44 protein-coding genes and 1 pseudogene (2 of these 45 only partly in view) are annotated in these 57671 nt (G+C 69.2%); 17 read left to right on the top strand and 28 right to left on the bottom strand.

Annotated features, from left to right (window positions below):
* The 7 genes and pseudogenes from ribH to WME79_RS39740 all read right to left on the bottom strand — a co-directional run.
* Positions 1 to 397, bottom strand: the 5' portion of a protein-coding gene (gene ribH, locus WME79_RS39770; protein ID WP_272102824.1) for a 6,7-dimethyl-8-ribityllumazine synthase. 113 nt of this gene lie to the left of the window's left edge; the window shows 397 of its 510 coding nt (coding positions 1–397); its start codon is at positions 395 to 397; its stop codon lies beyond the left edge, outside the window.
* A 96-nt stretch (positions 398 to 493) separates the two neighbouring features.
* Positions 494 to 1681: a 3,4-dihydroxy-2-butanone-4-phosphate synthase gene (gene ribB / locus WME79_RS39765; RefSeq protein WP_437525772.1), complete on the bottom strand. Its 1188-nt coding sequence runs from the start codon at positions 1679 to 1681 to the stop codon at positions 494 to 496.
* A gap of 37 nt (positions 1682 to 1718) precedes the next feature.
* Positions 1719 to 2462 carry a riboflavin synthase gene (locus WME79_RS39760; protein ID WP_437525770.1) on the bottom strand — a complete coding sequence of 248 codons (744 nt, stop codon included), beginning with the start codon at positions 2460 to 2462 and terminating at the stop codon, positions 1719 to 1721.
* A 17-nt stretch (positions 2463 to 2479) separates the two neighbouring features.
* On the bottom strand, positions 2480 to 2842 hold the full coding sequence (locus WME79_RS39755; RefSeq protein ID WP_012239873.1) for a PilZ domain-containing protein: 363 nt from the start codon (positions 2840 to 2842) through the stop codon (positions 2480 to 2482).
* Between the two features lie 6 nt (positions 2843 to 2848).
* On the bottom strand, positions 2849 to 5542 hold the full coding sequence (locus tag WME79_RS39750; protein ID WP_437525767.1) for an Rne/Rng family ribonuclease: 2694 nt from the start codon (positions 5540 to 5542) through the stop codon (positions 2849 to 2851).
* A 548-nt stretch (positions 5543 to 6090) separates the two neighbouring features.
* Positions 6091 to 6630, bottom strand: a complete 540-nt coding sequence (locus tag WME79_RS39745; protein WP_437525765.1) for a hypothetical protein — start codon at positions 6628 to 6630, stop codon at positions 6091 to 6093.
* Between the two features lie 319 nt (positions 6631 to 6949).
* Positions 6950 to 7431 (bottom strand): annotated as a pseudogene (locus tag WME79_RS39740) (carboxyl transferase domain-containing protein); the annotation flags it as partial.
* 776 nt (positions 7432 to 8207) lie between these two features.
* Here WME79_RS39740 and WME79_RS39735 point away from each other — a divergent pair.
* Positions 8208 to 10868, top strand: a complete 2661-nt coding sequence (locus WME79_RS39735; protein ID WP_437525763.1) for a protein kinase domain-containing protein — start codon at positions 8208 to 8210, stop codon at positions 10866 to 10868.
* 9 nt (positions 10869 to 10877) lie between these two features.
* On the opposite strand, the gene WME79_RS39730 is transcribed toward WME79_RS39735, so the two are convergent.
* From WME79_RS39730 to pyrH, 3 genes are all read right to left on the bottom strand, one after another.
* Positions 10878 to 12113 carry a KamA family radical SAM protein gene (locus tag WME79_RS39730; RefSeq protein ID WP_437525761.1) on the bottom strand — a complete coding sequence of 412 codons (1236 nt, stop codon included), beginning with the start codon at positions 12111 to 12113 and terminating at the stop codon, positions 10878 to 10880.
* Positions 12100 to 13161 carry a peptidylprolyl isomerase gene (locus WME79_RS39725; protein ID WP_437525759.1) on the bottom strand — a complete coding sequence of 354 codons (1062 nt, stop codon included), beginning with the start codon at positions 13159 to 13161 and terminating at the stop codon, positions 12100 to 12102. Before WME79_RS39725 ends, WME79_RS39730 begins: the two co-directional genes overlap by 14 nt.
* Positions 13162 to 13293: 132 nt before the next feature.
* On the bottom strand, positions 13294 to 14055 hold the full coding sequence (pyrH, locus tag WME79_RS39720; RefSeq protein ID WP_080599110.1) for a UMP kinase: 762 nt from the start codon (positions 14053 to 14055) through the stop codon (positions 13294 to 13296).
* A 233-nt stretch (positions 14056 to 14288) separates the two neighbouring features.
* Between pyrH and rpoZ the strand changes: the two genes are divergently transcribed.
* Both rpoZ and WME79_RS39710 read left to right on the top strand, forming a co-directional pair.
* A complete protein-coding gene (gene rpoZ / locus WME79_RS39715) occupies positions 14289 to 14531 on the top strand; it encodes a DNA-directed RNA polymerase subunit omega (protein WP_044986749.1) in 243 nt (80 codons plus the stop codon).
* A gap of 115 nt (positions 14532 to 14646) precedes the next feature.
* Complete coding sequence (locus WME79_RS39710; protein WP_437525757.1) at positions 14647 to 15525, top strand: class I SAM-dependent methyltransferase; 879 nt, start codon at positions 14647 to 14649, stop codon at positions 15523 to 15525.
* Between the two features lie 171 nt (positions 15526 to 15696).
* Here WME79_RS39710 and WME79_RS39705 read toward each other — a convergent pair whose 3' ends face one another.
* Positions 15697 to 16434 carry a metallophosphoesterase family protein gene (locus tag WME79_RS39705; protein ID WP_012239864.1) on the bottom strand — a complete coding sequence of 246 codons (738 nt, stop codon included), beginning with the start codon at positions 16432 to 16434 and terminating at the stop codon, positions 15697 to 15699.
* 391 nt (positions 16435 to 16825) lie between these two features.
* Between WME79_RS39705 and WME79_RS39700 the strand changes: the two genes are divergently transcribed.
* Positions 16826 to 17518 carry a hypothetical protein gene (locus WME79_RS39700; protein ID WP_437525754.1) on the top strand — a complete coding sequence of 231 codons (693 nt, stop codon included), beginning with the start codon at positions 16826 to 16828 and terminating at the stop codon, positions 17516 to 17518.
* Positions 17519 to 17611: 93 nt separating this feature from the next.
* The gene (gene tssM, locus WME79_RS39695; protein ID WP_437525752.1) at positions 17612 to 20524 is read left to right on the top strand and encodes a type VI secretion system membrane subunit TssM; all 2913 of its coding nucleotides are present in this window, start codon (positions 17612 to 17614) and stop codon (positions 20522 to 20524) included.
* 15 nt (positions 20525 to 20539) lie between these two features.
* Here tssM and rimI read toward each other — a convergent pair whose 3' ends face one another.
* From rimI to WME79_RS39665, 6 genes are all read right to left on the bottom strand, one after another.
* Positions 20540 to 21064 carry a ribosomal protein S18-alanine N-acetyltransferase gene (rimI, locus tag WME79_RS39690; protein WP_437525750.1) on the bottom strand — a complete coding sequence of 175 codons (525 nt, stop codon included), beginning with the start codon at positions 21062 to 21064 and terminating at the stop codon, positions 20540 to 20542.
* The gene (locus tag WME79_RS39685; protein WP_437525748.1) at positions 21061 to 22269 is read right to left on the bottom strand and encodes a vWA domain-containing protein; all 1209 of its coding nucleotides are present in this window, start codon (positions 22267 to 22269) and stop codon (positions 21061 to 21063) included. The genes rimI and WME79_RS39685 overlap by 4 nt, the downstream gene beginning before the upstream one ends.
* Before the next feature lie 62 nt (positions 22270 to 22331).
* Positions 22332 to 23612 (bottom strand): alanine racemase, encoded by a 1281-nt coding sequence (gene alr, locus WME79_RS39680; protein ID WP_437525746.1) that lies wholly within the window; start codon positions 23610 to 23612, stop codon positions 22332 to 22334.
* Positions 23613 to 23721: 109 nt separating this feature from the next.
* The gene (locus WME79_RS39675; protein WP_437525744.1) at positions 23722 to 24306 is read right to left on the bottom strand and encodes a hypothetical protein; all 585 of its coding nucleotides are present in this window, start codon (positions 24304 to 24306) and stop codon (positions 23722 to 23724) included.
* Between the two features lie 383 nt (positions 24307 to 24689).
* A complete protein-coding gene (locus WME79_RS39670) occupies positions 24690 to 25280 on the bottom strand; it encodes a GTP-binding protein (protein WP_012239857.1) in 591 nt (196 codons plus the stop codon).
* Between the two features lie 11 nt (positions 25281 to 25291).
* Positions 25292 to 25774 (bottom strand): roadblock/LC7 domain-containing protein, encoded by a 483-nt coding sequence (locus WME79_RS39665; RefSeq protein ID WP_012239856.1) that lies wholly within the window; start codon positions 25772 to 25774, stop codon positions 25292 to 25294.
* 759 nt (positions 25775 to 26533) lie between these two features.
* Here WME79_RS39665 and WME79_RS39660 point away from each other — a divergent pair.
* The 4 genes from WME79_RS39660 (at position 26534) to WME79_RS39645 (ending at position 34030) form a co-directional block, all read left to right on the top strand.
* Positions 26534 to 30343 carry a DUF3857 domain-containing protein gene (locus tag WME79_RS39660; protein WP_437525742.1) on the top strand — a complete coding sequence of 1270 codons (3810 nt, stop codon included), beginning with the start codon at positions 26534 to 26536 and terminating at the stop codon, positions 30341 to 30343.
* A 192-nt stretch (positions 30344 to 30535) separates the two neighbouring features.
* Positions 30536 to 30733, top strand: coding sequence for a 50S ribosomal protein L35 (gene rpmI / locus WME79_RS39655; protein ID WP_012239854.1), 198 nt, complete (start codon positions 30536 to 30538; stop codon positions 30731 to 30733).
* A 26-nt stretch (positions 30734 to 30759) separates the two neighbouring features.
* Positions 30760 to 31119 carry a 50S ribosomal protein L20 gene (gene rplT, locus WME79_RS39650; protein ID WP_012239853.1) on the top strand — a complete coding sequence of 120 codons (360 nt, stop codon included), beginning with the start codon at positions 30760 to 30762 and terminating at the stop codon, positions 31117 to 31119.
* A 1159-nt stretch (positions 31120 to 32278) separates the two neighbouring features.
* Positions 32279 to 34030 carry a sigma-70 family RNA polymerase sigma factor gene (locus WME79_RS39645; RefSeq protein WP_437525740.1) on the top strand — a complete coding sequence of 584 codons (1752 nt, stop codon included), beginning with the start codon at positions 32279 to 32281 and terminating at the stop codon, positions 34028 to 34030.
* 163 nt (positions 34031 to 34193) lie between these two features.
* On the opposite strand, the gene dacB is transcribed toward WME79_RS39645, so the two are convergent.
* The gene (gene dacB, locus WME79_RS39640) at positions 34194 to 35768 is read right to left on the bottom strand and encodes a D-alanyl-D-alanine carboxypeptidase/D-alanyl-D-alanine endopeptidase (RefSeq protein ID WP_437525738.1); all 1575 of its coding nucleotides are present in this window, start codon (positions 35766 to 35768) and stop codon (positions 34194 to 34196) included.
* A gap of 177 nt (positions 35769 to 35945) precedes the next feature.
* On the opposite strand from dacB, the gene WME79_RS39635 reads away from it, so the two are divergent.
* Entirely contained in the window at positions 35946 to 36479 is a 534-nt protein-coding gene (locus tag WME79_RS39635; RefSeq protein WP_437525736.1) for a hypothetical protein, read from the top strand.
* Positions 36476 to 36958, top strand: a complete 483-nt coding sequence (locus tag WME79_RS39630; RefSeq protein WP_437525734.1) for a hypothetical protein — start codon at positions 36476 to 36478, stop codon at positions 36956 to 36958. Before WME79_RS39635 ends, WME79_RS39630 begins: the two co-directional genes overlap by 4 nt.
* A gap of 46 nt (positions 36959 to 37004) precedes the next feature.
* On the opposite strand, the gene WME79_RS39625 is transcribed toward WME79_RS39630, so the two are convergent.
* Positions 37005 to 37904: a fumarylacetoacetate hydrolase family protein gene (locus WME79_RS39625; protein WP_437525732.1), complete on the bottom strand. Its 900-nt coding sequence runs from the start codon at positions 37902 to 37904 to the stop codon at positions 37005 to 37007.
* A gap of 460 nt (positions 37905 to 38364) precedes the next feature.
* On the opposite strand from WME79_RS39625, the gene WME79_RS39620 reads away from it, so the two are divergent.
* Positions 38365 to 40050: a CTP synthase gene (locus WME79_RS39620; RefSeq protein WP_437525730.1), complete on the top strand. Its 1686-nt coding sequence runs from the start codon at positions 38365 to 38367 to the stop codon at positions 40048 to 40050.
* A 290-nt stretch (positions 40051 to 40340) separates the two neighbouring features.
* Here the strand turns inward: WME79_RS39620 and WME79_RS39615 are convergent, their stop codons facing one another.
* Together WME79_RS39615 and WME79_RS39610 are read right to left on the bottom strand one after the other, a co-directional pair.
* Complete coding sequence (locus WME79_RS39615; RefSeq protein WP_437525728.1) at positions 40341 to 41303, bottom strand: acyl-CoA desaturase; 963 nt, start codon at positions 41301 to 41303, stop codon at positions 40341 to 40343.
* A 130-nt stretch (positions 41304 to 41433) separates the two neighbouring features.
* Positions 41434 to 42423, bottom strand: a complete 990-nt coding sequence (locus tag WME79_RS39610) for a diacylglycerol/lipid kinase family protein (protein ID WP_437525726.1) — start codon at positions 42421 to 42423, stop codon at positions 41434 to 41436.
* Between the two features lie 95 nt (positions 42424 to 42518).
* On the opposite strand from WME79_RS39610, the gene WME79_RS39605 reads away from it, so the two are divergent.
* Positions 42519 to 43841, top strand: coding sequence for a hypothetical protein (locus WME79_RS39605; protein ID WP_437525724.1), 1323 nt, complete (start codon positions 42519 to 42521; stop codon positions 43839 to 43841).
* A gap of 36 nt (positions 43842 to 43877) precedes the next feature.
* On the opposite strand, the gene WME79_RS39600 is transcribed toward WME79_RS39605, so the two are convergent.
* The 3 genes from WME79_RS39600 to WME79_RS39590 all read right to left on the bottom strand — a co-directional run bounded on the left by WME79_RS39600 (position 43878) and on the right by WME79_RS39590 (position 47180).
* Positions 43878 to 45893 carry a DUF6029 family protein gene (locus tag WME79_RS39600; RefSeq protein WP_437525723.1) on the bottom strand — a complete coding sequence of 672 codons (2016 nt, stop codon included), beginning with the start codon at positions 45891 to 45893 and terminating at the stop codon, positions 43878 to 43880.
* Positions 45894 to 45980: 87 nt separating this feature from the next.
* Positions 45981 to 46505: a peroxiredoxin family protein gene (locus WME79_RS39595; RefSeq protein ID WP_437525721.1), complete on the bottom strand. Its 525-nt coding sequence runs from the start codon at positions 46503 to 46505 to the stop codon at positions 45981 to 45983.
* Between the two features lie 147 nt (positions 46506 to 46652).
* Complete coding sequence (locus WME79_RS39590; protein WP_437525719.1) at positions 46653 to 47180, bottom strand: TlpA disulfide reductase family protein; 528 nt, start codon at positions 47178 to 47180, stop codon at positions 46653 to 46655.
* 407 nt (positions 47181 to 47587) lie between these two features.
* Here WME79_RS39590 and WME79_RS39585 point away from each other — a divergent pair, with 407 nt between their 5' ends.
* The 3 genes from WME79_RS39585 to WME79_RS39575 all read left to right on the top strand — a co-directional run bounded on the left by WME79_RS39585 (position 47588) and on the right by WME79_RS39575 (position 52218).
* Positions 47588 to 48823, top strand: a complete 1236-nt coding sequence (locus WME79_RS39585; protein WP_437525717.1) for a hypothetical protein — start codon at positions 47588 to 47590, stop codon at positions 48821 to 48823.
* A 125-nt stretch (positions 48824 to 48948) separates the two neighbouring features.
* A complete protein-coding gene (locus WME79_RS39580; protein WP_437525716.1) occupies positions 48949 to 50049 on the top strand; it encodes a P-loop NTPase in 1101 nt (366 codons plus the stop codon).
* A gap of 126 nt (positions 50050 to 50175) precedes the next feature.
* A complete protein-coding gene (locus tag WME79_RS39575; protein WP_437525715.1) occupies positions 50176 to 52218 on the top strand; it encodes a S1 RNA-binding domain-containing protein in 2043 nt (680 codons plus the stop codon).
* Between the two features lie 78 nt (positions 52219 to 52296).
* On the opposite strand, the gene WME79_RS39570 is transcribed toward WME79_RS39575, so the two are convergent.
* The 4 genes from WME79_RS39570 to WME79_RS39555 are packed head-to-tail and all read right to left on the bottom strand — an operon-like array spanning position 52297 to position 56767.
* Complete coding sequence (locus tag WME79_RS39570) at positions 52297 to 53529, bottom strand: ABC transporter permease (RefSeq protein WP_437525713.1); 1233 nt, start codon at positions 53527 to 53529, stop codon at positions 52297 to 52299.
* Complete coding sequence (locus WME79_RS39565) at positions 53526 to 54746, bottom strand: ABC transporter permease (RefSeq protein ID WP_437525711.1); 1221 nt, start codon at positions 54744 to 54746, stop codon at positions 53526 to 53528. The genes WME79_RS39570 and WME79_RS39565 overlap by 4 nt, the downstream gene beginning before the upstream one ends.
* Positions 54743 to 55540: an ABC transporter ATP-binding protein gene (locus WME79_RS39560; protein ID WP_437525710.1), complete on the bottom strand. Its 798-nt coding sequence runs from the start codon at positions 55538 to 55540 to the stop codon at positions 54743 to 54745. Before WME79_RS39560 ends, WME79_RS39565 begins: the two co-directional genes overlap by 4 nt.
* Positions 55541 to 55546: 6 nt before the next feature.
* Entirely contained in the window at positions 55547 to 56767 is a 1221-nt protein-coding gene (locus WME79_RS39555; RefSeq protein ID WP_437525708.1) for an efflux RND transporter periplasmic adaptor subunit, read from the bottom strand.
* A gap of 250 nt (positions 56768 to 57017) precedes the next feature.
* Between WME79_RS39555 and WME79_RS39550 the strand changes: the two genes are divergently transcribed.
* Positions 57018 to 57671, top strand: the 5' portion of a protein-coding gene (locus tag WME79_RS39550; protein WP_437525706.1) for an FKBP-type peptidyl-prolyl cis-trans isomerase. Its footprint extends 18 nt past the window's final position; the window shows 654 of its 672 coding nt (coding positions 1–654); the start codon lies at positions 57018 to 57020; its stop codon lies beyond the right edge, outside the window.

Below are 57671 nucleotides of genomic sequence, written 5' to 3'. Positions count from 1 at the left end.
CGATCGAGTCGGTCGTGAGCACCCCGAACGTGACCGGCACCCCGGTCTGGAGCGACACGGTCGCGATCCCCTTCGTGACCTCGGCCGCCACGTAGTCGAAATGCGGCGTCGAGCCCCGGATCACGGCGCCCAGGGTGATGATCGCGTCGACGCTCTTCTTGTGCGCGAGCCTCCCCACGATGGTGGGCATCTCCCACGCGCCCGGGACGCGCACGATCGACGTCCGACCGAGCGCGCCGCCGTGCCGCGCGATGGCGTCGAGCGCGCCCTCGACCAGGCGGTCGACGATGAAGTGGTTGAAGCGGCTCGCCACGAGCGCGAAGCGCGCCCCCGGCGGGACCACCAGGTTCCCTTCGATCACCCTCGCCTGTGCCTGCCCGACCGCTTGCTCTGCCATCCGCCGTTCCTCTCTCCTGCCGCGCGGGGTGCGCGATCGCTGTGATCGCGATCCCGTCCGAGCGCCCTTTTACCAGCGAACGAGCGCGCCCGTCTGTCAGGCTTCGCCCTTCATCGAGACGAGCGGCACCCGCTCGATCACGGTGAGCCCGTACCCGGTGATCCCTGCGATCTTCGGCTGGCTGTTCGTGAGGAGCCGGATCTGGTGCACCCCGAGATCCGCGAGGACCTGCGCGCCGAGGCCGAACTCCCGCAGCGTCCACGGCTGCTGCGTCTTCACGACGGGGAGCGTCTCATCGGAGCCCGGGCCCTTCAGCAGCTCCAGCTCGCGGCCCAGGTCCCCTCGCGACGGGATGTAGACGACCACCCCGACGCCGGCGCTCTCGATCGAGAGGAGCGCCTCGCGCAGGTTCGAGCCGCCGTCGAAGGGCGTCGAGCTGAACAGGTCCGCGATGGTCGACCCGGAGTGCACGCGGCACAGGATGGGCTCCGTCGTCGCGACCGCGCCCTTGGTCAGCGCGAGGAACTGCCGCTGCTCGTTGATCACCTCGTAGACGTACACGGTCCACTCCGTGCCCGTCAGATCGAGCCGCAGCGTCCGCTCGCCCACGCAGCGGACCAGCCGCTCGGTCTGGAGCCGGTACTGGATGAGGTCCGCCACCGTCACGATCAGCAGGCCGTGCTTCGCGGCGAACACCTCGAGATCCCGCATGCGGGCCATGCTGCCGTCGTCGTTCATGATCTCGCAGATCACGCCCGCCGGCCGGAGCCCGGCGAGGCGCGCGAGATCGACGGACCCCTCGGTCTGCCCCGTCCGCACGAGCACGCCCCCGCGGCGCGCCTTCAGCGGAAAGACGTGCCCCGGCGTGACGAGATCCTCGGGGGCGGCGTCGCGCGCGATCGCGACCCGGATCGTGTGCGCCCGATCGGCGGCGCTGATCCCCGTCGTCACCCCGGTGCGCGCCTCGATGCTGACGGTGAAGGCGGTGCCGAGCGGCGGTCCGCTCCGCCCTGGCGCGGACATCATCGGCAGCTCGAGGCGCGCGACCTGCTCCTCGTCGAGGGCGAGGCAGATGAGCCCGCGCCCGTGCATCGCCATGAAGTTGATCGCCTCGGGGGTGACCGCCTCCGCAGCCATGCAGAGATCGCCCTCGTTCTCGCGATCCTCGTCGTCGACGAGGATCACCATCTTGCCCGCGCGGATGTGATCGAGCGCGGTGTTCACCCGGTCGAGGACCGCTTTGTCGATGGTCAGCCGATGAGGCATCGGGCCCCCGGAGGTCATGTCCTGGTCGAGCCTGCCGCTCGAGGTCGACAGAGCCTCACCAGAATCCCCCCGCGCGCAGCTTTGCGAGGAGTCGTTCGTCGTGATCCGCATGCTCTCCCGTATTTCCACGCTCTTCGCCGCGCTCGGCGGAGGCCTCCCCGCCGCGCGCGTCTTGGCTCGAGAGGCCCTTCACGCTGGCGAGCGATGCGACCTCGAGCGCCCGCGCCACGTAGCGCGCGAGCACGTCAACTTCAAGGTTGACGGCCGCGCCGGGGCGGAGCTCTCCGAGGAGAGTCCGGCCGATGGTGTGCGGCACCAGCATCACATCGAACCAGATCTCGGCGGCGCCCGGCGTGGACACGGCGTTGAGCGTGAGGCTCGCGCCGTCGACGGCGATCGAGCCCTTGGGAGCGAGGTACGGCGCGAGCTCGGGCGGGGCGCTCACCCGGAGGCGGATCGCGTCGCCGGCCCGCGCGTGCTCGGCGACGCGGCCGAGCCCGTCGACGTGGCCCAGCACCACGTGCCCTCCCATCCGCGCGCCGAGCGGCGTCGCGCGCTCGAGGTGGACGCGCGCGCCGACCGGCAGCGCGCCGAGCGTCGTGCGGCCGAGGGTCTCGGCGGACATGTCGCACTCGAACCCGCCGGGCGCGATGCGATCGACGGTGAGGCAGGCGCCGTTCACGCTCACGGACTCGCCGAGCGTCAGCGGCCCGAGGCTCGCCTCGACGAGCGCGCGGGCCACGGCGCCGCCGCTCCGGCGGCGGAGGACCCCGATCGTCTCGACAAGCCCGGTGAACATCGCCGACGCCCCTCTGCCTAGCCCTTCGAGGTGCGGTGCCCTTGGCTGGTCAGGAGCTTGTCGATGAGCCCCTGCGAGTAGCCCGACAGCTCGGTGAAGACGACGCCCATCCCCTGCGGATCGTCGTGCACGCGCACGACCTCGCCGACGCCCTCGATCGTCTCGATGTCGTCCATGATCACGGTGAACCGCAGGTTCACCTTCGTCCCGACGGCGAGCGGCGTCTTCGAGCGCACGAACACGCCGGTCCGCGAGATGTTCGTCACGTACTCGTTGATGAACGCGTCGTAGGACTCGAACTCCTTGTTGATGGTGACGCGCTCTTCCTTGCGTCCCGTCTTCGCGTCGCTGCTCTCCGGAGAACCCTGATCGTCCACCATGACGCCTTACCTGCCTTGCAGATCGAACTGCTCGAGGTGGTACTCCTTTCGGGGCACGAGATCGATCCGGCGCTGGAACAGCCGCTCCGCCTCTTGCACGGCGATGCGCTCGTCGTTCTTCAGCAGATCGATCACGGCCGGGTGCGCGTTGACCACGACCGAGTAGCCGGGCAGGTTCATCCGCTCGCGCCGTATTTGCCGCAGGATCTCGTAGGCGACCGTCTGCTTGGATTGCAGCTGGCCCGTCCCGTCGCAGTAGAAGCACGGCTCGAGGATCGTCCGCCCGAGGCTCTCGCGCGTCCGCTTCCGGGTCATCTCGATGAGGCCCAGATCGGAGATCCGGTTCAGCGTGGTCTTCGCCTTGTCCCTGGAGAGCAGCTCCTCGAGGCGGCGCCGCACCTTCTCCCGGTTCTGGGCGCGCTCCATGTCGATGAGGTCGAGGATGATGAGCCCGCCGATGTTGCGGAACCGGAGCTGATAGGCGATCTCCTCGACCGCCTCCAGGTTCGTGGTCAGGATCGTCTCCTCGAGATCCTTCGACCCCTTGCCGACGAACCGCCCTGTGTTCACGTCGATCGCGGTGAGCGCCTCGGCCTGGTCGATGATCAGGTGCCCGCCCGAGGGGAGCGGGACCTTCCGCGACAGCGCGCGCTGGATCTCGTCCTCGATCCCGTACGCGTCGAAGATCGGCTCCGTCCCCTCGTAGAGCTCCACCGCGTCGGCGCGCTCGGGCATGAACATCTCGACGAAGCGCCGCAGCCGGATGTACTCCTCGCGGTCGTCGATCACGATCTTCTCGATGTCGTCGGTGAAGAGGTCGCGGGCGGTCTTCAGCACGAGGTCGAGCTCGGTGTAGAGCACCGCCGGCGCCCTCACGCCGCTCTCCCGCTTCTTCGCCACCTCGCCCCAGAGGCGCACGAGGTAGCCGACGTCGGCCTTGAGCTGCTTCTTCGTGAGGCCCTCGGCGAGCGTGCGCACGATGAGCCCGCCCTGCGGAGGCTTCATCGCCTCGATGGCGTCCCGCAGCCGGGATCGCTCTTTCTCCGAGCCGATACGCTTGGAGATCCCGATGTGATCGACCGTCGGCAGGTACACGACATAGCGGCCGGGCAGCGAGATGTGGCTCGTGACCCGGGCGCCCTTCGTCCCGATCGGCTCCTTCGAGACCTGGACGATGACCTCCTGCCCTTCGCGGACGACCTCGCGGATCGGCGTCGACTTCGAGATCCGCGGCGGCTCGTTCTGCCAGCTGCGTGAGCTCTGCTGGCCCCGCGCGGCGCTCTTGCCCTTGCCGTCCCGCGACTGCTCGCGCCCGCGCTCCCGCGTCCGCTGTTCGCGCCCGCGTTGCTCGCGATCGCGCCCCTCGCGTCCGCCCTGCTGTCCTTTGCCGCCCCGGTCGCGCCCTTCGCGCCCTTCCCGGCCCTCGCGCGGCGCCTCGCGCCCTTCTCGGCCCTCACGGCCTTCGCGCGGGGCTTGGCGTCCCTCGCGCGGCGCCTCGCGGCCTTCGCGTCCCTCGCGCGGCGCCTCGCGGCCTTCGCGCCCCTCGCGTGCTTCCGCGGGGGCCGCCTCCGCGAGCGCGGCGCCGCCGCCCTCGAGGTTGGCGCGCCGGTCGCGCGTCCGTCCCGACCGGCGCACGCGCGCCTCCCGCCGTCCGCGCGCGCGCCCGCTGCGCGCCCGCGCTGCCGGCGGGACGTCATCGCCCGAGGCCGCTGCTGCGGCCGCGGCCTCCGGGACCGGCGGCGCGTTCGCCTCCTGTCCGGCCGGCCACTCGCCGGCGGCGCCGTGCACGGCGGGCTCGTCCGACGTGCTCGCCTCCTGCGCTTCCGTCTCGCCGCTGTCCGCCGTGTTGCTCAGCGCCTCCGGATGCTCCTCGGCCGCGCTCCACGCGTCCGCGGCATCCTCCGGTGGCGGAGAGGCAGGCTCGACCTCGTAGGCGGGCGTGTCGAGCTCGTCGTCGTCCTCGATGCCCGCCTCGTCCGGGCCGGACTCCTCTGCGCTCGCCTCATCGCTGGCCTCGTCGGCGTCGCTGCCTCCGCCGGGCGCGACCAGCTCCTCGTCGTCGTCGTCGTCGTCCGCGCCGTCGTGCTGGTGCCTGTCGTCGATCTCCGGCTCCGAGTCGTCGGCCTCGTCGAGCGCCACCATCGGCCCCACGCCGGCGAACGCCTGGCCGGAGGGGCTTCCGAGCACGTCGAGCGCCGTGGGCAGCTCGATCGGCACGTCGCTCCCTTCGTCGACCGGGCCGCCGGCCTCGAATCCTTCTTCCTCCCCGAAGTCCGCTCCTTCCCGGAGCTCGTGGCGTCCGGGTGTCAGATCGGGGCTCTCGGGCGCGGCTTCTGCGCCCGCTAGCTCATGCACCTCGCTTTCGTTAGGTCCAGGCGCCTCGCTGCCGCGCGCCGCGCGGCCTCGCGAGGAGGCGCGCTCTTGCTCGGCAGTCCGGCGGTGTCCAGCCAGGTACGCCTCGAAATCGTCGGGCCGGATGAGGTCCTCGACGTGCAGGAAGGCTGCTCGCTCGAGCCCCACGTCGATGAACGCGGCCTGCATCCCGGGCAAAACGCGGCTGACCTTGCCGAGGTAGATGTTTCCGAGCGTCCCCTTGGAGCTCTCCCGCTCGAGATGCAGCTCAGCGATGATCCCGTTTTCGATCAGCGCGACGCGTGTCTCGCGGATGTCCACATTGATGACGAGAAGGTTCTTTCCCATGTCGGATGCCGCACATCGGCGGCGCCGCCAAGCGTTACCACGGGTTGCCCGGCCCATGAAGGCGCAACCCGGAGTATGCTGCGCGATTGGGGGCCCGGGACCGGAGATCGCCGAGGCAGGCCGGTCGCCAGCGCGTGAGCTACCTCGCGTCTCCGCCGCTCTGCCTCGACGGCGCCCGGCCGCGCCTGCCGCCTGGCCCGCGGACCGGCCGCGCCTGCCGCTGGGCCAGGCCCTGGCCGGGAGCGCCGGGTCGAGGCCTCCGCCGGCGGCTACGGCGCGCCAACTGGGCGAGGTTCCTCAGGAGGCGTTCCCGGCCCCCCTCGGGACCCGGACCGCCCCGTTCCCCCGGCCCCTCGCCCCCGCTGGCACGCCACCCCTCCCGTCCTGCTCCCGAGCCGCCGGTGTCGTGCTCCGCGCCGCCCTGCGCCGGCTACCGAGCCGCGACGGCTGGCGCGGGCGAGCCGCCCGTCGCGGCTCGGCCCGCATAAAGGCCGAAGGGGGCGGCCATCTGGCGCCCCCTTCGGAGATGCGCTGCTGTTGTCAGAAGCTCACAAGCCACACACCGGCTCTCCGGCGGCATCGCAGCTTTCGGCGCACTCCTCGCAAACAGTGCACGTGAGGAGGGCGTCGTAGGCTGCGACCCCGGCCGCGTTGTCCGTGCGGCACGTCTCGATGCACGCGGCCGGGTCTTCCTCCTCGGCGCAGCCATCGATACACACCACCAGGTCAATACAATCGCTGCTGTCGACGCAGGCCTTTCGGACCTCTTTGCACGGCCCATCGATGGCGCACTTGTAGCAGCCCGTATTCGTGTCGCGGCCGCACGTGTCCTCCGTGTCATCACAGGTCGGGGTACCCGTCGAGGAGGTGCTCGTGGCGCTCGCGCCTCCTTCTCCGCCGGCGCCGCCGCTGCCGCCGGAGCCGCCATTGCCGCCGTTGCCGCCGTTGCCGCCGCTGCCGCCGCCAGAGCTGCTGCTCCCGCTGCTGCTGCTGCTGGTGCTGGAGCCCGACGACGTGTTGCCGTCGTCACCGCAAGCCACGAGGGCGCAGCCGGAAATCAAAACCGCAGCGAATACCCAAGATTTCATGCTCAATACCTCCACAGAACCCAACCGACCCTTCATTCGTGTACTCGGCGCCCCCCCAACGCTCGGCATGCCTGCCAAACCACCCGTTTTCCTGCGACCGGCCCCCGGGTGCACCTGTGCAGATCGTCGGTCAGAGAGAAGCATCGCGCGTGGAGTTCAAAGAAAAACAGCCACGCAAGTCGTTTCTACACGCTCGGGATCGGCTGCGCAACGGCGTCGCTCGCCCCAGCACCCACCTGCCGTGGCGCTCTAAGCGGTTTGCTCGCTGATCTCTCCCAGAGCACGGCTCTCGCGGGCTCCCAGCTGTCGCAAAATTCTGCTAAAGCGGGATGTTTCCGTGCTTCTTCGGTGGGTTCTTGTCGCGCAGGAGGTCGAGGGCCAGAGCCAGTCGAGTGCGGAGCATGCGCGGGTAGATCACTCGTCTATGAAGCCGAGCTCGGCCGCCCTGTACGGGTCGGCGAATTTCGCCTTGTAGTCGTCGACGAAGCGTGCGCGGGCGACGGCCGGGTCGGCCGCTTGCTGGATCTCGCTGCGGGACACGATGCTCACCGCGCCTTCCGCGCCCATGACCGCGATCTCGGCCGTCGGGAAGGCGAGATTGTAATCGGCCCGGATGTGCTTGGAGGCCATGACGTCGTAAGCGCCGCCGTATGCCTTGCGGGTGATCACCGTCACCTTGGGCAAGGTGGCTTCGGCGAACGCATAGAGGAGCTTCGCTCCGTGAGCGATGAGCCCGCCATATTCCCGGTCGAACCCCGGGAGGAATCCGGGCACGTCGACGAACATGACGAGCGGGACATTGGAGCCCTCGGGACCGTCGGATCAGCCATGCTGCCGCCCGCGCCCTGCCACGCGCGCCCCGGAGGGATCGAAATCCCGCCGCGCGCGGCGGCGCGACGCCATGGCAGGGCGACGACCGCTGAGGCCGGTACGACAAGGGGGCGAGGCCGGCGGAAACGTGCGAACCACGCGAACCGTGCGAAACATGCGAAACATACGAGACATACGAGACACGCGAAACGCGTGAAACGCGCGCGACGCGGAGGCGTCCGAGGCGCGAGCGACCTGCGACGAAAAATGACCGCGGTCCTCGAGCGGTTCCGCCCTACTCTCTTGCGCGGGCGAGGGGACACCACGTACGCTGAGCGGCGCTCAGCTGCCGATGGTAAATGCAGGAATTCCCGATACGTAGACCATCTGAAGACCGGGACGCGGGGGCCACCATCGCCGCTGCAGACCCGCCGCGCCGCGACTTCGAACGGGGCAGCTCGGGCCTGCGTGGCAGCAGAGCGGTCGCCTGCCTCGCCTGCCACGGCAACTGACGTGCGGCGCCTCGTGAGATGCGCATGGAACGGCGTCACCGGCAGCCCTCGATCGTTTGCGGGAGCGCCACGCGCTCCTGGCTCGCGGCGCCTTGCGCTCGACGGCCTCAGCGTGGCCTTCCGCCTCGCGTCGCGGGGTGAGATCGTTTCGGACGAGAGGTCGCTCGAGTGAAGCTCGCTCAGACTCGTGAGGCTCGTGCCCTGGCCGTCGCCGCCGTGGCGCGAGGGCTCATCGAGCCCAACGCCCTTTGGGATATGGCTTGCCGATGGACCCTCGGCGGCGCGTCGACGCCCCAGGAGCTCTTCGAGGGGATCCTCACGCCGGAGCAGCTGGCGGCGCTGCCGGAGCTGCTTGCGCAGGAGGGCCGCAGCCCGCCCGTCGCGCGCGCCCTCTCGCCGCAGAGCGAGGACCAGGACGCGCTGCGCTTCGACACGCAGCGGGAGATCGACCTGCCTGGAGAGGACGTCGGGGCCGATTTCCCGACGCTCGCGACGTCCGCCACGCGCGCCGTGAACTCCGGCGGCACCCGGTACGAGGTGGGCGAAGCGCTCGGGGCCGGGGGCGCCGGGAAGGTGGTGAAGGCGCGCGACCGGGAGATCGGGCGCGTGGTCGCGCTGAAGACCTTGAAGCCAGGGGCCGAGGAGGACTCCGCGGTAGGCAACCGCTTCCGGACCGAGGCGCGGATCACGGCCCAGCTCGAGCACCCGAACATCATCCCGGTCTATGACCTCGGCACGCTGCCGAACGGTCAGCCCTACTACTCCATGCGGGTCGTCAAGCGGCAGAGCCTGCAGAACGTGCTGACGAACCCCGAGCTCCGCAGGCAATGGCCGCTCGTCCGGCTCATCGGCGCGTTCGTGCAGATCTCCCGGGCGCTGGCCTACGCGCACCGGCGGGGCGTCGCCCACCGCGACATCAAGCCGGAGAACGTGCTGCTCGGCGACTACGGCGAGGTCTACCTGGGCGACTGGGGCAACGCGAAGCTGCTCTCGAGGGCGGAGGTGAGCGAGCCGATCTCCGTCGACCCGGGCGGGCAGGACTTCGGTCGGAAGCGGCACGAGGCGCTCGCGAGCGCGCTCTCGGGCACGCCCGGCTACATCGCGCCCGAGCAGATCCGTGGGGACCACGCGCGGATCGATCACCGCGCGGACATCTTCGCGCTCGGCGTGGTGCTCTACGAGATCCTCACCGGCGAGCACCCGTTCGACGCGCAGACCGTCCTCGCCGTGATCCTCGCGACGCAGACGCGTGACCCCAGGCCGCCGCGCTCGATCTCGCCGAGCTGCCCGCTGCTGCTCGAGGACCTCTGCGTGGCGATGCTCGCGAAGGATCCTGATCAGCGGCCGCCGACCGCCGACCGCGTCGCGGCGGAGGCGGAGGCGTTCCTCGAGGGCGCCAAGGAGCGGATGCGCCGCCGCGAGGAGGCCATCAAACTCTGCGAGCTCGCCAAGGCCCCGCTCGAGCGTGATCGGCGGCTCGACGGCGAGCGCGAGCGGCTCGTCGAGGAGGCGCGGCGGCTGCTCAAGGACGTGAAGGAGTACGAGGCGATCGAGCGCAAGCGGGCCGGGTGGCAGCTCGAGGACAGGGCCGCCGGGGTCGAGCGCGAGCAGGCGCGCGCCGCGGCGGAGGCGATCGATCTCTATACGAAGGCGCTGGCGTACGATCCGGACCTGGTCGAGGCGCGCGCCGGGCTCGCGGACCTGTACTGGTCGCGCGCGGTGCGAGCGGACCAGGAGCACCAGCACGCGGCGCGCATCTACCACGAGGCGCTCGTGGCGGAGTTCGACGTGGGCCGCTACGCCGCGCTGCTCACCGCCGATTCGGTCCTCTCGTTCGACTCGTCGCCGCCCGGCGCGAGCGTCGTCGCGTACCGTTACGTCGAGAAGGATCGCATCCTCGTGGCGAGCGACGAGCGCTCGCTCGGCCGCACCCCGCTCCGCGAGGTGCACCTCAAGCCAGGCAGCTACCTCTTCATCCTGAAGCGCGCCGGCTGTCGGGACGTGCGCTACCCGCTGCTGCTCAAGCGGGGCACCCACCACCGCGTCGAGGTGAACCTCTACACCGACGCAGAGATCGGCGAGGGGTTCGTGTACATCCCGGGGGGGACCTTCATCGCCGGCGGCGACGCGCACGCGTACGATCCGCTCCGCCGCGCCGAGCTCCACGTCCCTGACGTCGCGATCGCGAAGTTCCCCGTCACCTTCCGCGAGTATTGCGAGTTCCTGAACGAGCTCGAGACGCGCGATCTCGATCTCGCCCTCAAGCGCGCGCCGCACGGGACGCGCGGCTCCGAGGGCTACGTCGCGCGGCCCGCCAGCAGCGGCGGCTGGGAGCCGTTGCCCAGCGTGGTCGAGGGCGACGCGCAGAAGCGGTTCCCGGCGGAGGAAGGGCACCTCTGGAACCTGCCGGTCATCCTCATCGACTGGTTCGACGCCGTGGCCTACTGCCGTTTCCGGAGCGAGCGCGACGGGATCGAGGTCCGACTGCCCACCGAGCTGGAGTGGGAGAAGGCGGCGCGCGGGACCGACGGCCGGTTCTATCCGTGGGGAGATCACTTCGACCCGACGTTCTGTCTGATGCGCTCGTCGCGGCCGTTCCTCGCGCAGCCAGAGCCGGTCGGGACTTTTCCGATCGACACCTCGCCCTACGGCGTGCGCGACATGGCGGGCGGCGTGCGCGAGTGGGTCGCCGACGTGAACGGCGAGAGATCGTGGGCGGAGACGTCGGGTGAGCTCGAATCGGCCGCCGACGCTGGCGGGGACGCGCCGCCGTGGCGCATCGCCCGCTCCGGGAGCTGGGCCGCGGACTCGCAGCAGTGCAGGAGCGCGTCGCGCACCCGCTTCTTCGGGATCGCGCGGGCGCTGAACCTGTCGTTCCGGGTCGCGAAGCCGCTCTCGCGGGGCCCGGGTCGCTGAGCCGGCGGCTCAGCCGCCAGGCGGCGTCGGGGGGTCGACGTACTCGACCTCGACGCCGCGGTGCGTGCGGAGGACGGTGCGCCCCGGCCGACGGTCGACGACGTATTCGGGCCCGATGGGCACCTTGCCCATCCCGCCGGGCGTATCGACGATCAGCTTCGGCAACGCGATGCCGGTGAGCCGGCCCTGGAGCTGCTCCATGAGGGAGACGCCGGTCGCGAGCGGCGTGCGCAGGTGCGCCGTGCCGCGCACGGGGTCCATCTGGAGCAGGTAATAGGGGCGCACCCGCCAGCGCACGAGGCCCCGGAAGAGCGTGGCCAGCGTCGTCGCGTCGTCGTTGATGCCGCGCAGCAGCACGGTCTGGTTCATGACGGGGAAGCCGTGATCCGCGAGGCGCTTGCAGGCGCGCTCGGCGGCGGGCGTGAGCTCCTTCGGATGGTTGAAGTGCGTCATCACCCAGAGCGGGTGATACGGCTTGAGCGCGCGCACGAGCTCTGCGGTGATCCGCTGCGGCAGCGTGACCGGCACGCGCGTGGCGATCCGGATCGTCTCCACGCTCTCGATCTGCCGCAGCCGAGCGATGAGCCGCACGACGCGGTCCGTCGAGACGGCGAGGGGATCGCCGCCGCTCACGATGACATCGCGCACTTCCGGGTGCGCCTCGAGGTACGCCATCGCCGGCGCGAGGCGCTCGAGCGCCACCGCGCCGCCGCCGTCGCCGACCATGCGTGAGCGGGTGCAGAAGCGGCAGTAGACGGCGCAGCGGTCGGTCGCGAGGAGCAGCGCGCGATCCGGGTACCGCTGCACGAGGTGGGGGGCGACCTCGTGCGCGACTTCGCCGAGGGGGTCGACCAGATCGCCGGGCACCTCGGCGGCCTCGTCGGCGAGCGGCACGCACTGCCGGCGGATCGGGCACGCCGGATCGCCCTCATCGCAGAGGCTCAGGTAATAGGGGGTGACGCGGATGGGCAGCCCCGCGCTTTCGGCGCGCCTGGCGCCAGCGAGCTCCTCCGGCGTGAGCGACAGCGCCCGGTGGAGCTCGTCGGCGCTCGAGAGCGCGTGACGCAGCTGCCATGTCCAGTCGTTCTTCCGCGCCTTCACGCGCGCTGGTCGCGCTCCCTGCTGCGCGCTCGCGGCGAGCGGACCCGGTCGCTCCGGCAGCGCGACGGCGCGGGCGTTCGCGCCTTCCTCGCCGGGTCGCCGGGCGAGCCGCGTGGCGGCGACGAGCTCGCTACTTGCCCGCATCGCTCGACGGCGCCGCGGCAGCGCCGGCCTTCTCTGGCTGTGGCGTGCGGGGCTTCGCGGGATCAGGCTGCGCCGCGCTCCCGGTCTGCATGAGCTGCTCCGGCAGCTTGACCGAGGAGAGCGCCGCCTCGTTGATCTCGACGGGGAACTTCTTCCGCAGCTCGTCCTCGAGAGCGCGCTCCTGGTCCTGCATCTTCTGCTGGAGGAGCGCGACCCGGATCGAGCGTTCGGCCTCCGCGAACTCGCGCCGGTGCCCGCTGGTGAGCCCGTTCAGGCGGACGATGAAGAACCTTCCGTCGGCCTCGACGAGCTCCTCGCCGACCGCACCCACGGTGCCGATGCGAAAGGCGGCCGCGCGGACCGGCTCTGGGACGCGGGGGTGGGCGCCGCGCGGATCGCCGGGCGGGCTGACGATGCCGAGCTCTCCGGCGAGATCGAGCGGCGGGGCCGCGCTCTTGTCCTTCGGCGCCGTGAGCGAGTGCTTGAGGAAGAGCTCTCCCCATGCGCTGTTGCTCCCGGCCTTCTGCGCCTCCTTGAGGACCTTCTCCCCGAGCGCTCGGTCGCCGACGACGATGGCGGCGACGCGCCTGCGCTCGGGCTCGCTGAACTTGTCGGCGTTCGCCTCGTAGTACGCGCGCACCTCGGACGCGGGGATGTCAGCCGGCGCGGGCAGGCCCTTTCGCGCCCGGGCGATCATCGCCTCGCGGAGGATCTGCCGGATCGTGTCCTCGACCGCGGGGTCCTTGTCGAGACCCCGGCGCCGGGCTTCCAGCGCGAGCAGCTCCGCGTCGATGATCTCGCTGAGCAGCTCGCGGCGCCGCTCCTTCGTCTGGTACCGGAGCCGATCGAACTGATCCATGCGCTCCAGCGTTCTGCCGAAGTCGCCCAGGGTGATCACCCTGTCCCCGACCTTCGCGAGCACGCGCGCCGACTGCTCGGCGGTGAGGCCGAAGACCGGATCCCCCGCGTCCGAGGGGACCTGGAGGGCGGGCTCATCGCAGCTCGCGACGAGCGCGACGAGCGAGATGGCGAGCAGGGGTCGGCGCACCGGAGCTCGGGTCATTGCTGGCTCGGGGTCTAGCACGGTTTCAGCGTCGCTCGAGGCCGCAGCGCCTCGTTCAGGCTGGCGCGTCGGCGGACGTCTAGGCTCGTCGCGCGCGCTGAGCGCTCGAACGCGCGCTCAGTCGACGATCGTGCCGATCTCTTCGCCCCTGCAGACGCGGAGGATGTTGCCGCGGGTCATGAGCTTGAACACCCGGATGGGCATCTTGTTCTCGCGGCAGAGCGTGACTGCAGTCGAGTCCATGACCCCGATCCTGTCCGCGAGGAAGCGGTCGTAGCTCAGGTGCGCGAACATCTGCGCGCCCTCGTGGCGCACGGGATCGCGGTCGTAGATGCCTTCGACCTTGGTCGCCTTGAACAGCGCCTGCGCCTGGATCTCCATGGCCCGCAGCGCTGCCGCCGTGTCGGTCGAGAAGAACGGGTTGCCCGTGCCTGCGGCGAAGATGACGATGCTGCCCTTCTCCAGGTGCCGCATCGCCCTGCGGCGGATGTACGGCTCGGCGACCTGCCGGATCTCGATCGCGGTCATCACGCGCGTCGGCACGCCCGTCTTCTCGAGCGCGTCCTGGAGGGCGAGCGCGTTGATGACGGTGGCGAGCATGCCCATGTAGTCGCTCTGGGAGCGGTCCATCCCCGCGCTCGCGCCCTTCAGCCCGCGGAAGATGTTGCCGCCGCCCACGACGACCCCGATCTGCACCCCCATCCGCTGGAGCTCGGCGACCTCGCCGGCCACGTGGTGGAGCGTCTCGGGACGAATGCCGAACCCCCCTTCCTCGCCGCAGAGCGCTTCGCCGCTCAGCTTGAGCACGATGCGTCGGTACTTCAGCCCGGGGGCCGGACGAGGGGGAGGGGGAAGGAGAGAGTCCTGGTCAGCGGCCACGGTGGGACCTCGTAGCCGGGACCTGCGTGGAGGGCAACGAACAACGTGAACCAGCCCTCGGGTGAAGCGGCCGCGCGCGGCGAAGGAGGAAGAGCGGAGGCAGAACCCGAGGAAGCAGAGCAAGCAGAGGAAGCAGAGCAAGCAGAGGAAGCAGAGGCAACAGAGCAGGCAGGAGCGCCGGGGCGGCATGTACCTTGCGCTTGCCGGGGCGGGGAGCTACTCTCGGCCCCCCTATGGCGCGTGTGACTGTGGAAGACTGCCTCGAGCGCGAGGAAAACCGTTTTGCTCTCGTCGTGCTTGCGGCCAACCGGACGCGGCAGCTCATGAAGGGCGTGGACGCTCTCGTGAAGACGAAGAACAAGCCTGCCGTGACCAGCCTCCGAGAGATCGCGGCGGGCAAGGTGCACTTCCACCGGAGCTCCCACGAGGTCGTGTCCGAGTGGCTCCAGCAGATGAACGCTGGCGGCCAGCGCTGATGCCGAATCGGAAGGGCGCGCGTCCGGTGATGCGCGTCTCCGTCGGGGCTCCGTTCCGCAGCTCGCTCCTGTCACCGTGCCAGCGCTGCGCTTGATCTTGCCTCGCATGAGCGGGATGGCCACGAGGCGGCCGGCACGCGCTTCGGGCTCCGGCCAGCGTCGCGATCCGGAGCTCGAAGCAGGGACGTCGGCCCACTACGAGGATCCGGCGTACTACTCGAAGACGTACGCGCGCCGGAAGGATGACGTCCGCTACTACGTCGACCTCGCCGTCGCGTCTGCGGGGCCGGTGCTCGAGTACGGCTGCGGTAACGGGCGGATCACGCTGCCTGTCGCGAGGGAGGGGGTCCAGATCACCGGGGTGGACCTGTCGGCGCCGATGCTCGGCGATCTGCGCGCGCAGCTTGGACGTGAGCCGCGCGATGTCTCCTCTCGCGTGAGCCTCCGGCGGGGCGACATGCGGGCGCTGCGGCTAGGGCGCCGCTTTCCGCTCGTGATCTGCCCGTTCAACGCCTTCTTGCACCTGTACACGCGCGTGGATGTGGAGCGGTTCCTCGCGCGAGCGCGCGAGCATCTGACGCCGAAGGGCGAGCTCGTCTTCGACGTTTCCATGCCCGAGCCGGCAGAGCTCGCGCGAGATCCGGATCGCGCCTATGCCACGCCGCGGTTCCGGTACCCCACGAAGGATGGTCCTGGCGAGTTCGTCCGGTACACGGAGCGGTTCGACTACGACAAGGTCCGGCAGATCCTCTTCGTCTCCATGGAGTTCTCGCCCGTCGACGGCGGCGAGCGCTGGATGACGCCGCTCGCCCATCGTCAGTTCTACCCGCAGGAACTCGAAGCCTTGCTCCACTACAACGGCTTCGAGCTCACGGAGCTCCGCAGCGATTTCTCCGCGGAGCCGCCCGACAACCAGACGAGCATGCTGCTCTATCATTGCCGGCCACGTCGCTCTGCCAGCGCTCGCCGCCCTGGACATGAAGGGGGCCGCTGAAGGGGCGCAGCACCGGCGCGGGAATGCCCGGAGCCTGCTGCGCCCCGTGCCGCCCTGTAGCGGCGCCCGGTCGACATCGGGCCATGCGCGACGTGCCCGCTCACGAGCGCGCGTGTGCCCCTTGGTCCTGCCGCACCGAGCGTGCGCCAGGTGTGGCCGTTGCCTGGAGTCTCAGACCCCGATGTAGAGGCGGTGGGCGAAATTGCGCTCGAGCTTGGCGCGCAGCACCTTCTCCGCCGCCGTCTCGATATCGTACTCGACGCGCTTGAACTCGAAGCGCTTCGTGTCGCTGTCGTAGACCGTGTAGCTCGCGCGGTTGTCGTAGTCCCGCGGCTGTCCCACCGAGCCGACGCTCACGATGTACTTGCGACCCTGCTCGAGCTGGAAGTCCACCGCAGGGAGCTCCTCGACGCTGTTCGGTGTGAGCGCGAACACCTTGCAGAGGTGGGAGTGGCCGATCAGCGTGATGTGACCGAGCTCGTTCCACATCGGGAGGCATTCGCGCGCCTGCTCGGGGGCGAAGATGTACTCGAACTCTTCGAGCCGGACGGGCGAGCCATGGCAGAGGTCGACGTTGATGTCCGTCAACTTCTCCTGGTACGTCAGGCTCCGGAGCCAGGCCGCGTTCTCGGAGGACAGCATCGCAGCGTGGGTGTCGAGCGCTTGCCGGGCGGCCTCGTAGTAATACGAGTAATCCATCCGACCTGCGACGGCCGCGTCGTGGTTGCCGAGGATCGTCTTCTTGGCCACCTTGCGGACGAGATCGGCGCACTCGTTCGGCGAGCCGCCGTAGCCGACCGTATCCCCGAGGCAGTAGTAAACGTCGATACGTTCGTGGCGGTAGGACTCGAGCACAGCGCTGAGCGCCTCGTAGTTGGCGTGCGTATCGCTGAAAATCCCGAGTCTCATTTCGACGCGAGGGCGGAGCTTAGCACGAAGGCCTCGACTTCCGTTAGGAATTCAAACCCGGATCCACGGACGGGCCGGTCGGACCGGCGCTGAGCTTTGTCGGCTCGTCGGCGTTGTGTCGGCTGGCTCGTCGGTTCCGTCGGTTCCACTGGTTCCGGCGGTTCCGTTGGCTCCGGCGGATCCATCGGGTCCGTCAGTTCCGTCGGTTCCGTCAGTTCCATCGGTCTCGTCAGCTTTGTCGGCTCCGACCGAGCGTGCTTCCGCCGCGCCCGGGGATCTGCATAGAACGGTCGAGGGCCGGACACAGTCCTTGCGGAGCTTGCCGAGGCGCTCCAAGCACGACCACGTTGACGAGCGGCCACCCGCACCGGAGAAGAATAGCGTGGAGCCCATGAATACCAAACAGAACGGTGCAGGGACGTCTCCGATTTCTGCGGAGCGGCCGGCCGAGTCTGCGCTGTCCGCTGCAGCTGTCGAACCTGTCACGCCGCCGCCGTCCACCGTGGAGGATCTCGCCGAGGGGTGCGTGCGGTTTGTGGAGCGTGCCCTCGGCGTACGGCTTGACTATCGGCCGGAGACCTTGCCCGTGCTCGACCACTACCTCGAGCAGGCGCGTGGTGCGACGTCGGAGCGGGTCGAGGCGTTGCCGGTGATCGCGCACATGGCAGGAGCTTACTTCGGCGAGGTGATCCGGCGCCGGCACGCGTCGTGGTGGCGCCTGGATGGCGAAGATCCGACCTACTGGCAGGTGCAGTTCGGCTCGGTCTACCTCGCGTTCAGCCCCGTCCTCTTCGTGCGCGAGACGCTCACGCGCGGACATCGGGTCGACGCCGCGCTGGACCTTGCAGAGGACTCCCTGAGCGGCGATCCGGCGGCGCTGGAGCTGGAGGAAGACGATCGCGAGGCGGTCGCGGCCAGGCTCGCGGAGCTGCCGTCGGTCTCGGAAAACGAGTACTACGCCCCCTCGACGCGGCTCGAGGTGATCGACATCGCCGTGGACGCGATCCGCTCGCGTCGGCTCGCGGCCGGCGAGGACACCGACGCCGCGCTCGATCCGGGCGACTACGAGCGCGGCGGCGACTGACGCCGGCATCGCCGCGCGCGGGCCGCTCACGCTCGATCGGCGGCGCCGCGTGGACATGCTCCGGAAGCGGCGACCGGTGGTATCGTCGCTGGCGTGTTGTGGGTCCTCTTCGGGCTGTTGTTCCTCATCTCGTGGGCGGCGTACTTCACGTTCGACCTGCCCACCGCGATCCCGATCGCGACGAGCGTCGTCATCGCGCTCTCCGCGATCGCGCTCTTCGTGTACCGCCGGATCAACGCGCGCCGCGCCGCGTCTGCGCTTGAGCGGGCCATCGTCCAGCAGGGCGCTCAGCAGGCGCTCAACGCGCGGCCCGAGCGCCGCGCAGAAATCCAGGAGCTCCAGCGGCAGGTCCAGGGCGGCATCAGCGCCCTGAAGAGCTCGAAGCTCGGCAAGGGGAAGGAGCACGGCAACGCCGCGCTCTACTCGCTGCCCTGGTACGTCATCATCGGCCCGCCCGGGGCGGGGAAGACGACGGCGTTGAAGCACTCTGGCCTCGTCTTCCCGTACGCGCACCCGAGCAACGGCGGCGGCGTGCGCGGCGTCGGCGGCACGCGCAACTGCGACTGGTGGTTCACCAACGAGGCGATCCTCCTCGACACCGCGGGGCGCTACACGACGGAGCAGGACGACCACGAGGAGTGGATCGCGTTCCTGCAGATGCTCCTCAAGCACCGCGCTCGCCGCCCGCTCAACGGCATCCTGGTCGCCGTGAGCGTGGCGGATCTCATCGACGCGAGCGAGCAGCAAGTCGAGCTGATGGGGAAGAAGCTCCGGGCGCGCATCGACGAGGTGATGACGCAGCTCCACATGGTGCTGCCCGTCTACCTCCTGTTCACGAAGTGCGACCTCATCGCGGGCTTCTCGGAGTTCTTCGGCGACATGCGCAAGAGCGACCGCGCGCAGGCGTGGGGAGCGACGCTCAAGCTGAGCGCGGACAAGGCCGACCCAGGGAGGCTCTTCGACGCCGAGTTCGACGCCCTGGCGAAGCAGATCCACGGCCGCTCGCTGAAGCGGCTCGTGATGGAGCGCAGCCGCGAGGGGCGAGAGCGCGTCTACCAGTTCCCGCTCGAGTTCTCGGGTATCCGGCGGAACCTCTCCGATCTGGTCTCGACCGTCTTCATGGTCAACGCGTTCCAGGGAACGCCCATCTTTCGCGGCTTCTACTTCACGAGCGGCACGCAGGAGGGCAGGCCGCTCGACCGGGTCCTCCAGCGCATGGGCCAGGCGATGGGGATCCGCACGCACGAGGCCGCGGCGCAGCAGAACGTGGAGTCGAAGAGCTACTTCCTCCACGACGTCTTCATGAACGTCGTCTTCCCGGACGGGGACATCGCCGCGAGGAGCGCGAGCGAGATCCGGCGTCAGCGGCTCGTTCGCGGCGCGATCAGCGCGGCGGCCGCGGCGCTCGGTGTCATCCTCGCGATCCCCAGCGTGGTGTCGTTCGCCAACAACCGCGCGTTCCTGCGCGACGTGGAGGCGGACGCGCGCACCGTCAGCGCGCTCCGATGGGAGGACACGCGACCCCTCTCGGAGAAGCTCGCCGCGCTGCGGCCCGCGCTGGATCGGCTGAAGGAGATCGACAAGGCGCGCGAGGAGGGGCCGCCGGACGGGAAGGGGTGGACGATGTTCCAGGGCGAGACGGTGTACCCGCCGCTCGTGCACGTCTACGTCGCGAGCCTCCAGAACGGCTTCGTGATCCCGTGCAAGCAGCGGCTCGAGGATCGCCTCAAGCTCGCGAAGGGCGACCACTACCTCCGCGAGCGGAACGACCTCAAGCTGTACCTGATGCTGAGCGACGTCGAGCACCTCGACGTCGCGTGGGCGAAGGACAGGTTCACCTCGCTCTGGGCCGAGGTGCTGCGGGCGACCTCGAACCTCACCGAGACCGAGCTGAAGAAGCAGCTCGATCGGCACGTCGAGTACTACCTGACGCTCATCAAGGAGAAGCGGGTCACGCCGATCGCGCGCAAGGACGATCTCGTCGCGAGCGTGCGCGCGACGCTCCAGGCCGTCCCACCGCGGAAGCGTTACTACGACTTCTTCGTCAACGCGATCATCGAGGAGAAGTACGACGAGACGGGTGACAACAGCCGCGCCAACCGCAAGTACCCTCCGCACACGCTCGGCGACATGTTCGCCGACCGTCCCGCCGTGCTGAAGATCATCGGCAGCAAGCTGTACGCGAAGGAGAAGCGCTGGAAGGAGGTGGACGGTCCGTACACCGAGAGGGGGCACTACGCGGTGCTCGAGAGGCTCGAGAGCGGCGCCGACAGCTTGATGGCTGAGCGATGGGTCGTGGACCTCGCGCCCGGCGAGGAAGCCTCGATCAACAAGAACCTGGACGGCCTCGCGGCCGACTACGACGTCAGCTACATCGCGCAGTGGACCGACTGGATGGCGGACCTCACCGTGCGGGTCCCGGCCAACCTGAAGGAGGCGAAGGAGACGTACCAGGCGCTCACCCAGGCGGATTACCCCTACCTCCGCATCATCCGCGGTCTCGAGGACAACACGCAGTGGAAGCGGGAGCGCAGCGCGATCGAGGACTCGACCCTGGCCAAGCGGGGGAAGGAGTACCTCGAGCGGAAGATCGAACAGAAGACGAGGCTGAAGGTCCCCGTCAACCCGAAGCTCATAAGAAACCGGCCGAGCTCGGTGCCGGATGAGTTCAAGCGGACCGTCGAGTTCGGCGTGCCTGCCGCGCCGAGCGGATCGGCGCCGATCACGGACACGCCCCTGGCGAGGTACATCTCGTTACTCAGCGCGCTTCGCGACGAGATCCAGCGCCTCGAGGATCTGAACCCCAACGTCGATGCGCGCCTCATGGCCGATCGGCTGGTCGAGGCGACGCGACAGGCCGACGCGCTCCTCCAGCCCTTCGACGAGCGGGCCAAGACGCTGCTCCGGCCGCTGTTGCTCACCCCGATGCAGGTGGTGGCGGCGCGGCTGCCGCCGCTCGCCGCGGTGTCTCGCTTTCCCGCGGCGCCTGCTGCGGGCCCGCGCTGAGCCACGCGGCGCGGTTCAGATCTCGATGCGGATCTCGTCGCGGCCTGGTTGCACAGCGCCGGTCGCTGGATCGAGCGTGAGCACCATCTCGATCGCATCCTCGCCGTTGTCGCTGTAGTACCGAGGACGTACCCCCATCGCAGTGAAGCCGAGCTTCCGGTAGAGCCGGATCGCTGCCCGGTTCGAGCGGCGCACCTCGAGCAGGATCAGCCGCACTTGCTGCTGCTGTGCATACTCGAGCGACCGGTTCATCAACGCCGTCGCGAGCCCGCGCCGCTGCGCGGCCGGGCAGGTGGCCACGTTGAGCACGTGGAGCTCGTCGGCGACGTGCCACGCGATGAGGAAGGCGAGCGCGCGCCGCTCTTCGCGCGCGACCCAGCAGCGCGTCCAGGGGCGGCGCAGCTCTTCTCGCGCGGAGAACTGCGGCACGTCGAAGGCCGCAGACGCGACCGCGTCGATCTCATCGAGCGCAGCGTCGTCCGCAGCCTCGGCCGTCAGCTGGATCAGCGAGGCCGAGTGCTTCGTCGCGTCGCGTTTCACCTCGCCACCTCGGTAGGACAGCCGGAGACGATCTGGACCTGCCCCACCCGCCCGCTCTTGAGCCTCGTGCATGCTTCCCCGAGGAGCTCGACGACCGCGGGCGACTTCCAGCGCCAGCCGTTCTCCGGGTCGTAGGCGACCAGCTCGTCGTCCAGGTAGACGTTCGTCTGTCCCGCTTCCGGAGGCGGGTCGACCAGGTCGAACTCGCAGGAAATGACGATGCTGGCGATCTTCGAGAGGACGTTCCCCAGCGTGTCGAGGTTGTCCACCTTGAAGTAGAACGGGCTCACGAACTGCGCCGCGCCGCCGGCGAGCGCCATCTGGTCGAGGACATCGCCGTAGAACTCGCTCCCCGGGATGCCGACGACATAGACCTCGATCCCGCTCGCCGCGAGCCGCTCGATGGCGGCGACCGTATCGTCGCGATCGATGCACCCTTCAGGGCCGGAGGGACCCAAGGGCGAGCAGCAGTTCTCCTCGGGGTCGGGGCACTGCTGTTCGATGTTGGCGATGCACCCGTCGGCCGTGCATCTCGCCGAGCTGTTGCAGTTCGGACCGCCGTCGGTCGCGAGCACGACGATGGTCTTGCCGGGGAGCTCGACGAGCTTCGGCGTCAGCGCCTCGAGGGTCGCCGCGGTAGGCGTGCCGCCGAGGGGCGCGGCCCGCGTCGCCGCGCGGAACCGCGATGTCGTCGTGGAGCCCTCCTGTCCCTCTGCGAAGGGAGCCCCCGGCGTGACAGCGAACACCTCGCCGCCCGGCCTGCATGGCGCCTCGTCGGTCGCGTCCAGGGGGAACACGGCGGCGCCGACGTTGATCAGCGGGCCCAGGTTGCGCACGAGGTTGACCGCGGCCTCGTGGACCCGGTCGTATCGGGTCGCGTTGGAGCTCGACGAGGCGGGGCTGAGCATGCTGCCCGACGCATCGAGGACGAAGTAGATGTTCGGCGCTTCGGCGATCTCGACCTGGTGGATCCGGTTGCCGCAGAGCCCACCTGCGTCCGCGGCCGGTGGTCCGCTCGGGTCGTCGGTGTCCGGATCGAACCCGCCGTCCGGCTCTTGCGCCCCCTGACCGGTGCCGTTGCGCGGACGCTGCTTCGTGACATCGTCCTCGCACGCGGTCATCGCCGCGCCGCCGAGCGCGAGCGCGGTCCCGACGCAGAAGAGCATTCCGCAGGCGCCGGCCCGATGCTTCACGGCCGTCTTCATGGTGAGCAGCGTATCACGCCCGTTCGCGCCGGCAGCGCCAGCGCGAGCGCCGCCGCGCGCCCTCAGGGCTCTCGGTAGAACCTCGGCACGCGGCGCGAGATGCTGGTCAGCACCTCCCAGGCGATCGTCCCCGTGAGCCCCGCGATCTCTTCAGCGCTGATCGTGCCGCGCCCGAGCGGCCCGTCCTGCGTGCCGAGGAACACCACCTCATCCCCCAGGCGCGCTCCCGGCACATCCGTCACGTCGAGCATCGTGAGATCCATCGACACGGCGCCCGCGATCGGCGCGCGTTGACCGCGCACGAGGGCGGCCCCGCGGTTCGACAGCTGGCGGCTCAGGCCGTCGGCGTACCCCATCGGCACGGTGGCCACGACGCTCTCCCGGGAAGCTTGCCAGGTGTGGCCGTAGCCGATCCTGTCGCCCTTCGCGATCGTGCGCAGCGCGACGATCTCGCTGCGCACCCGGATGACCGGCTTGAGGTCGGGCGCGAGCCCCGCGCACGGCGATATTCCGAAGAGCGCGACCCCCGGGCGGACGATGTCGAGCCACGCCGCAGGGAGGCGCAGCATCGCCGCGCTGTTCGAGGCGTGCCGCACCCCCGGGGTGAGGCCGAAGCTCTTCGCTCGCTGCTCGATCTCCCCGAAGAGGCGCATCTGCTCGATCGTCACGCCGAGATCGTCGGCGTCCGCGCAGGCCAGGTGGGTCATGAGCCCGTCGAGCTTCACCTCCGGGTGCTTGGCGAGCGTCGCGAACACCGCCTCGATCTCCGAGCTCGCTGCCCCGAGCCGTCCCATGCCGGTGTCGACCTTGAGATGGACGCCGACGCGATCGCGCTGCTCGAGCCGCACCACGCTCGCGAGGCGCTCGATCTGGCCGGCGTCGTAGACGACGGGCACGAGATCGCGCGCGATGATCTCCTCGAACCCGTCGCGGCGCGGGCCGTAGTAGCCGCCCATGACGAGGATGGGCAGCCGGATGCCGGCGTCTCGCAGCTCGATGGCCTCCTCGAGCAGCGCGACGCACAGGCCGGGGATCCCGGCGCGCTCGAGCGTCCGTGCGACGGCAGGCGCGCCGTGGCCGTACGCATCGGCCTTGAGCACGCCCCAGATCTGCGGCTTCGTCGCGCCGGTCAGCCCTCGCTCGAGGACGCGGAGGTTGTGCCGCAGGTGCGCGAGGTTCACCTCGGCGCGGGTCGGCCGCACGGCGTCTGCGGGCGCCGCTCGCCGTGGCCGCAGCACGCGCATGGGGCCTGCGCTCGCACCGAGCCCATCGAGGGGCGACGCCGTGCCGTTGCGATCAGGAGTCGTGCTGCTGAGCTCTGTGGGCGCGTGCGAAGCGGACATCGTGTACGCCGATAGCTCTACGCTCGATCGCGGGTCAAGATTCCAGGCCATCTTGGTGTGACAAGGTGAGGCATCTGCGCGGAGTGCAGACGACTGCAGACGACGTCGATCAGAAGCAGCGGCGCATGCACCGCGTGTACTTGCCGGAGCACCCTTTTTCGCAGGCGGCGGATTTGCAGTCGTCCTGGCATTCCTTCCAGTCTGTCTGGCACGACGCGCTGCACTTCGCTCCCGGCGGTGCAACCTCCTCCGCGGTGTTCGACGCCGAGGCCGCAGCGCCGCCGTCGTTCGCGTCTGGGTCTGCATGGGCCTCTTCCGTTGCCGGCGCGGCTACGTCGGCGGTCAAGAGCCTGGGCGGCGGAGCGAGCGCGCTGGTCGGCTCAGGCACGGCAGGGGCTCGGCTGCTCGGCGGCGTCCACTCGCCTTCGTCGAAATCGCTGGCGTGGCTGAGCTGCCTGGCCCGCAGCGTGGCGTACTCCACACGGTCGCGTGTCTGGCCGAAGGTACAGAACTGGAGCCACTCGTCCCAGCACGCGCGCCGCAGGGTTGGCTTGACGTCGGCCAGCGAGTCAAGCGCCATGCAGTGCTCGAAGCGTACGTCCCCCTCGTAGACCGCGTTGATGCTCGCGCCGCATGCGGTCACCGAGGCGGCGGCTAGGCAGAGGAGGGTCCTGAACCGCACGTCGTAGAACACCGATAGCAGAAAAGCTCGGCCCTGGTGCCAAGGCCCGTCCCATGCGCCGCGGGACCTGCCGGTCGCCCGGTCGAGGTGCTCTCCGGTTGAACTTTGTCCTGTGATGCCGTACGTTGCCGCCCCTTCGCACCGGCGGCGGCGGCACGACGCCTCCGCGCCGGGCGCCTCAACGGAGCCTGTTCATGTTCCTCATGCTGTCGAAAGGTCCTCGGAAGACCACGCGCTCCAAGTCGAAGCGCTACCGGTCCAAGCTGAAGGCGAAGAACCGCAACCGGCGCAACCGCATCTACCAGCGCGCCTGATCGTTGCACCGAGCGCGAGCGGGTCTACGGCCTCGCTCGCCGCGCTGTTCTTCGTCCAATCTTTGGGGCCGGCCCTTGGAACTAAGGGCCGCCCTTCTTCAGCTCGGTCAGCACCAGCTTGGCGACCGCCTTGAGCGTGTCGAACACCCCGACGCCTGTCCGCGCGACCCCCTCGAAATCAGGGACGTTCGTCGGGTTGAGCAGCGAGCGGAGCTCCTCGACGGTGCCGATCTCCGGCAGGTCCCGCTTGTTGTACTGGATAACGTACGGGATCTTGTCCAGCGAGTAGCCCTGCTCGGCCAGGTTCGTGCGGAGGTTCTCCACCGACTCCTGGTTCGCCTCGATGCGGCCGAGCTGCGAGTCTGCCACGAAGACCACGCCGTCGACGCCTTTCAGGATGAGCTTGCGGCTCGCGTCGTAGAAGACCTGCCCCGGCACCGTGTACAGGTGGAACCGCGTCTTGAAGCCGCGGATCTCGCCCAGCGCGAGCGGGAGGAAGTCGAAGAAGAGTGTCCGGTCGGTCTCCGTGGCGAGGGAGATCATCTTCCCCTTCGCGTCCGGGTTGGTGCGCTCATAGATGTACTGCAGGTTCGTCGTCTTGCCGCAGAGACCCGGGCCGTAATAGACGATCTTGCAGTTGATCTCGCGCGCCATGTAATTGATGAAGCTCATCGACCGCGCTCCTAGTCGTTGAAGAGGTTGTCGATGTCCTCGTCGGTGATCTCGGCGAACGGCGAGTCGGCGCCCGGCTCCTGCACCTTCTTGAGCAGCGCTTCGAAGATGTGGTTGAGCTCCTCGCTCGCCTTTCGCACCCGGAGCCTCACCAACCCGAGGCTCGACTTTGAGTCGAAGATCACCACGAGGATGACGCGGTTCCCGACCAGCTGGATGTGGATGTTCGCCTTTTCACCCTCGTGGAACTGAGTGGCGAACTCGTTCTCCTTGAGGAGCTTCGCCATCCCGCCCGTGGCGGCGATGTTCCCCGCCGTCAGCGAGGCGAGCGACGTCGTGTCGAGGTTGTCGACGTCTCCGCTCGCGGCGATCAGTTGCCCGTTCTTGTCAACGATGAAGACGACCTTCGCATTGGCGTCCTTGACGAGGCGATCCACCACGCTCTGGATCTGATTGAATTCCTCCTCGTACATCACCATCTGAGGGTTGACCATCGTTCCTCCGCCAGCGCTCTCGCGATGGGGCCCTGGGCATTGCGGGCTCTGTCGCCCTTGTCATCACCGGGCGCCGCACGTGCGGTCCCCGACCATCGTCATCCAACTGGCTTCCCGCTGCGCGGGCTTGCCTTACCACCGGTACCACGTTCGCGGCGTGTGACGCTCGCTGCCTTGGGGACTTGCATGGCCGGTTCGCAGCGCGCAGTGCGGCTGCTCCTCGACCGTGCACCCGTACATCTTGGGACGTTTCTATCCGAAGCAGGTGCGGCGGAGCAAGGCGGCCCTTTCTGGAAGTTGGAGGATCGCACGGCCGAACCTCGCCGAGCCTTGCCGGACCCCGACGGAGCTCGCTCCCCCTGCCCCCAGGGGAGGCTTGGTTCCGGACCTTTTCCAGGCGCCTGCCCGCCCCGGCCGCCCGGAATGTTTGTGCGATAAGTATCTAAAATTATTATTATTTTCCTTTGTTGAATGCGGTCGGACGGCGCTGCGCCCTCCTCCGGGGGTGCTGCTGTGGGGCGCGCTGCGTGTCGTCGCTCTGTACCCGGCAGAAGATCGACAAAATTCGCGGGATCGGCGCTCGCGGCGCGGCGAGCTCATGAAGGCGCGGCCCGATGAACGCGGCCCGGGGGGACGACCTCCTGGCGGCGTGCGTTCCGCCGGATCGTGGCAGCACCCCCTTGACCTCGGCCGGTGTGACGTTTCTGCGGCCATGGCTTGTGCTTGACCGATGGCTTCGGCCACGGGATAGCGCCTCGGATGCGTGACGTGCTCAGGCGGGCCGAGCCCCGTGAGATCGAGCTCAACCCGGGGACTGCGAGGGGGCGCTCCTTCTGCGCGCTCACCGTGGGGACGGCGGCCTTGGCGTGCGCCATGTCGCTCGGCGCCGATGCTCGCGCGGAGCTCGGCGCGGTTCATCCTGAGGTGCTCTCCGCGCACGCGGCTGTCCGCGCGGCGAGAGGCCCCGAGGTCTACGGCGCGCTACGTGAGCTCTGGCGCACGTGGGACCGCGCGGATCCAACCCAGGTCGAGGAGGCGATCGCGTCGATCGCTGAGGCCGGCGCGACCAGCGCGCCCACCCAGGTCTATGCGGAGCTCCTCTCGGCGTACGCGCGCAGGCGTCGAGGCGATCTCGACGGAGCGGTCGCGAGGATCCAAAAGCTCGGGTTCATCGGCCGCTGGGCGACGATCGGGCCGTTCGACAACGAGAACAAGGGGGGCTTCGAGCGGGCATTCGGGCCCGAGGAAAATCTCGATCAGCCGATGGCCGCGGGCAGGACGTACGACGGCAAGGCGCGCGCGGTCCGCTGGCGCGTGCCCCCCGAGGCGCCGCAGTACGGGTGGTTTGATTTTGGCGACTTCATTCGTCCGGTGGAGAGCGTCTGCGGCTACGCGACGACGTTCGTCCGCGCGAAGGCCGGGACGCGCGCTCCTAGGCCGATCTCGATCTGGGTCGGGGCAGACGGCGCGTTCAAGCTGTTCTGGAACGGCGCGAAGGTCCTGGCCGATCCCGGGTACCGCGAGCTCGACATCGATCGGTTCGCCGCGCCGGTGACGCTGAGGCCCGGCTACAACCGCCTGACGATCAAGGTCTGTGGAGGTGCGTCGGCGCCCAAGTTCGCGCTGCGCATCGGCAACGAGAAGGGGGCGCCGGATCTTGATCTGGATGTGACCTCCGACATCGGAACCCAGGTCACAGCGCCTCAGGGGGAAGCCGATGGCGCGAGGCGCGCGGGCGGGGCGCGGGCGCAGGCCGAAGGGCCAACCTCGGGCGCGAAGCTCGCCGCGCGCGCGGCTGTGATCGAGGGGCCGATGCAGGCGTTCGAGCGAGCCGCGAGCGCCGCTCGGCCTTCGCCCGCCGTGCTGGAGGCGTTCGCGCGGTACCTCATGCTCACCGGCGGCGACGCTGAGGGGGAGCACAGAGCGCGGGATCTCGCGCGGCGCTCCGCCGAGGCCGAGCCGAGCGTGCGTCGCTACCTGCTCGCGGGCCAGCTCTCCGAGGACAGGAACCAGCAGCGCGCGTGGATCGAGCGCGCCGCCGCGCTGGCGGGCGGTCGTGAGGACATCGACGTCCTGCTCTCGCAGGCTCGGCTCGCGCAGACGAGCCCGAACTGGCGGGAGGCGGCTCCGATCTACGAGCGCATCCTGGCCGCCGATCCCGATCATGTCACGGCCGTCCTCGGGCTCGTGGACCTCTACGTGGAGGCTGGGCTGAAGCGCACCGCGCTCGCCACGCTGGAGCGGGCGCTCGCGCGTCAGCCGAGCAGCGTCTCGCTCCTCCGCGCCTCGGCGGCGCAGCTGCGCGCGCTCGGGCGCGACACGGAGGCCGCCGAGATGGAGGCGCGCTACGCCGCGCTGCGGTTCGACGACTCGAGCTTCCTTCACCAGCAGGTCGAGCTCGCGGTGGCGCGCCGGGATCCTGCCGGCGCGGAGCGCTGGATCGAGCGCTTCCTCCGCAGTGAGCCTGACTCCGTCTGGGCCCGCACGGTCGCGGCGCGCACGTACCGCGCGCTCGGTCAAGGCGACCGCGCCCTCGCGGCCCATCAGCGCGCGCTCGCCATGGCGCCGGAAGACATCGGAACGCTGCGCGCGCTCTCGGATCTCTACGGCGAGGAGGGAAACCGAGAAGCGCAGCTGGAGATGCTGCAGCAGATCCTCGCGATCAGCCCTCAGGCGAAGGATGTGCGCGAGTACATCGAGCACATCGAGCCGCCGAAGCCGCGCGCTGACGAGGCTTACGCCTGGGCGCCCGACCGTTTCCTCCCGATGCGGCGCAACGCTGATCGGCAGTACCCCAAGCGCACGCTGCGCAACCTGACGGTCACCACCGTCTTCCCGAACGGCCTGGCGAGCCGGTTCCGGCAGGTCGTCTTCCAGCCGCTGACGGACGAGGCTGCGGCGAGCGCCCGGCAGTACGCGTTCGAGTACCAGGCTGATCGCCAGACCGTGAGCCTCCGTGCCGCGAAGGTCTACCGAGCAGACGGCAAGGTCGACGGGGCGATCGAGAGCGGGGAATCGGGGGCGAACAACCCGGCGCTCGCGATGTACACATCGGCGCGCACGTTCTACGTCAGCTTCCCGCGGCTCAACGCCGGCGACGTCGTCGAGCTGCGCTACCGCGTCGATGACGTCAGCCCTCGCAACGAGATCGCCGATCACTTCGGCGAGATCGAGTTCCTCCAGGGGGATGAGCCGATCGCCAGCAGCGAGTACGTGCTGATCACCCCGAAGACGAGGCAGTTCCACATCTTCGCGTCCGACCTTCCTGGCCTCGTGCGCGAGACCAAGGAGGACGCCGAGCGGCGCATCTTCCGCTTCTCTGCCGCCTCGGTACCGCCGGTGGCGCCCGAGCCGGCGATGCCCGCGTGGTCCGAGATCCTCGCGCACGTCCACGTCTCGACCTTCAAGACCTGGGACGAGGTCGGCTCCTGGTACTGGGGCCTCGCGCGTGAGCAGTTCGATGTGGACGATGAGGTGCGCAAGCGGGTGCGCGAGATCACGAAGAACCTCGCCGACGATCAGAGCAAGGTCCGCGCGATTTACAAGTACGCGACCGAGACGCGCTACGTGGCGCTCGAGTTCGGCATCGAGGGGATTCGTCCGAGGAGGTGTGCGCAGACGCTCGCTCGCGGCTGGGGTGACTGCAAGGACAAGGCGACGCTGATCGTCACGATGCTCCGCGAGATCGGCATCCCAGCGACGATCGTGCTCGTGCGCACCCGCATGCGAGGCGACATCGGGCCGGAGCCCGCGAGCCTTGCTCCGTTCGACCACGCGATCGCGTACGTGCCGTCGCTCGACCTTTACCTCGACGGAACGGCGGAGCACTCGGGCTCGACCGAGCTTCCGATCATGGATCGCGGGGCGATGGCGCTTCAGATCAACGAAGGCAAGCCGAAGCTCGTTCGCCTCCCGGAGCCTGCTCCGGAGGCCTCGGTCGTACACCGGACCGTCGACATCGCGGTCAGCGCTGACGGATCAGCTCAGCTCGGGGTCGACATCCAGGTCGCCGGTGCGTACGCGCCGGAGTGGCGGACCCGCTACATGGCGGAGGGGACCCGCCGCGACCGAGCAGCTCGTGACCTCGCCACGGATTTCGGGGCGGTCGAGCTGGCCCCTGGGAAGGCCGGGGTCGAGGTGAACGATCTCGAGGACATCGAGCAGCCGGCGAAGCTGCGCGCTCGAGGAAGAGCCGTCGCGCTCGCTCGAAAGGAGGGCGACAGCCTGTCAATCCCGGCTGTTCCCACGCAGCGTCTCGCCACCGAGTTCGCCTCCCTCTCGGCGCGCACCCGCGACGTGATCATCCCCGCGCTCACCACGCGCCGGGATGAGTGGACCATCCGGATCCCTGCTGGCTGGCGTGTCACCAGGGCGCCGCTGCCTCAGGACGTGGACACCCCCTTCGGCAAGTTCTCGCTCTCGGTCGAGCCGTCTGCGGGGAAGATCGTCGTCCGCAGTCAGATCTCCCTCACGAAGCCCCGGATCAAGCCGTCCGAGTACATGGCCTTCCGAACGTTCTGCGAGACGGCGGACCGCGTCTTCGGTCAGCGGGTGGTGTTCGGAAAGTAAGCGACGGCGGACGGCCTGACCCCGGCCCTTCGGCGCGCCGATCGTCCCCTAGCCGCTGCCTGGACACTTGACAACCCCCCGCCGGATCGCCATAAAGCGCCCCCTCTACGCATCCCTGCGGCGCAGAACAGCCTCTCCGGTGGTTCGGAGCGGTGGCCGCCGGGAGCGATAGGCATTCGGATCGAGGGCATCATGCCGAAGATGAAGACCAACCGCGCCGCGGCCAAGCGCTTCAAGGTGACCGGCTCAGGCCGCATTCGCCGCAGCAAGGGCGGGCTCAACCACTGCATGCAGGAGAAGAGCAAGAAGCGTCTGCGTCGTCTCCGCAAGAACGACATGGTCGATTCGGCGATGGAGAAGCGCGTCAAGCTGCTTCTTCCCTACGGCTGACCCTGGAGCAGTGAGGTAAATTACCGATGCCGCGTGTAAAGAGAGGCTTCAAGGCCCGCCGCCGTCGCAACCGTGTCCTCAACCAGACCGAGGGTTACTTCCTCGGCCGAAAGAACCGCTTCCGCCAGGCGGTCGAGGTGCTCCGCCACGCCTGGGAGTACGGCTACATCAGCCGTAAGCTCAAGAAGCGGGATTTTCGTCGCCTCTGGATCACCAGGATCAACGCTGCCGCCCGCCTCAACGGCACGACTTACTCCCGCCTCGTCAGCGGGCTCAAGAAGGCAGGCATCGCCCTCGATCGGAAGATCCTCTCGGAGATCGCGATCCACGATCCTGCGTCGTTCGGCGCCGTGGCGAAGCTCGCCTCGCCCGCAGCGGCGAAGTGACGGCTGCGCGGGGTGGTCTTCAGACCGCCGTTCGACCACCCCGATGCGGAACGGTCGAAATGGTCGGGCCGCCCCCGCCTCTTCCCTCGCAGATGCCCGATTGTCGTAATATTTCGAGTATTTGACTCGTCTCCGCGGCGTGCGATCCCTTGGATTGCGTCGGAGACGTAGAGCTCGGTCGCATCATTCCAGGCGAGGACGTGCGGCTGCCGTCGCTGACGCTGATCAGCATCAGCAGTGTGAGGCGATTAGGCACCGAGCAAATGCGCAGCGTGCATTCCGTGCGCATCTGCTATGCACCGCCGATGGCACCCTATGATCCTACGATCAGGGTAAGCTCCGACCCAGCCCAGCCCGCTGACGACTGACCGGCCGAACGTTGTCTCTCAGGGGCTCTGCGTTCCCAGCCGAGGCCTGACCAACCTAAGGGGTGATCCCAGCCCCCTTCCCAGGGACAGACTTAGCCGTAAATTCCGCTGAGCCTAAACAATTTGCCGGAATTGCCAACTTTCCAGGCGGTCTGTCGCGAAAAATAACCTTCTCCGCCTTCGTCCGTCGGGTGAGGGCTCGACATTGCCATCGGGAGGCCCAGGTTCAGGAAACATCGAAGCTCACTGAGAGGACGGTCTCAGCGGCCAGGTACGGGCTCCTACACGCTGGAAAAAACAGCGAAATTCCCTTGCCTGTGCTGCGAGGGCGGACCCACTGAACCGCGGAACGCTGGCGAGCTCGAGGTGTCCCCAAGGAGAACAGGTTGCCGATGTTGTTGCGTCCCCGAAAGCGCACCCAGCCATGCAGTTCGGCTCGGTCGCAGCGAAACGTCTCGCTCGACAGGACATGGACAGCGCCTTCCGCTCTACATAGCGCACCCAGGCCGAGCTCTCAAACGGGAGAAGCGGGAACGCACGCTAAAAAAGGCACTGTTTTTGCTTCTGGAGCTGGGCTGCTGCCGGGGACTGGCGCAGGAGCATCATTCTGCAAGAGCAGACCTGCCTCAGGTGAGAAGAGTTCGACCGGAATCAAAAGAAAGCACCAGCGGTTGCCAGTTTCAACAGGGGCTCCTTCGGTCAGCTCCTCCCCTCTGTCTGGCACGAAATCGTCTCGCCTGCCGTCAAAAGGTGGCGAGGCATTTCATTCTCGCAAGGTCAGCCGTTTAGAAGTGAACGCCGACACAAAGACTAAGATGAGCACGTCGACCGCCCGCCGTCCAGAAACTGCGCGGAGAAACGCCAAGTCCTCTGCTGTAGGTGCCTCTGCGCGGCTCGCGGCATCCAAGAGCTCGCAGGGGGCCGAGACCGCATCGGCTCCCCGGCGGGGGGCATCGCAGACCACCGAGTTGGAGGTCTCCGAGGTCGAAGATTTCGGGGACAACCAGTCGCCGCGCTCGCACTTTCAAGGAGCTACCACCGTGGAGGGAGCCGCCATGAGGTCGACCAAGAGCAACGCCACTGTAGTGAAGGGCGACCCGCTCGCTCAGGGTGGGACGGCCACGCCGGAAATCGCAGCGCTCGGCCTTCTGGATGACGACCAGACGGAGGAGACGGTTGTGCGACCCCGCCCGCCGGCCGAGATCCTCGATGAGGAGCGGGCGGCTGACTTCATCGATCTGGACCTTGGACCGCTCGATCGGCTGCCTCAGCCCGAGCGCGCGAGGAACCAGGATCGGGAGCTGAAGGATGTTGAGGACGGGGGCGGCGACTCGATGCTCGCCCGCTATTTCCGCGACATGGCGCTCCACCCCGTCATGGGGCCGGACGAGGAGCTCGACACCGCGCGGGCGGTCGAGCGCACGGAGGTCGAGCACTGGGTGGCTCTTCTCTCCTACCTGCCTGCGGCCGAGTACATCCTCACCGCGCTCGAGGAGGATGTCGCCAAGGCGGGTGAGGACGAGGTGAAGGCTCCGCAGATCGCGGAGATGCAGAAGCTCGTTCGCCTGGCGAAGAAGCAGAAGGGAAAGCTGCTCGCCGAGCAGGAGAAGCCGTGGACCCAGCTCTCCGAGGAGCTCGCAGCGGCTGTCCGTCTGCCTGACTCGGATCGCCTCTGGATGGCGCGTGCCTTCAGCATCGCACGCGATCTCGTGCGCGAGCCCGACTTCGAGGACGACGTGAGCGATCCCGAGGAGACGCGCCCCACGCGGCCCAGGCTCCCGATGTCTGGCTCGTACCGCCGTTACCTCGATCGGGTCGAGCGAACCTTCCAGGCGCAGCACGACGCGAAGAACCGCTTCGTGAAGGCCAACCTGCGGCTCGTCGTGTCGATCGCGCGGCGCTACAACCGCGGGCGCCTGCCCCTGATCGATCTGATCCAGGAAGGCAACATCGGCCTGATGAAGGCGGTAGAGCGCTTCGACCACAGCCGTGGCTACCGCTTCTCGACGTATGCATCGTGGTGGATCAGGCATGCGATCAGCCGCGCCTTGGCCGACAAGGGCCGCGCGGTCCGCATCCCGGTCCACATGCTCGATACGTACAACCGCGTGGCGCGGGCGACGCAGGCGATCATCGCGCGCACCGGGCATGAGCCGACCATCGAGGAGCTCGAGAAGGAGACGGGCGTTCCGCGCGAGAAGCTCGACAAGGTGAAGGACTTCTACGCGGAGACGCCTTTCTCGCTCGATCGTCCGGTCGGCGACGAGGATGGACGCAAGTTCATCGACTTCCTCCAGGAGGAGAACGCGCTGTCGCCGTTCGATCACCTGGCGAACAGGAAGTGGAGCGACGAGGTCCGGCGTCTCCTGACCACGCTCACGCCGATCGAATCGCGGATCATCCGCTGGCGCTTCGGCCTCGACGACGAGGACGAGCTCACGCTCAAGGAGATCGGCGACAAGTACAACCTGTCGCGCGAGCGCATCCGTCAGCTCCAGGAGCAGGCGCTCGGGAAGATCCGCAAGCAGATGCGCGACTACTGAGCGACGAGCTGAGCACGAGTCGGTGAAGCGGCCGCGCGGCGTGATGCTGCGCGGCCGTTTTGCGTGAGGCGCCGGAACACGCAGCTGCGTGGGGGCGCGCAGAGGTGAGCGGGGGCCTGAGCTCAGCGCAGCCCAGCAGGTCGACACGAGACAGCCCGCGCTCTCACGGCGTCCGTGCGTCCTGCCAGAGCTCGTCGGCGAGCGACTCGACGAAGTGGTCGATGGCCTTTCGTGCGGGGTCGATCTTCCCTGGGACGTCGGAGGCGAGCACGGCGAAGGCGATCGGGGAACGACCAGGGGGCGCGAGGATGTAGCCAGACAGGGCCACAACCGAGGAGAGCGTTCCCGTCTTGGCGCGGATCGCGCGCTCCTTCGACCACCCGCGGAAGCGGCTGCGCAATGTGCCGTCCACACCGCCGATCGCGAGCTGCGCGGTGAAATCTGCGCCGAGCGCCGGATCGAGAAGCGCGGCGCGGAGCAGCCGGACGATGGCCTCCGGCGATGCGCGAGCGGCGTCGAACAAGCCGGAGCCGTTCTTCAAGACGACGTCTTGCCCGAAAGCATCGAGCTCTCTGAGGGTCTCGCCGACCACCTCCGCCGCACCCTCGGCTGTGCCGGGGCGCCCACGCTTCTCTGCGGCGAGCGTCTTGAAGATCGTCTCCGCGTAGAAGTTGTCGCTGTCCTTCCCGAGGGCGGAGAGGAGCGCGCCGAGCGGTGCCGAGCGGTGGACCACGAGGAGCCGCTTCTGGCGCTCACCGCCGAGCCGTACCTCGCCGGAGACGTCGACGCCCACCTCCAGCAGCATCTCCTTGAGCGCATACGCCACGACCAGGCGGGGATCGTCGACGCGCCTCGCCAGGCTCACCGCGCGGCCGCCCTCTGGGACGTGCCCGCTGAGGTGCGCGACGAGGCGCTCGCCGTTCGGTTCGAGCCGGACCCCGAGCTTCTCTGGTGTGCCGCGCCTCGCGGTTGTCACCTTGCCCTGGAGCACCGTGAACCCTGGGGGATCGATCGCGACGGAGGCAGCCTGCCCCGCCTTCGATGGGCGCACCGTGAAGAGCAAGGCGTTCGCGTTCAGCGAGGCTGCCGCGACCGGGGCGCGAAAGGCCGCCCACTCCTCCGGCTGCTGCTCGAAGGCCGGAGGCACGTAGCGCGCGTCAAAGTAGCCCTGGTCGATCGCGATCGCCGCGACCTTCCGGACGCCGGACGCCCTCAAGGCGCGCGCCATCTCCCAGAGATCAGGCGTCTTGAGGGAGGGATCGCCCGAACCCCGGAGTACGAGCTCGGTGACGGTTCCGTTCGACGCCTCCCCGTAGAGGCCGGTCAGGTAGCGGTAGCTCGGCCCGAGCAGGCGAAGCGCGGCGGCTGCCGTGAAGAGCTTCGCGTTGGATGCAGGGTTGTACAGGCCGCGTTGATCGAAAGCCGCGAGCGTCGCGCCGCTGGCGACGTCGAGGGCGAGCACGCCGACCCGTCCCCCCAAGCGGCGCACGTCGGTAACGAGCGTCTCGGCCTGCGCTCGAGCGCGCTCAGGGTCGATTTTTCGAGGCTCGTGCGACGCGAGAGGCGTTTGGGGCGCGCTCGGGGCGACCGGGGCTCCCTGGGTCGGCCTCGCGGTGCGGGTCGAGCGGTCAGCGGGACCCGTGCCGCCGTCGAGCGGCTGCGAGCCGCTGGGGCGGGCGAGGATCGACGAGAGCACGAGCGCGACCGCGGAGACGATACGGCGGGGATGTCGAGGCATGAGATCTCTCCGCCTCTACAACGCCTCCACCGCGGATGCCTCCTCCGGTCGACCGGTCGTCGCAGCCCGGCAGCGCTCATCGGTGCGCGCGTGTGCGCTCGGGGTTGTCCTCGGAAAGGAGAGCTTGCTAGGGTGCGCGCAGACGCTCCTTCACGCTCTGTTCGAAGGGAGGACACCGTGTCCCAGCAGCATTCGACCCGCGTGCTCTTGCCGCTCATCATCCTCGCGGCTGCAGCATGCTCCGGCGCCAAGCCCAAGCAGGCAGGAGAAGACTACAACTTCGATCAGGCACCGTCTGATGGCGCCGCACCCGCCGAGACGGGGAGCTCCGGCGCCGAGGCGGGCAGCTCCGGCGCCGAGGCGGGCGCGTCGGCGGACAGCGGGAGCGGGCTCAACCCCGATCAGAAGAAGCAGATGGAGATCGCGCTGCGACGCGGAGGGGACAAGGCGGCGAACTGCGCCGAGGTCGTGTCCAACGCGCCGACCGGCGAGGGAGAGGTCAAGGTCGTGTTCGATGGCCAGAAGGGACGCGTGACCGACGTGCTGGTCGGGCCGCCCTTCGCAGGGACGCCCGCCGAATCTTGCGTGAAGCGCGCCTTCGTCGGAGAGATCGTGCTGCCGTTCGAGGGCGATCCGCTCGAGGTCCCGTACACCGTGAAGCTGCCGTCCAAGAAGTCGGGCGCGGGAGCTTCCGGAACGAAGACGCCATGAAGTGCGCCTCGATCGCCGTCGTCGCCGCGCTGGTGTTGGCCGCTGCCTCCGCCAGCGCGGAGGAGCCGGCGGCGCCTCCGCGCTACCCACCGTCCTCGGCACGCGTGAAGGTCATCGTCGGCGGGGTGGCCGTGACGGCGCTCGCCTACGGCGCGGCGTTCCTCGCCGCATCGTCATGGCCAGAGGTCCCCGGGGCGAGCGAGCTGAAGATCCCGATCGCTGGCCCATGGCTCGCGCTCGCCAAGAACGGCTGCGCCGCGGACGATCCGGACTGCGGAGCGACGCTGTACGTTCGCGGGGCTCTCACCGCCATCGGTGGGCTCGCGCAGCTCGCCGGTCTGGGTCTCGTCGGCGAAGGGATCTTCATGACCACGGAGGCGCGCTCGGCGCAGCCTTCGAGCCCTGCGGCGCTGACGGTGCGGCCGGCCCCGGTGATCACCGCGACCGGCATGGGCATCGGCGTCGTCGGTACGTTCTGAACCACCGAGAACCACGCGGACGACGCGCTGATGCACCGACGCCCGCTCAACTGCGGCGCCATGGCAACAGCGCGGGGCCGCAGACGGGCTTGCCGCTCATCCGTCCGATGCGCTCGATCATCAGCTCGACGCTGGCGCCGTACGTTACGCGTTGATCAGCGCTTCCACCGAAGACGCGGCCCGCTCCGATCACGTCGCCCGCGCGCAGCTCGATGTGGTTGCTGATGTACGCGACGGATTCCGCCAGCGAGAAGGTCCACTCGCCGACGCGCGAACAGGAACGTGTCTCGGCGTCGACGCGGACCTGGGTCCGCAGCGCCTCGACCGAGCCGAGCTCGTCGGGCGTGACGAGCACCGGGCCGAGCTGCGTTGCAAAGTCCTTCGCCTCCGACGGCGGGAGCCCGCGCACCAGCGACCGCGCCTCCAGGCTGCGCGCGGTCCAGTCGTTCAGCACGGTGTAGCCAGCGATCGCGCGCTCCACCTCCTCCGGGGTGGCGCGCCGCAGATCCTCGCCGAGGACCACCGCGAGGTTCAGCTCGTAGTCGGGCTCGTCTTCGAGCGGGGGGAAGGGGACCTCGGCAGCATGTCCAAGCAGCGCGCGGCTGTTGCCGAACCGATACCAGGGGCGCTCGGCTCCGTGCGCGTAGGGGCCGAGCTGGATGTACGCCGCGCGGTCGGTGGCGCAGGGAGGCAGCCACAAGATCGTGGCTGGATGCAGATGCGTCGACGCGGGACGATCTCCGCTGAGCAGCCGATCATCCAGCGCGTGAAGGCCGGCGCAACGGAGCGCCACCACGCGCGTGTGAAAGTCCGACACGCCGCGGATGTCCGCGAGCTTCGTCCCGAAGTGGCGCTCTAGCTCCGCGACGTCGTAGAGCGCTCCGTCCCGTTCGAGCGCTACGATCGGGGTGGACGTCGCGAGCTGGAGCACGTGCGCGATTCTCATGGCGTGACCAGGCCGCCGGGAGCCGGCGGAGCGTACCATCCTGGTCCGCCGGAGCTCTCAGGCCGGCGGAACCCCCCCGCGCCTACGCCTGCGGCCGGCGGTCGGCGTCCGATCCCGAGGGACTCGACCCTTCTTGGGACATCGGATTGTCCTTTGCATTGACGCGCTGGGAGAGCGGCCTAGAATGCCGGCGGATTCAGAGCGGCATCACGTCGCGCAGGCTTGCCGTGGGTCCCTGCGGGTTGCAGATGGGCTCGTACGGCAGGTCAGGTTCTGTTGCCGGCGCGGGGTTCCCCGTCGCGGGGTTTCCTCCGGCTTCGGTCCTGCTGACGGGGCCGTGCGGCTTGTAAGCCGGGCAAGGTATTTGCCGTGGACAGCCGACCCTTGGCGGCGCTCACCTTGGAGCGCCGCTCGAGGGACTGGTTACAGGCGCGCACACGGCGCAGCGGAGCGATGGGTCATGAGCAAGCGGACCAAATTCGTCTTCGTCACAGGCGGAGTCGTATCGTCGATCGGCAAGGGACTGGCGGCAGCCTCGATCGGGGCGCTGATGGAGTCCCGTGGGTTGAAGGTTACCCACCTCAAGCTGGACCCGTACATCAATGTCGATCCCGGCACGATGTCCCCCTACCAGCACGGCGAGGTCTTCGTCACAGACGATGGAGCGGAGACCGATCTCGATCTCGGGCACTACGAGCGCTTCACGCTCGCCCGGATGAGCCGCCAGAACAACTTCACCACCGGCCGCGTCTACGAGGCGGTCATCTCGAAGGAGCGCCGCGGCGAGTACCTCGGGGCGACGGTGCAGGTGATCCCGCACGTCACGGACGAGATCAAGCTGCGCATCCGTTCTGCTGCGGACGGGGCTGACGTCGCGATTGTCGAGGTCGGCGGCACCGTGGGTGACATCGAGTCGCTTCCGTTCATCGAGGCGATCCGCCAGCTCAAGGTGGAGTCGGGCGCGCAGAACGCGATCTCGGTGCACGTCACGCTGGTGCCGTTCATCGCGACGGCGGGCGAGCTGAAGACGAAGCCCACCCAGCACTCGGTGAAGGAGATGCGCGAGATCGGCATTCAGCCGGACATCCTCCTCTGTCGCTGCGATCGGCCGCTCCCGCGCAGCATGAAGGAGAAGATCTCCCTCTTCTCGAACGTCGCCGTCGACTGCGTGATCGCGGCCGTCGATGTCGACTGCATCTACGAGCTCCCCCTCGTGCTCCACGCCGAGGGGATCGACGAGAAGATCACGGAGCTGCTCAACATCTGGGCGAGGCAGCCGGACCTGTCGCCGTGGCAGCGCATCGTCGAGCGATTCAAGAAGCCGTCCCGCGGCATCGTGAAGATCGGCGTCGTCGGCAAGTACGTGCACCTGCGCGACTCCTACAAGTCGCTGCACGAGGCGCTCGTCCACGGCGGGCTCCACAACGAGGTGCGGGTCGAGCTCGAGTACATCGACTCCGAGCAGATCGAGGCGCGCGGTGCGGCCGAGCTGCTGTCGAACCTGGACGCCATCCTCGTGCCCGGCGGCTTCGGCGATCGCGGGACCGAGGGGAAGATCGAGGCCATCCGCTATGCGCGCGAGGAGAAGATCCCGTTCTTCGGGATCTGTCTCGGCATGCAGCTCGCGGTCGTCGAGTACGCGCGCCACGTCTGCGGCATGACGGGAGCGAACTCCGTGGAGTTCGATCGCAACGCGGCCTACCCGGTGATCGATCTGATGCCCGACCAGAAGGGGGTCGTCGAGAAGGGCGGGACGATGCGCCTCGGCGCGTACCCGTGCGTGCTGGACAAGGGCTCCATCGCCGCGGAGGCGTACGGGCAGACGAGCATCAGCGAGCGGCACCGGCATCGGTACGAGGTGTCGAACAAGTACCGCGAGGCGATGGTGCAGAAGGGGCTCGTGCTCTCCGGGACGTCGCCCGACCAGCGCCTCGTCGAGATGATCGAGCTGCGCGAGCACCCGTACTTCGTGGGCTGCCAGTTCCATCCCGAGTTCAAGAGCCGCCCCCATAGCGCGCACCCGCTCTTCGCGCGCTTCGTGCGCGCCGGTCTGGAGCGCCAACGCGAGCGCAACAAGGCCGAGAAGCCGAAGCCCGGCGATTCTGCCGCCGCCCACACCCAGCAAGCTGCCTCGTCCGTCAACTAGAGCGGGGTGCACAGGTTCGTGCGCTACGGGCTCAGTCGCCAGGCAGGCGAGTGAGGCGTACGAAACTACGCCGCAGCGAGCCGAACGACGCGGATGAGCCCGTCGCGCACGAAGATGCGCCCGCGCTCTAGCGGCCCGCGCCAGAGCTCCCGAGGGGCTCTGGCCGCCGCATCGACGGCGAGACGGGCGGCGCTGCGATGGTTGTCGAGGGTTTTGTCGCGAGCTCTTGCGGACGAAGGCGGCCCTGCAGCCTCCGTCCGCAGATCATCGATGACGAACGCTGCGCGCGATCAGACGTCGCCGAGGCTCGGCCGGCCTAGCGGCGGGGCGTCAAGGGGCTCGGTGTTCGTGGCCTGAGGGGCGAGGAGCGGCGAACGCTCGCCGACCTCCTTGATCAGGTTCCGCTGCAGCACGTGCGCCGGCGCGGTCCTGAGCTCCCAGATCAGGCCGAGCTTCTCCATCGCGCGCAGGATGTAGAAGCTGACGTCGATCTCCCACCAGAAGAAGCCCTGGTTCGCGCTGCTCATGTAGTGGTGGTGGTTGTTGTGCCAGCCCTCGCCGAGGGTGATCAGCGCGAGCCAGAAGTTGTTGCGGCTCGTGTCGGTCGTTGCGTAGCGCCGCGAGCCAAACACGTGCGCGAGGGAGTTGATCGTGAACGTGCCGTGCATGAGCGCGCACGTCGACACGACATAGCCCCACAGGAACGCGTCGTAGCCGCCCACCGCGAAGAGCAGCGCCATCATGCCGAGCGGCCCGACCACGTGGTAGCGCTCCAGCCAGCGGAGCTCAGGGAAACCTGCGAAGTCGGGGATGCGCTTCAGGTCGAGCTCCTCGTGCTCGCGGCCGAGCCACCAACCCATGTGCGCGTACCAGAACCCCCTGCGGAGCGGGCTGTGGACGTCGCGCTCGGTGTCCGAGTATTTGTGGTGGACGCGGTGCGTCCCCCCCCACCACAGCGGGCCCTTCTGGGTCGCCGTGGTGCCGAGCAGCGCGAGCAGGAATTGCAGCCCGCGGCTCGTCTTGTAGCTACGGTGCGAGAAGTACCGGTGGTAGACCGCCGTGATCGCGAACATCCGGACGAGGTACGTGGCCGCGGCGAGCGCCGCGAGCTTCCACGTGGCACCTCGGACGATGGCGACCACGGTGCCCACGTGGATCGCAGCGATCCCCAGCACGTTGAAGATCTGGCCGAGGCTGGGGCCAGGTTTCGGTACGACGACTCGTGTAGGGCTCGATGCAGGCGCTTGCGTCATGGGTTCCAAGGTGGATGGAGCATCGAGCACGCCCGTCACTGGGGCTCACGACGCCGGTCATGATTCCGTCATGCGATGCAGCCGCCGGCTCGCCGACGGAGCGGCGCAGGGCGTCGGCGAGCGCGCGATCTCAGGGGCGCAGGGAGAGGACGTCGATGGCTGGCCCGGCGGAGACCCGGATCTCGCTCGCCCGGAGGGGATCGCCGTCGAGGATGTAGGGGCCGTCGCTGAGCGAGGTCGCGCTGGCCTCGGCGCCGAACCGGACCGTGAAGTCTTGGACGAGGTCGTCGAAGTGGTCCCTGCCGCCGATCCGGCGGCCCGCGAGGACGAGCGGAGCGCGCGGCCCGAGCTCTCGAGGGGGCAGGGCGCTGGCGACGAGGTGAGGGCGATCGAGATCCTCCCCTGCCCGGTAGGTGACCAGCATGTGGATCCCGAGGTCACGCACTGCAGACGAGCAGATGAGCGACCAGGCGCGTGGGGAGAGCTGCCGCCCCTCCACGTCGATCGTGCAGGGCAGCGGGTCGAGGACGCGGCGCGCGTAGGCGCCGCCGTACAAGGACTCGATGAACACCCGCGCCACGATGCGCGCAGCGGCGCCGTAGCCGTCGCCTCCGCGCTCGTAGTAGACATCGAAGAAGCTGGCCACGAGCCCGGTGCCGAAGATGAAGCCGATGCGCTCCTCGACACCGCTCTGGGTCGTCGCGCGCACGCGCAGGGTGGGCCGGCGGACGGCGCCATGGATGGCCGCGCCGCTCGGGAGGCCGCGAACCTGGCTGACCGTCCGCGCGAGGAGAACAGCCGGATCGCCGGTCATGCCCCAGTTCCGCGCGACGGTCGCCACGGTGCCGCCTGGCAGCAGGACAAGAGGCGGCAGCGAGCGCTCGCCGAAGGCGCGCGCGAGGGCCGTGACGCCGGCCATGAAGCTGCCGTCGCCGCCCGAGAGCGCGACGAGATCCGTGCCTCGCCGGGCGAGCCGCTCGCAGACCTCCGCGAGCTCGGCGACGTTCGAGGTCGGGTGGAGCTCCGCCGCGCCAGCGCACGCGGCCGCCATGCGGTCGATGAGCGACGGCCTCGCCCGGTACCGGCGCGCCGTGGTGTTGACGATGACGTCGATACGCATGGTGCCGGAACGTGACCGCCGTATAGAACGGATTCCCTGGGTGGTCGAGCCGAAGGGGCTTCGAACGCGAACTTCGGCGCGGTAAGAGGCGCGTCATGCGCCGCGTGCTCTCCGGGTCGATCCTCGCCGGCCTCCTCTCGCTCTCCGCCGTCACCGGCTGCGCGAGCTCGGCCTCTCTACGCGCAGCCGAGGCGGGCAGGTTCGACGAGCTGCGCCGCACGTTGAGCGACGAGCTTCGTCGCGGCACGCTGGACAGCGACGACGCACGAGCGATCGCCCGCGCGGTCGCGCAGGGAGAGATCGCGCGGGCGACGCCGCCATCGGGGGCCGAGCGGCTGCGCGAGCTCCGGACGTGCGCGCGCGCGCTGGAGGACGCGCTCGCCGAGCGTGCCGCGGGCTCAGACGCGATCGCGACCGCCGCGGCGATGATCCTCCTCGAGGCAGGGCTCAGCGACCCGGAGAGCGTGAAGCGCTACGCAAGCGACGCGGCGGCGGGGCGGTACCCCGGCAAGGACACCGCGCTCCGCGCGCTCGAGACGCGGGCGCTCATCACAGGCGAGGACGGCGCGGTGCGCCGCGCGCGGATGCTCGACGGAGATCAGGAGGTCCGCGTCTCGGCGCTTCGCGCCGCCGCCGCGGCAGCGGACCCGAGCGATCGGGAAGCGCTGATCGAGGCGGCGCGACTCGATCCTTACCCGCTCGCGCGGACGCTGGCGATCCGCGCCGCCGGGGCGCTCGGCGGTCAGGAGGTCGTGCTGGCGCTGCGCGATATCTGGACCCTCTCGGATGAGCCTGGGCGCGAGGCGATCGCCGAAGCGTGGGCGACGCCGCGCGCGCTGGGCGGCGGCGGGCGCGCGCAGCTGCTCTGGGCGATCTCCACCCAGCGCGGCGCGCCCGCGATCGCCGCCGCGCGCGCGCTGGTCCGCGCGGGAGGCGAGGGCGCCGGCGAAGCGGTCTCCGTCCTCATCGGCTCCATCCGCTCCAGCCAGAGCCGGGATCGCGTCTACGCCATCCTCTCCGCGCCGCTCCCGGACGCGGCGGTGCGATCTGCGCTCATCGAGGCGCAGGGCGATCCGGATGAGGCCGTGGTCTTTACCGTCCACAGCCGCTACGTCGACGCCGCGCCGCAGGACGTCACGGCGCGCGAGCGCTCCGCGGCGGTCGCTTGGCTGATGAAGCTCGCCGCGGGGACGTCGACGCGCGCGGTGCTCGCGCGAGGAGTCCTCGCACGTGCAGGCATCCGCGCGGTCGTGCCGCTGCTGGAGCGCGATGTCCGATCGCGCGAGATCCCGGTGCGCGAGGCGGCGGGGTCGGGCTTGGTCGCGCTCGGCGAGATCCCGCGCGCCGCACCGCTCCTCGCCGACGCCGAGCCCCAGGTCAGGACCTCGGTGGCCTGCGAGATCCTCGCGGCGTTCTGAGCGTTGCCGGTAGGGCGCTCGAGGTGGTCTGGTCGCTCAGAACCTGGAGACGAGCTCGAGCCGCGCCCCCTCGAACGGTGGAAAGAACCGGCACACGCCCGAAACGCAACGCAGGCCCCCGCGCCGCTGGCCAACGAAGAGCTGCACGGTGTCGACGACCCGGTCGAACGTCGTTCTCCTCGACCCGGCCTTCCACTGCAGCCCCCCGTTGAAGAAATGGCAGAGCTCGGTTTCCTTGCCAGGTTCACACCCAGGCTGTGAGGTGTACTCGTAGCCGAACATCGCCGCGAGGTGGGGTGACCACTGGAGCGCGAGGTAGTTGTCCCCTTCGACCCAGGAAGATTCGAAGTTCTCTGGCCTGTAACGGCGACGGCTGTTGCCTTGCGCCTGGATCGAGAACGCGCCGGCGAGGTGCTTCACGACGTCGTAGCGGACGTAGCCCTCGCTGTAGAAGACGTGGCCAGTGTCGGCCTCATCGGATTGCCGGACTCCAGCCCACGCGCGCACGTGCGAGCGGCTGCCGTCGAAATCGATCTCGGTGCCTACTGCAGTATCCCAGGTGTCGGTCCTGTTCGCGTCGTCCGTCTTGCAATCATAGTTCGCCTGGCGCTCGGAGAAGCTCACGTAGCGACCGAGCCAGGCATAGATGGCCGCGCTCCGGGTGAAGCGGTAGTCGACGCGCCCGCGCCCGCCGGTCACGCAGACGTTGGGCGCTCCGATCGGCTCGACGTAGATGGGCTCCGCCGTCGGAGGCTGGTTGTACGCCACACCCTCGAACTCCGGCGCATTGAACCCCGGGTTCGACAGCGAAGAGACGTCGATGTTGGCCGAGAGCGGGAAGAATCGCCGGTAGTGCTTCCCTTCGACGGCGACGGCGAGCGGACCGCCGCGACCGTTCGCCGCCAGATAGACGGCATAGCCGGACACGTCCTTTGCCGGCACGTCATCCCGGTCGAGATGCCCGCCACGGAGCTGTTGACCTGCAACCTCGACGTAGACGTCCCCGCGCTCCGCGATGGACGGAATGCTCACCGAGCCGCTGAAGGTGCGGATCGTGTTGTGCTGACGCGCAGGGGAGGCGCTGACGACATTGAACTCCGGGAATTTCCCGCCGCACAGGCGCAGCGCGACCTGAGGATCTGCGCCGCCCTCGTCCAGGCATCGGTTGAACTCTTCGGTGTATGTCTTGCGCAGCAGCAGCGCGCCGTTTGCGGCGAGCTCCACGCCCTTCAGGCTCGCCTCCAGGCGTCCGCCGAGCACGGTGTCCTCAAGGTAGTTCGGCCGTGCCCCTTCGGTGACATCGCGGGTGCGAGGGTTTCCCTGCGCATCCACGGTCGTCTCGCGCGTGACAAGGTCGTCGGCACCAGGGAAGCCGAAGAAGAGCGGCGACCCGTCGCCATGGAGCCGCCTGCCGCTCGCGTCATCGACGCGCAGCGGGTTCATCTGCCCCGCGAAGGCGGTGGCCTCGAGCCTGAATAGCTGGAAATCCTTGTCGAGCACGAGCCTGCCGCCCCTCAGGGTGGTGTCGATGGCGAGCTCGTCCATTTTCCGCACGCTGAAAACGAGGCCACGTCCGAGCTGGGCGTAAAAGTCGCCTGCTGTTGCCTCGATGCCTGGCTGCGTATAGGTGAGCCAGAGCTTCGCTGGATAGACGGTCGTCAAATAGCGGGAGTGAACCTCCCGCGTGGCGTCGTTCAGATCGAACGAGACCTCGTCGTTCAGGACCTTCTGTTGCAGCTCGAAGCTGGTCGCCGAGGGCCTTGCCAGGTAGAAAGAGGCGTTGAGCCGCGTCCCGAGCTGGAGGCGCCACCAGTTGAGCTGAGCGTCGACCCGATCGACGAACTCTCCGTAGTTGTCGTCGAGATAGCGCGAGGGATAGCGCCGATCGTCGTTGCGATTGTTGAAGTGGTAGCTGGCGGCCGCGGTGTTCACGACATCGAGCGAGAGCGGTTCGCCGCCGACGTTCGGGAGATCGACCGCCGCCGCAGGAGAGGCCGCGAGGACGAACGTCGCTGTCAGGCAGGAACGGACGAGGCGGAGCGGGCTGCGCACCGCCCGATCTCTACCACGGACCTCGGCGCCGTGGAGCCAGCGAGCCGCAGATCGAGCCGAGAGCACGCGCAGCCGGGCGCCCCGGCGCTACTGGCCAAGCGCCTTCTCGACCTGCTCGGTGAGCGCTGCCTCGTCGCCGGGCTGGTACCCGCCGCGCTTGTGAAGAATCGAGCCGTCTCGGCCGATGAGCACGGAGAACGGAAGCTCGCGCTTCGGATTGTACTTGGCGGCCACGGTCGTCTCCTCGTCGAGCAGCACAGGGAAGATCATCTCCCTGTCGTGGACCGTGCTGCTCACCTGCGCCCTCGACTCCGGTCCGTCGAGCGACACGGCGAGCACGACGAACCCCTTGTCCCTGTGCTTCTTGTAGAGATCGACGAGGTGGGGCATCTCCGCCAGGCACGGATCGCAGGTGGTCGACCAGAAATCGATCAACACCACGCTCTTGCCGGCATAGTCCGAGAGCCTGACCGTCTTGCCGTCGAGGGCGGGGAGCGAGAAATCCGGCGCCCGGCTCGCCGATGAGCCGCCGGAGGCCGCTCCGCACGAGGCGGCAGCGAGGCCGAGGACAATCAACGCCAGCGAGAGCGCGCAGCGGGTTTTTCGGTTCATTGGGTTTCCGTCGCGAAGGGGTCGGCCTGAGCGGCCGATCGGCATGAGGGCTCAACGTCGCGGGCGCCCTCTGCGGCGCCCTGGCAGATTCTCCCTACACGCGCGCGCCGACCGGTGGTTCGACGACGCGCCCACGGCGAAGCTCGTTCAGAGCTCGCCGTTCATGATCTTCTCAAAGGTTCGCCAGAAATTGCTGTCCTCCTCGGGCACGCCAGCGACGATCTCCATGATCGTCATGTCCTGCGTCCTGACGATCATGTTCGCCGGGAACGCGTCGGCCTGGAAAAGCGCGCCGAGCTTGTACGAAGGGTCGATCGCGGACGGGTACTGCACGTCGTACCGCGTCGTCCAGCGGTACAGGTCGTTCGGGACCGCCGCCTCGCCTGGGGTCCTTCCGTCTGCGAGCTGAACAAGGAACTCACCGCCCTGGGGTTGATACTTCTTGTAGAGCTCGGGCAGGATGGACTCTGCCTCGATTTTGCAGGGGCCGCACCATACGGACGAGACGTCGATCAGCAGCACCTTCGGCTTCGGCTCTCCCGCGCCGTAAAGCGAGCCTTCCGGAAAGACCTCCGTCCCGGTCGGGTTGTAGAAATCGGCGAGCTGAATCGGCTGCATCGTGTCGTTGTGTTCGGCGGCGTTGGCGTACCCGACGAACTGATAGTTCGCGATCACCCGGTGGAGGCTCACCCCATACGGCCCAGTCGGATATCGAGCGTTCGCAGCTTGACCCGTCCCCTCGGGAAAAGGAGGAGCAGGAATGGGATCCTCTTCTGCGCAGCCGACGAGCCCTAGAGCCGCCACGACGAAAAGGCCCATCCCACCGAGAACCGCGTCGATTCGCATGATGCCACCGCCTGAAGTATGGTGTAGGAGTGCTCATTCTTCTGGGCGGCACGGGGGGCGTCAAGGGCAACCTTGGCGTCGCCGCTTCGCTCGGGAGCGCGTTTCCGCAATCTCCGGCCAGGCCCGCCGTGCCTGCCCCGATCCGCGGGTGTTTCCCGCGCTGAGGTCCTATGCAGCAGGTTGTCGCTTCTCACAGCGCCCGTCGGCCCCGTCTCCGCAGAATCCACGCCTTCCTGATGCTGTGCTGCCTGGCGAGCGGGGCGGCCATCGCGAGCGGCGCATGCTCGTCGGGCGCGCCGCAGGACAAATGCTTCGGGGGGGTCATCGTCGACGGCGTCTGCGAGGGCAAATGCAAGCCAGAGCTCTGCCTGGAGGGCAACACCTGCGTCGGCAACCGCTGCGTGCTCAGGTGCAGCAGCCACCGCGAATGTATTCCAGGCATCCAGGACTGTGCGCCGGCCGAGGAGGACGACACGAAGGCCGAGATCCTGGTCTGCATGCAGAAGGAGAAGATGGTGGGCTTCGGTGCCCCGTGTCCATTCGGCACCGAGTGCGGCCAGTTCGGGCGCTGCCCCGACGAGACGCCGTGCAACCCGACCCAATGCAACGGGAACCCTGGCGAGTGCCAGCGCGACACGGAGCGGTGCGGCGACGACCCCGCCTGCTCCGCCGGCAAGTGCAGCGACGGCAGCCCCTGCGTCGTCCCGGCCTGCTCTCCCGACCAGTGCACCTCGCTCGGCCTGGAGTGCCTCGGCAAGGGACAGGGCGACGCCGAGGCCTACTGCACGATGCCGCACTGCATGGGCGATGCGGACTGCCCCGGCGGCTTCGAGTGCGCCGTGTCCCGCGATCCTCACGCGATCTGCGGCACGGACAAGGGGGATGACGGCTTCTGCGGTGAGACCGACGAGGAGTGCATCGACCCGTCCACGTTCGGGGACGGCAACACCTATGTCGAGGGCCCGGTGTGCCTGCTGCGCAGCACCTGCGTCAAGCGCACCCAGTGCGCGCCGTGCAGCACCGATTTCGACTGCTCGTTCGCCGCAGAGCAGCGCTGCGTCGCGATCGACGGCGAGCGCCGGTGCGCCAGGTCCTGCAGCGAGGACTCCGACTGCGACCTGGACTACCGGTGCGACGACGGCGCGTGCATCCCGCGGTTCGGCGCCTGCACCGGCAAGGGCAACTTCTGCGAGCCATGCCGCAACGACACCGACTGCGGCGACGCGGACTCCACGATGGAGTGCACCACCACGCTGCGCGGCGAGCGGGCGTGCCTGGACGCGGCGCTCCCCATCCGGTGCACCGCGGAGAACGCGGCTGAGGTCTGCCCGAAGTCGCCCAGCGGGCTCGTCGGCGAGTGCGTGTGCGTCGAGCAGAACTCGAGCGGGGACTGCGTGGACTCGCGGTGCTACCTGCCGTCGCGCCGGCTCGATCCCGGCGACCCCGATTCCAAGGTCGCCACCTGCTGGTAACGGCGCCGACCGGGCGCAGGAACGGCCGGTGTCGCGCGCGCCCGGCTAGGCCAGAGCGAGCGCTCGCGGAGACGCCGCGCTCGCCGGTTGACGGGAATCCCGAGCAGTCCTAACTCCTTCGCCCCATGCCCATCACGAAGGACGCCGCGCTCGCCGCGCTGGCAAAGGTCATCGCGCCGGACCTCCAGCGCCCCATCACCGACCTCGGTCGCGTCCGGGAACTCTCGGTCGAGGGCGAGGCCGTCTCGCTCACCGTCGAGCTGACCAGCTACTTCAAGCAGCGGCTCGCGGCGGACATCGAGGCGGCCCTGAAGGGCGCCGGCGCGAAGGGCGTCCGGATCTCGTGGGACGTCGGCATCCCCGCGCGCACCATCCTTCAGGACGACCCGTCCCCGGGCGTGCGGAACATCATCCTCGTGATGAGCGGCAAGGGCGGCGTCGGCAAGAGCACGGTCGCCGCGAACCTCACCCTGGCGCTCAGCCGCGAGGGGGCCAAGGTCGGCCTGCTCGACGCGGACATGTACGGGCCGAGCGTCCCGACCATGCTCGGCGTGATGGGCCGCCCGACGTCGGCCGACGGGCAGAAGTTCCTGCCGCTCGAGCGCTTCGGCGTGAAGCTCATGTCAATCGGCTTCCTGCTGGAAGATCCGAAATCGGCGGTCGTCTGGCGCGGGCCGATGCTCCAGAACGCCCTGATCCAGTTCATGCGCGACGTGGAATGGGGTGAGCTCGACTACCTCGTGCTGGATCTTCCGCCCGGTACCGGCGACATCGCGCTGACGATCTCCCAGAAGATGAGGACCACGGGCGCGATCGTGGTGACCACGCCGCAGGAGGTGGCCCTCCAGGACGTGTACAAATCGGTCTCGATGGCCCAAAAAGTCGGGATCGCCCTGCTCGGCGTGGTCGAGAACGAGAGCTACTTCGTGTGCGACGGGTGCAGCAAGCGGCACGAGCTCTTCGGGGCCGGCGGCGGGCAGAAGATCGCCGAGTTCGCCGAGGCGCCGCTGCTCGGCCAGATCCCGATGGATCCGGCCATCCGGGAGTGGGGCGACGCCGGCACGCCGGTCGTTCAGGCTGCCCCGAGCAGCCCGATCGCGCGCGCGTTCGTGGATGTGGCGGAGCGGCTGGCCGGCCAGATCAGCGCCCACAACCTCGCGAGCGGGGGCGGCCTCCGCATCGATCGGAGCGGGGGGACCAACAAGCACCTGCCCATCATGCGGTAGGCTCTCGCGTAAACGTCCCGGGTACGATATGGTTCCGGCCCCTTCCCCCATTCAACCGAGGGGGCCGCTGGAGAGAACGCGAGCACGTTTCGCCCCCATCGGCATGCGTTGTCGCGCGAGGCGCGGATGAATACCCACGAAAATACCACCACGCCGGCGGACGCGCCGGGAGCTCCGGCCGACCAGGGCGGCCCGCTCGAGTCGTCTAACGCTGCGCCCGAGCAAGCAGCCCAAGCCCATGAAGCGGGGTCCACCCCCGCGACCGAAGCGAGCCACGAGCCCGGCGGAGAAGCGTCGTCGCAGGCGAGCTCGGCCCAGTCCGAGGCGACACCGGCCGCGGCGGCTGCCGCCGCCCCGGCGAGCGCTGACGACGACGAATGGGAAGAGCAGCCGGGCGACGACATCGGCAACCGCGTTCCAGGCCTGCCGCGGGATGACATCGGCAACCGCAAGCCGGGGTTCTCGCCTGGCAAGCGGACCCCTCCGGCGGCCGCGAAGCCCGCGCCAGCCGCGAAGCCTGCGCCGGCCGGAGAGGCCGGTGCGGCCGCGCAGACCGAAGGGGGCGCTGGAAAGAAGCGCCGCCGCCGTCGTCGCCGCAAGGGCGCGGAGGAGGGCGGCCAGCCCGGGGCCGAGGCAGCCGAGGCCGCTGAGGCGGCCGAGGCCAGCGGCGCGGAGGCGGCCGACGCGGCAGAAGAAGATGAGGGTGAGGAGGAGCCGGCGGCCGACGAGGCGAGCGGACAGCCGCAGCCCGGTGGCGAGAAGCGCAAGCGCCGCAAGGGGCAAGGTGCGCCGCCGCCGCGTGAGCGCCCGGCCTTCAGCATCGGCGAGGAAGTGTTCGGCAAGGTCAGCAAGATCACCGACCATGCCATCTGGATCGACATCGCCGGGAAGGCGACGGGGCTGTTCGACCGTCGCGAGATCCTCGATGAAGAGCCGCCCGTCGAGGGTGATCAGTTCATCGCGACGGTGGCGAGCACCGGCGTGCGCGGAGGCATGCTCCTCCTGTCGAGGGCGCCGGTGCAGCTCGATCAGGCGCGCGCGCGCGCTGAGGCTGCGCTCCAGAGCGGCGAGTCGATCGAAGGGTTCGTGACCGGGGCGGTCAAGGGCGGGCTCGAGGTCGATCTCGGCGGCCTCCGCGCCTTCGCGCCGGCGTCGCACGTCGATCTGCGCCACGGCGCCGACCTCAACTACCTCGTGGGCCAGCGGCTCGACTTCGGCGTGACCCAGTTCGCGAAGAAGGGGCGCGATATCGTCGTGTCCCGCCGCAAGATGCTCGAGGAGGAGAGCCGGAAGGCGCGCACCGAGGCGCTCACGTCGATCGAGCCTGGCTCGCTGCACAAGGGCATCGTGCGCAAGGTCGTCGCGTGGGGTGTGTTCGTCGCGCTCCCCGACGCCGGCGGCGTCGAGGGGCTCGTCCACATGAGCGAGGCGAGCCACGACCGCGGCGCCAAGCTGGCCGACCTGTTCAAGCCGGGCGCGGAGATCGACGTGAAGGTCCTTCGCGTCGACGACAAGGGCAAGCTCTGGCTGAGCCGCAAGGCCGCCACGGTCGATCCTTGGGACGCCGTGAAGGAGAAGTACGCGGTCGGTACGCGCCACAAGGGCAAGGTCGCTCGCCTGCAGCCGTTCGGCGCGTTCATCGAGCTCGAGCCGGGCATCGATGGGCTCATCCACACGGCCGACCTCTCGATGAAGCCGATCCAGCACCCGAACGAGGTCGTGAAGGTCGGCGACGACGTCGACGTTGTCGTCGCGACCTGCGACGCCGCGGGCCGGCGCATCGGGCTCCACCCTGCTCCGCCTGAGGGCGAGGAGAGCGAGCCGCGCCAGCGCGTTCAGCAGGGCAAGGCGGTGAAGGTGGCCGTCACGCAGGTGACCGAAGGGGGGCTCGTCGTCCGGGTGCTCGGCACCACGGGGCGAGCGGCTCGCGGCTTCATCCCGGCCGGCCACACCGGTACGCAGCGCGGCACCGACCTCCGGAAGGAGTTCCCCATCGGGACCCAGTTCGACGCGAAGGTCATCGAGGTGGATCCGCGCCGGGGCGAGGCCAAGCTGTCGATCCGCGCCCTCAAAGAGGACGCCGAGAAGCAGGCGTACCAGCAGTACCGCGCGGGGGTCGCGCGCGAGGCCAAGTTCGGCACGTTCGCCGATCTGATGAAGAAGAGCTGATCCCGGGAGGCGCACGCCGCCCGTGCGGCGGCGCCTCCATCCTCCACAGCCACCGCCCGCGGTCCGGCGCGCTTCGCGCTACTCGCGCCCCAGCGCGTTCACGGGATCCATGCGCGCGGCCCGTCGTGCAGGGAAGAACCCGAAGACGATCCCGATCGCCGTGCTCACCCCGAGCGCGACCGCGAGCGCGGTCGGCTCGAGCTTCATCGGCCAGCCGAACGCGCTCGAGAAGCCGAAGATGACGCCGTACCCGAGCGCGCTGCCGACGATGCCGCCCAGCGTGGCGAGCACGAGCGCCTCGAGCAGGAACTGCAGCAGGATGTCGATCTCCCGGGCGCCGATGGCCATCCGGATGCCGATCTCCCGGGTGCGCTCGGTGACGCTCACCAGCATGATGTTCATGACGCCGATGCCGCCCACGACGAGCGACACCGCCGCGATGCTGACGAGCAACGCCGAGAGCGCCGCGAAGATCGCGTCCTGCATGGCCTGGAACTCCGCCTGGCTCCGGACGGCGAAATCGTCCTCGTCGTTCTCGCCGATGCGGTGCCGCTGGCGGAGGATCGCCTCGGCCTGCTGCCTGGCGCGCTCCGACGTCTCGGCCGACGTCGAGCTCAGCAAGATGGCGTGAACCTCCCCAGGCCGCGTGGCGATGACGTGCGACCGCATCGTGGTGATGGGCATCAGCACGATCTCGTCCTGGCTCTGCCCGAAGGGCGACGCCCCCTTCTCCTCCAGCACGCCGAGCACGCGGTACATCTGACGGCCGATCCGCACCATCCGGCCGACCGGATCGATCGATCCGAACAGATCGCGCGCGGTCTGAGCCCCGATCACGACGACCTTCTCGGAGAGGTTCTCCGAGGCGGGGCTCCACGGCTCTCCCTGCGCGACCTTCCAGCTCCGGATCTCGAAGTAGTTCAGGCGGGTCCCGACGAGCGTCGGGCTCGCGTTCTGGCCCTCGTGGATGACCTGGGCGCTCGACCTGAGGAACGGCGCAACGAGCCGGATGCTCGTCGACTCGCGCGCGAGCGCCTGGCCATCGAGCTCCGAGAGCTTGGCGCCCGCGGTGCTGCGGACGCCCGAGGCGCGGGCGGAGCGGGCGAAGACGATGAGCGAGTTGGAGCCGAGGTTCGAGATCTGCGCGTTGACGTTGGCGCGCGCGCCGCTCGCCAGCGCCGTGACGGTGACGACGGCCGCGACGCCGATCGTGATCCCCAGGATCGTGAGCCCGGCGCGGAGCTTGTTCCGGCGGACGGCGCGCAGCGCGATCACGACCGCCGAGAAGACCCGGGTGAGCGTGGCGCTCATTCGTGCCTCAGGGCGGCGATGGGATCCTGACGGGCCGCGCGGCGGGCCGGGAAGAACCCGAAGACGATCCCGATCGTCGCGCTCGTCCCCACCGCGACGACGACCGCGCTGGCCGGCAACGTCATGTTCCAGCCGAGCGTCGCGGCGAGGGCCTTGATGACGCCGAGCCCCGCGCCGAGCCCGAGCACGCCGCCGATGAGCGACAGGGTGATGGCCTCGACAAGGAACTGGACGAGGATGTCTCCCTCGGAGGCGCCGATCGCCATGCGGATGCCGATCTCGCGCGTCCGCTCGGTGACGCTGACCAGCATGATGTTCATGACGCCGATCCCGCCGACGAGGAGCGACACCGCGGCGATCGAGGACAGGAGCATCGTCAAGGTGTCCAGGATCCGCTCCTGCGAAGCGCGGAACTCCGCCTGCGTGCGGATCACGAAATTCGGCTCGTCGTCCGGCGCGATCTCGTGGCGCTGCCGGAGGATCCTGTCGATCTGCTCCACCGCGCGATCGACGGTCCGCTCGCTCGTGGCCGCGGCGACGAGCATCTGGACCCTGCCCGGCGCGCTCGGCACGATCCGCGACCGGAAGCTGCCGATCGGCATGAGCAGCCGGTCATCCTGGTCCTCGCCGAAGGGCGATTGCCCCTTCTTCGCGAGCACCCCGATCACCCGGAACGGGTGCTTGCCGATCCGGATGTACCGGCCTACGGCCTCGCCCGAGCCGAACAGGTTCTCCCGGACCGTCTCGCCGATCAGGCAGACCTTCGCCTTGAGCTGCTCGTCGGCCTCGGTCCAGCCCTCGCCCATCCCGACGCTGTACGAGAGGATCGAGAGGTAGCTCCGGGTCACGCCCATGACCTGGGTCGCGACGTTGGCCTCTCCGGCCACGACCTGCGTCGACGTCGAGCTGAACGGGCTCAGCGCGGCCACACTCGTCGACTCCTTCAGGATCGCGATCCCGTCGGCCTCCGACATCCTCGCGTTCTCGCGGCGCTTCAGCCCCGACGCCTGCGTCGACTGCGGGAAGATGTAGATCGAGCTCGCCCCCATGCCCGAGATCTCGCCCAGGACGCGGTTGCGCACGCCCGTCCCGAGCGCGACGACGATCACCACGGCGGAGACCCCGATCAGGATGCCGAGCACCGTCAGGGCGGCGCGGAGCTTCGAGCGGACGATGGCGCGCAGCGCGATCCGGACGGCGGCGAGGTAGCCGTTCATGGCGAGAGCTCGTCGCTCTCCGCCGCGGAGAGCGGCAGCGCGGCCAGCGCCGCCGCCGCGTCGACGGGGCGATCGTTCCTGAGATCGCTGCGGATCTCGCCGTCGCGCATCGTGATCACGCGGCTCGCGCAGGCGGCGATGTCCGGCTCATGCGTCACGAGGACGATCGTGATCCCGCCCCGGTTGAGCCGCTGCAGCAGCCCGAGCACCTCGTAGCTCGTGCGTGTGTCGAGGTTGCCCGTGGGCTCGTCAGCGAGGAGCAGCGGCGGTGAGGTGACGAGCGCCCGCGCGATGGCGACGCGCTGCTGCTGTCCGCCCGAGAGCTGGTTCGGCGTGTGGTGCAGGCGCTCGGCCAGCCCCACCGCGCCGAGCGCCTCGAGCGCCCGCTTGCGCCGCTCCGCCGCGCCGACGCCCCGGTAGACCAGCGGCAGCTCCACGTTCTCGAGCGCGGTGGTGCGCGGCAGCAGGTTGAAGCCCTGGAAGACGAACCCGATCAGGCGGTTCCTGACGATCGCGCGCGCGTCGTTGCTGCGCCGGGTGACGTCGAGGCCGTCGAGCCGGTACGTGCCCTGCGTTGGCCGGTCCAGGCACCCGATGATGTTCATCAGCGTGCTCTTGCCGGAGCCGCTCTGCCCGACGATCGCGACGAAGTCGCCGTGCTGGATGGTCAGATCCACGTGCCGAAGCGCCCTCACGATGACGGCCTCGGTCGTGTAGTCCTTGCCGACGCTCGAGAGCTCGATGAGCGGCTCGTCTCGGGGCGCCGCGGCGACGCCTTGGCTCTGGGGCAGCATCACGCCTCAGAACAGCCGAGGGCCGCGCCCCCTGCCGCCCGCTGACGGATCGTCGTTCTCGTCGGTGACGACCTTGAGCGGCCCGAGATCGGACCCGAGCGCGGTGAAGATGCCGTCGGTGATCCCGACGTCGACGACGCGCGGCTCGATCTTCTCCGCCCCGGGCGTCGCGTCGGTCAGCACGTAGATTCGACCCTTCTTCGGCGGAAGCGGCTCGAGGGGCGGCGCCTTGATCTCCTTGCCGTCCTTGTCCCGCGCCGGGGCCGGCTTGAACCGGAGCGCCGCGTTCGGCAGCCGCCGCACCCCCTTGGCCTCGGCGGACCGGACGCTCACCGTCGCCGTCATCCCCGGTCGGAGCTTGACGTCGGGGTTGTCGACCTCGACGACCGCCGCGTACGTCACGACGCCGGACTGGCTCAACGGGCTGTAGCGCACCTGGCTCACCGTCCCTCGGAACGTCTCGCCCGGGAACGCATCGACGCTCACGTCCGCCGCCATGCCCTCGCGGAGCCGCCCGACGTCCGCCTCGTCGATGTCGGCGAGCACGCGCATCTTGCGAAGATCCTGGGCGATCACGAAGAGGGTCGGCGCCTGGAAGCTCGCCGCCACGGTCTGCCCGGGGTCGATCGCGCGGCTGATGACGACCCCGTCGATGGGCGAGAAGATGCGCGTGTACTGGAGGTTCGTCGTGGAGGAGCGGAGCACCGCCCTGAGCTGCGCCACCTGCGCCTTCGAGGCCGCGAGGTCGGCGAGCGCGACGTCGTAGGCGCCCTGCGCCGTGTCCAGATCGGCCTGCGAGCCCACCCCCTCCGCGACCATCTTCCTTGCGCGCTCGAGCCGCTGCTTGGCGGTCCCCAGCGAGGCCTCCGAGCGCACGACGCTCGCGTTCGCCGCCGCGATCTGCGCCTGGTTCGAGTCGATCTGCGCCCCGAAGAGCGTCGGATCGATCTCGGCCAGCACGTCGCCGGCCTTCACGATGCTGTTGAAGTCCACGTAAACCTTGGTGATTCGGCCCGAGACCTGGGCGCCGATCTGCACCTCGGTGAGCGGCTTGACCTGCCCCGTCGACTGGACCACTTCGAGCACGTCGCCCGTGGTGATGTCGCCCGTGACGTAGCGCGGCGGCGGCGGGGGCCTCGTCCGGATCCTCCAGACGACGATCCCCGCGACGAGCGCTGCGATCGTCGCGAGGACGCCGAGCCGAGCGAGCCAGCGCTTCGCGCCCACCCGGGAGAGCTCCTGCTCCAGGCTCTCTCCCCCGCGTCGAGGACGCGGTCCGCCCTCGCGCAGGCCCCGGGATGCCGCGCCGCCGGGGGGAGGCGGCGCGGCCGAGGCCGGTCGCATCTCGCCCGGCGGCGCCTCTCCGGGACGGAGGCGCTCTCTTTCCGTGGTGGCCTGCGCAGCAGGAGGCGACGCGTCGAGGGGGTCGCGACCGGTCGCCCGAGCCATGGAGTCGCCCATCGGACGTCCTCATAGCATGCTGCCGCGCGAGCGCGCCTCGCTTGAAACCGCGGAACCGCCGTGGCAGACCAACCGCCGCCCCATGGAGTCGCTGCCCATCGCAACGGATACGGTCGTCACGCTGTCCTACGTCCTCTTCAACGAAAGCGGCGAGACGGTGGATGAAGCATCGACCGAGGAGCCGCTCGTCTACACGCACGGCTATGCCCAGATCGTGCCCGGGCTGGAGCGTGCCCTGGAAGGGCTGCGCGCAGGCGAGCAGCGCGAGATCACCGTCGAGCCGGAAGATGCGTTCGGCGAGCGCGATGACGCCGGCGTCTTCGAGGTGGACAAGGCGGATTTCCCCGATGGGGGCGCTGTCGAGGTCGGCGACGAGTTCGTCGCCCAGGGCCCGGACGGTTCACCGATCGCGCTCCGGGTCATCGAGATCCTCCCCGAAGGCTTCCGGGTGGATACGAATCACCCTCTGGCAGGCCAGAAGGTGCGCTTTCAGGTTCAGGTCAAGGACGTGCGCGCCGCCAGCGAGGAGGAGATCGCGCAGGCTCAGGCCGAGCTGGAGGAGCGCATCGAGGATTCTGAGGGCGAGGGCTGCTGCGATCATGACCACGACCACGACCACGATCACAGCCACCATCACGAGCACGGGGATGGGGGGGTGCTCGTGACGCTC

The organism is Sorangium sp. So ce726 (assembly GCF_051521405.1).
Taxonomy (GTDB): Bacteria; Myxococcota_A; Polyangia; order Polyangiales; family Polyangiaceae; genus Sorangium.
The sequence above is the reverse complement of the archived record's forward strand: the minus strand, read 5'-3'. Positions and strand labels throughout refer to the sequence as shown.

Excerpts from the sequence above, each read along its gene's own strand:
- WME79_RS39660 (WP_437525742.1), top strand. The coding sequence starts at position 26,534 with ATGCGTGACGTGCTCAGGCGGGCCGAGCCCCGTGAGATCGAGCTCAAC.
- WME79_RS39705 (WP_012239864.1), bottom strand. The coding sequence starts at position 16,434 with ATGAGACTCGGGATTTTCAGCGATACGCACGCCAACTACGAGGCGCTC.
- WME79_RS39585 (WP_437525717.1), top strand. The coding sequence starts at position 47,588 with ATGCTGTGCTGCCTGGCGAGCGGGGCGGCCATCGCGAGCGGCGCATGC.
- rplT (WP_012239853.1), top strand. The coding sequence starts at position 30,760 with ATGCCGCGTGTAAAGAGAGGCTTCAAGGCCCGCCGCCGTCGCAACCGT.
- WME79_RS39620 (WP_437525730.1), top strand. The coding sequence starts at position 38,365 with ATGAGCAAGCGGACCAAATTCGTCTTCGTCACAGGCGGAGTCGTATCG.
- WME79_RS39735 (WP_437525763.1), top strand. The coding sequence starts at position 8,208 with ATGGCTTGCCGATGGACCCTCGGCGGCGCGTCGACGCCCCAGGAGCTC.
- WME79_RS39755 (WP_012239873.1), bottom strand. The coding sequence starts at position 2,842 with ATGGTGGACGATCAGGGTTCTCCGGAGAGCAGCGACGCGAAGACGGGA.
- WME79_RS39605 (WP_437525724.1), top strand. The coding sequence starts at position 42,519 with ATGCGCCGCGTGCTCTCCGGGTCGATCCTCGCCGGCCTCCTCTCGCTC.
- dacB (WP_437525738.1), bottom strand. The coding sequence starts at position 35,768 with ATGCCTCGACATCCCCGCCGTATCGTCTCCGCGGTCGCGCTCGTGCTC.
- WME79_RS39560 (WP_437525710.1), bottom strand. The coding sequence starts at position 55,540 with ATGCTGCCCCAGAGCCAAGGCGTCGCCGCGGCGCCCCGAGACGAGCCG.
- WME79_RS39615 (WP_437525728.1), bottom strand. The coding sequence starts at position 41,303 with ATGACGCAAGCGCCTGCATCGAGCCCTACACGAGTCGTCGTACCGAAA.
- WME79_RS39750 (WP_437525767.1), bottom strand. The coding sequence starts at position 5,542 with ATGGGAAAGAACCTTCTCGTCATCAATGTGGACATCCGCGAGACACGC.
- ribB (WP_437525772.1), bottom strand. The coding sequence starts at position 1,681 with ATGACCTCCGGGGGCCCGATGCCTCATCGGCTGACCATCGACAAAGCG.
- WME79_RS39760 (WP_437525770.1), bottom strand. The coding sequence starts at position 2,462 with ATGTTCACCGGGCTTGTCGAGACGATCGGGGTCCTCCGCCGCCGGAGC.
- rpmI (WP_012239854.1), top strand. The coding sequence starts at position 30,536 with ATGCCGAAGATGAAGACCAACCGCGCCGCGGCCAAGCGCTTCAAGGTG.
- WME79_RS39685 (WP_437525748.1), bottom strand. The coding sequence starts at position 22,269 with ATGAAGACGGCCGTGAAGCATCGGGCCGGCGCCTGCGGAATGCTCTTC.
- WME79_RS39745 (WP_437525765.1), bottom strand. The coding sequence starts at position 6,630 with ATGAAATCTTGGGTATTCGCTGCGGTTTTGATTTCCGGCTGCGCCCTC.
- WME79_RS39580 (WP_437525716.1), top strand. The coding sequence starts at position 48,949 with ATGCCCATCACGAAGGACGCCGCGCTCGCCGCGCTGGCAAAGGTCATC.
- WME79_RS39570 (WP_437525713.1), bottom strand. The coding sequence starts at position 53,529 with ATGAGCGCCACGCTCACCCGGGTCTTCTCGGCGGTCGTGATCGCGCTG.
- WME79_RS39625 (WP_437525732.1), bottom strand. The coding sequence starts at position 37,904 with ATGAGAATCGCGCACGTGCTCCAGCTCGCGACGTCCACCCCGATCGTA.
- WME79_RS39670 (WP_012239857.1), bottom strand. The coding sequence starts at position 25,280 with ATGAGCTTCATCAATTACATGGCGCGCGAGATCAACTGCAAGATCGTC.
- WME79_RS39730 (WP_437525761.1), bottom strand. The coding sequence starts at position 12,113 with ATGCGGGCAAGTAGCGAGCTCGTCGCCGCCACGCGGCTCGCCCGGCGA.
- WME79_RS39630 (WP_437525734.1), top strand. The coding sequence starts at position 36,476 with ATGAAGTGCGCCTCGATCGCCGTCGTCGCCGCGCTGGTGTTGGCCGCT.
- WME79_RS39610 (WP_437525726.1), bottom strand. The coding sequence starts at position 42,423 with ATGCGTATCGACGTCATCGTCAACACCACGGCGCGCCGGTACCGGGCG.
- WME79_RS39565 (WP_437525711.1), bottom strand. The coding sequence starts at position 54,746 with ATGAACGGCTACCTCGCCGCCGTCCGGATCGCGCTGCGCGCCATCGTC.
- rpoZ (WP_044986749.1), top strand. The coding sequence starts at position 14,289 with ATGGCGCGTGTGACTGTGGAAGACTGCCTCGAGCGCGAGGAAAACCGT.
- alr (WP_437525746.1), bottom strand. The coding sequence starts at position 23,612 with ATGTCCGCTTCGCACGCGCCCACAGAGCTCAGCAGCACGACTCCTGAT.
- WME79_RS39665 (WP_012239856.1), bottom strand. The coding sequence starts at position 25,774 with ATGGTCAACCCTCAGATGGTGATGTACGAGGAGGAATTCAATCAGATC.
- WME79_RS39595 (WP_437525721.1), bottom strand. The coding sequence starts at position 46,505 with ATGAACCGAAAAACCCGCTGCGCGCTCTCGCTGGCGTTGATTGTCCTC.
- WME79_RS39575 (WP_437525715.1), top strand. The coding sequence starts at position 50,176 with ATGAATACCCACGAAAATACCACCACGCCGGCGGACGCGCCGGGAGCT.
- WME79_RS39710 (WP_437525757.1), top strand. The coding sequence starts at position 14,647 with ATGGCCACGAGGCGGCCGGCACGCGCTTCGGGCTCCGGCCAGCGTCGC.
- WME79_RS39700 (WP_437525754.1), top strand. The coding sequence starts at position 16,826 with ATGAATACCAAACAGAACGGTGCAGGGACGTCTCCGATTTCTGCGGAG.